The sequence below is a fragment of the Streptococcus mitis genome (assembly GCF_001281025.1).
GTDB classification, from domain to species: Bacteria; Bacillota; Bacilli; order Lactobacillales; family Streptococcaceae; genus Streptococcus; species Streptococcus mitis_AK.
Genome location: NZ_CP012646.1, coordinates 1,253,086 through 1,310,756, shown reverse-complemented (window position 1 = coordinate 1,310,756; position 57,671 = coordinate 1,253,086). Strand labels below are relative to the sequence as shown.

The 57,671-nt window shown below is 37.6% G+C and carries 57 protein-coding genes, 1 tRNA gene, 3 pseudogenes and 1 riboswitch (2 of these 62 only partly in view); of the genes and pseudogenes, 7 read left to right on the top strand and 54 right to left on the bottom strand.

From position 1 onward, the window contains the following. From RN80_RS09760 to RN80_RS06280, 29 genes and pseudogenes are all read right to left on the bottom strand, one after another. Positions 1-142 (bottom strand): annotated as a pseudogene (locus RN80_RS09760) (hydrolase) (its annotated part extends 32 nt beyond the left edge of the window); the annotation flags it as partial. Further along, on the bottom strand, positions 141-758 hold the full coding sequence (locus RN80_RS06405) for an SAP domain-containing protein (protein WP_060628319.1): 618 nt from the start codon (positions 756-758) through the stop codon (positions 141-143). The gene RN80_RS06405 and the pseudogene RN80_RS09760, both read right to left, overlap by 2 nt. Positions 759-874: 116 nt before the next feature. Then, a pseudogene (locus RN80_RS09755) lies at positions 875-991 on the bottom strand (ADP-ribosylglycohydrolase family protein); the annotation flags it as partial. Between the two features lie 157 nt (positions 992-1,148). Beyond that, positions 1,149-1,619, bottom strand: coding sequence for a hypothetical protein (locus RN80_RS06400; RefSeq protein ID WP_060628317.1), 471 nt, complete (start codon positions 1,617-1,619; stop codon positions 1,149-1,151). Between the two features lie 187 nt (positions 1,620-1,806). Continuing rightward, positions 1,807-1,935: an ADP-ribosylglycohydrolase gene (locus RN80_RS10120; RefSeq protein WP_080998516.1), complete on the bottom strand. Its 129-nt coding sequence runs from the start codon at positions 1,933-1,935 to the stop codon at positions 1,807-1,809. A gap of 11 nt (positions 1,936-1,946) precedes the next feature. After that, complete coding sequence (locus RN80_RS06395; protein WP_060628315.1) at positions 1,947-2,753, bottom strand: alpha/beta hydrolase; 807 nt, start codon at positions 2,751-2,753, stop codon at positions 1,947-1,949. A 290-nt stretch (positions 2,754-3,043) separates the two neighbouring features. Continuing rightward, positions 3,044-3,781 carry a CPBP family intramembrane glutamic endopeptidase gene (locus RN80_RS06390; RefSeq protein WP_060628313.1) on the bottom strand — a complete coding sequence of 246 codons (738 nt, stop codon included), beginning with the start codon at positions 3,779-3,781 and terminating at the stop codon, positions 3,044-3,046. Positions 3,782-3,958: 177 nt separating this feature from the next. Then, entirely contained in the window at positions 3,959-4,567 is a 609-nt protein-coding gene (locus tag RN80_RS06385; RefSeq protein ID WP_060628312.1) for a Type 1 glutamine amidotransferase-like domain-containing protein, read from the bottom strand. A 57-nt stretch (positions 4,568-4,624) separates the two neighbouring features. Further along, positions 4,625-5,053: an aminoglycoside 6'-N-acetyltransferase gene (gene aac(6'), locus RN80_RS06380; RefSeq protein ID WP_060628311.1), complete on the bottom strand. Its 429-nt coding sequence runs from the start codon at positions 5,051-5,053 to the stop codon at positions 4,625-4,627. 341 nt (positions 5,054-5,394) lie between these two features. Continuing rightward, the gene (locus RN80_RS06375; RefSeq protein WP_060628309.1) at positions 5,395-7,077 is read right to left on the bottom strand and encodes an ABC transporter ATP-binding protein; all 1,683 of its coding nucleotides are present in this window, start codon (positions 7,075-7,077) and stop codon (positions 5,395-5,397) included. Between the two features lie 21 nt (positions 7,078-7,098). After that, complete coding sequence (locus RN80_RS06370) at positions 7,099-7,914, bottom strand: ABC transporter ATP-binding protein (protein ID WP_253275430.1); 816 nt, start codon at positions 7,912-7,914, stop codon at positions 7,099-7,101. A 39-nt stretch (positions 7,915-7,953) separates the two neighbouring features. Further along, positions 7,954-8,694: an ABC transporter permease gene (locus RN80_RS06365; RefSeq protein ID WP_060628308.1), complete on the bottom strand. Its 741-nt coding sequence runs from the start codon at positions 8,692-8,694 to the stop codon at positions 7,954-7,956. 171 nt (positions 8,695-8,865) lie between these two features. Next, positions 8,866-9,501: a TetR/AcrR family transcriptional regulator gene (locus RN80_RS06360; RefSeq protein WP_060628306.1), complete on the bottom strand. Its 636-nt coding sequence runs from the start codon at positions 9,499-9,501 to the stop codon at positions 8,866-8,868. 156 nt (positions 9,502-9,657) lie between these two features. Then, complete coding sequence (locus tag RN80_RS06355; protein ID WP_060628305.1) at positions 9,658-9,999, bottom strand: GntR family transcriptional regulator; 342 nt, start codon at positions 9,997-9,999, stop codon at positions 9,658-9,660. Next, positions 9,996-10,217 carry a DUF1648 domain-containing protein gene (locus tag RN80_RS06350; RefSeq protein ID WP_060628303.1) on the bottom strand — a complete coding sequence of 74 codons (222 nt, stop codon included), beginning with the start codon at positions 10,215-10,217 and terminating at the stop codon, positions 9,996-9,998. The genes RN80_RS06355 and RN80_RS06350 overlap by 4 nt, the downstream gene beginning before the upstream one ends. Positions 10,218-10,235: 18 nt before the next feature. Next, the gene (locus RN80_RS06345) at positions 10,236-11,795 is read right to left on the bottom strand and encodes a putative ABC transporter permease subunit (protein WP_060628301.1); all 1,560 of its coding nucleotides are present in this window, start codon (positions 11,793-11,795) and stop codon (positions 10,236-10,238) included. Continuing rightward, positions 11,788-12,498 (bottom strand): ABC transporter ATP-binding protein, encoded by a 711-nt coding sequence (locus RN80_RS06340; RefSeq protein ID WP_060628299.1) that lies wholly within the window; start codon positions 12,496-12,498, stop codon positions 11,788-11,790. The genes RN80_RS06345 and RN80_RS06340 overlap by 8 nt, the downstream gene beginning before the upstream one ends. Positions 12,499-12,607: 109 nt before the next feature. Next, positions 12,608-13,225, bottom strand: coding sequence for a TetR/AcrR family transcriptional regulator (locus RN80_RS06335; RefSeq protein ID WP_060628297.1), 618 nt, complete (start codon positions 13,223-13,225; stop codon positions 12,608-12,610). 118 nt (positions 13,226-13,343) lie between these two features. Continuing rightward, complete coding sequence (gene rlmD / locus RN80_RS06330) at positions 13,344-14,699, bottom strand: 23S rRNA (uracil(1939)-C(5))-methyltransferase RlmD (RefSeq protein WP_060628294.1); 1,356 nt, start codon at positions 14,697-14,699, stop codon at positions 13,344-13,346. 73 nt (positions 14,700-14,772) lie between these two features. Next, positions 14,773-15,747: a DUF1002 domain-containing protein gene (locus RN80_RS06325; RefSeq protein WP_049544654.1), complete on the bottom strand. Its 975-nt coding sequence runs from the start codon at positions 15,745-15,747 to the stop codon at positions 14,773-14,775. Positions 15,748-15,820: 73 nt separating this feature from the next. Further along, the gene (gene pmp23, locus RN80_RS06320; protein WP_023940692.1) at positions 15,821-16,435 is read right to left on the bottom strand and encodes a cell wall hydrolase Pmp23; all 615 of its coding nucleotides are present in this window, start codon (positions 16,433-16,435) and stop codon (positions 15,821-15,823) included. Then, complete coding sequence (locus RN80_RS06315; RefSeq protein WP_060628293.1) at positions 16,435-17,409, bottom strand: nucleoid-associated protein; 975 nt, start codon at positions 17,407-17,409, stop codon at positions 16,435-16,437. The genes pmp23 and RN80_RS06315 overlap by 1 nt, the downstream gene beginning before the upstream one ends. Positions 17,410-17,416: 7 nt before the next feature. Further along, positions 17,417-18,673: a serine hydroxymethyltransferase gene (gene glyA, locus RN80_RS06310; RefSeq protein WP_060628291.1), complete on the bottom strand. Its 1,257-nt coding sequence runs from the start codon at positions 18,671-18,673 to the stop codon at positions 17,417-17,419. A gap of 59 nt (positions 18,674-18,732) precedes the next feature. Beyond that, a complete protein-coding gene (locus RN80_RS06305; RefSeq protein ID WP_060628290.1) occupies positions 18,733-19,164 on the bottom strand; it encodes a GNAT family N-acetyltransferase in 432 nt (143 codons plus the stop codon). Position 19,165: 1 nt separating this feature from the next. Next, the gene (locus RN80_RS06300) at positions 19,166-19,768 is read right to left on the bottom strand and encodes an L-threonylcarbamoyladenylate synthase (RefSeq protein WP_060628288.1); all 603 of its coding nucleotides are present in this window, start codon (positions 19,766-19,768) and stop codon (positions 19,166-19,168) included. Next, positions 19,752-20,588 (bottom strand): peptide chain release factor N(5)-glutamine methyltransferase, encoded by an 837-nt coding sequence (prmC, locus tag RN80_RS06295; protein WP_060628286.1) that lies wholly within the window; start codon positions 20,586-20,588, stop codon positions 19,752-19,754. The genes RN80_RS06300 and prmC overlap by 17 nt, the downstream gene beginning before the upstream one ends. After that, on the bottom strand, positions 20,588-21,667 hold the full coding sequence (prfA, locus tag RN80_RS06290; protein ID WP_060628285.1) for a peptide chain release factor 1: 1,080 nt from the start codon (positions 21,665-21,667) through the stop codon (positions 20,588-20,590). The genes prmC and prfA overlap by 1 nt, the downstream gene beginning before the upstream one ends. 9 nt (positions 21,668-21,676) lie before the next feature. Continuing rightward, on the bottom strand, positions 21,677-22,156 hold the full coding sequence (locus RN80_RS06285) for a GNAT family N-acetyltransferase (RefSeq protein WP_000151337.1): 480 nt from the start codon (positions 22,154-22,156) through the stop codon (positions 21,677-21,679). Next, a complete protein-coding gene (locus RN80_RS06280) occupies positions 22,146-22,745 on the bottom strand; it encodes a thymidine kinase (RefSeq protein ID WP_060628283.1) in 600 nt (199 codons plus the stop codon). Before RN80_RS06280 ends, RN80_RS06285 begins: the two co-directional genes overlap by 11 nt. Before the next feature lie 123 nt (positions 22,746-22,868). On the opposite strand from RN80_RS06280, the gene RN80_RS06275 reads away from it, so the two are divergent. Continuing rightward, positions 22,869-23,051, top strand: coding sequence for a 4-oxalocrotonate tautomerase (locus tag RN80_RS06275; RefSeq protein ID WP_001117401.1), 183 nt, complete (start codon positions 22,869-22,871; stop codon positions 23,049-23,051). Positions 23,052-23,186: 135 nt separating this feature from the next. Continuing rightward, entirely contained in the window at positions 23,187-24,560 is a 1,374-nt protein-coding gene (gene mnmE, locus RN80_RS06270) for a tRNA uridine-5-carboxymethylaminomethyl(34) synthesis GTPase MnmE (RefSeq protein WP_060628282.1), read from the top strand. A 46-nt stretch (positions 24,561-24,606) separates the two neighbouring features. Here the strand turns inward: mnmE and dapA are convergent, their stop codons facing one another. The 4 genes from dapA to RN80_RS06250 all read right to left on the bottom strand — a co-directional run bounded on the left by dapA (position 24,607) and on the right by RN80_RS06250 (position 27,743). Then, complete coding sequence (gene dapA, locus RN80_RS06265) at positions 24,607-25,542, bottom strand: 4-hydroxy-tetrahydrodipicolinate synthase (protein ID WP_060628280.1); 936 nt, start codon at positions 25,540-25,542, stop codon at positions 24,607-24,609. A 55-nt stretch (positions 25,543-25,597) separates the two neighbouring features. Further along, positions 25,598-26,674 (bottom strand): aspartate-semialdehyde dehydrogenase, encoded by a 1,077-nt coding sequence (locus RN80_RS06260; RefSeq protein WP_060628278.1) that lies wholly within the window; start codon positions 26,672-26,674, stop codon positions 25,598-25,600. A 387-nt stretch (positions 26,675-27,061) separates the two neighbouring features. Then, a tRNA-Thr gene (locus RN80_RS06255) sits at positions 27,062-27,134 on the bottom strand. 99 nt (positions 27,135-27,233) lie between these two features. Next, positions 27,234-27,743 (bottom strand): QueT transporter family protein, encoded by a 510-nt coding sequence (locus RN80_RS06250; protein WP_000737072.1) that lies wholly within the window; start codon positions 27,741-27,743, stop codon positions 27,234-27,236. Next, a riboswitch (PreQ1 riboswitch) is annotated at positions 27,741-27,837 on the bottom strand. (Overlaps the previous gene by 3 nt.) Before the next feature lie 28 nt (positions 27,838-27,865). Between RN80_RS06250 and RN80_RS06245 the strand changes: the two genes are divergently transcribed. Together RN80_RS06245 and mscL are read left to right on the top strand one after the other, a co-directional pair. Further along, a complete protein-coding gene (locus RN80_RS06245; protein WP_060628276.1) occupies positions 27,866-28,297 on the top strand; it encodes a GtrA family protein in 432 nt (143 codons plus the stop codon). Positions 28,298-28,379: 82 nt separating this feature from the next. Then, positions 28,380-28,760 (top strand): large conductance mechanosensitive channel protein MscL, encoded by a 381-nt coding sequence (mscL, locus tag RN80_RS06240; RefSeq protein WP_060628763.1) that lies wholly within the window; start codon positions 28,380-28,382, stop codon positions 28,758-28,760. Between the two features lie 41 nt (positions 28,761-28,801). On the opposite strand, the gene hemH is transcribed toward mscL, so the two are convergent. Next, positions 28,802-29,896 carry a ferrochelatase gene (gene hemH, locus RN80_RS06235; RefSeq protein ID WP_060628274.1) on the bottom strand — a complete coding sequence of 365 codons (1,095 nt, stop codon included), beginning with the start codon at positions 29,894-29,896 and terminating at the stop codon, positions 28,802-28,804. A gap of 153 nt (positions 29,897-30,049) precedes the next feature. Between hemH and pepT the strand changes: the two genes are divergently transcribed. Then, positions 30,050-31,273, top strand: a complete 1,224-nt coding sequence (pepT, locus tag RN80_RS06230; RefSeq protein ID WP_060628273.1) for a peptidase T — start codon at positions 30,050-30,052, stop codon at positions 31,271-31,273. A gap of 35 nt (positions 31,274-31,308) precedes the next feature. Here the strand turns inward: pepT and RN80_RS09745 are convergent, their stop codons facing one another. The 8 genes from RN80_RS09745 to RN80_RS06180 all read right to left on the bottom strand — a co-directional run bounded on the left by RN80_RS09745 (position 31,309) and on the right by RN80_RS06180 (position 43,939). Next, on the bottom strand, positions 31,309-35,298 hold the full coding sequence (locus RN80_RS09745) for a pneumococcal-type histidine triad protein (RefSeq protein ID WP_080998513.1): 3,990 nt from the start codon (positions 35,296-35,298) through the stop codon (positions 31,309-31,311). A gap of 208 nt (positions 35,299-35,506) precedes the next feature. Further along, positions 35,507-38,635, bottom strand: coding sequence for a pneumococcal-type histidine triad protein (locus RN80_RS06210; RefSeq protein ID WP_060628271.1), 3,129 nt, complete (start codon positions 38,633-38,635; stop codon positions 35,507-35,509). Positions 38,636-38,642: 7 nt separating this feature from the next. Further along, the gene (gene adcAII / locus RN80_RS06205) at positions 38,643-39,560 is read right to left on the bottom strand and encodes a zinc-binding lipoprotein AdcAII (RefSeq protein WP_060628270.1); all 918 of its coding nucleotides are present in this window, start codon (positions 39,558-39,560) and stop codon (positions 38,643-38,645) included. A gap of 142 nt (positions 39,561-39,702) precedes the next feature. Continuing rightward, a complete protein-coding gene (locus RN80_RS06200) occupies positions 39,703-41,094 on the bottom strand; it encodes an APC family permease (RefSeq protein WP_060628268.1) in 1,392 nt (463 codons plus the stop codon). A gap of 122 nt (positions 41,095-41,216) precedes the next feature. After that, positions 41,217-41,783 (bottom strand): thiol-disulfide oxidoreductase-associated lipoprotein SdbB, encoded by a 567-nt coding sequence (gene sdbB / locus RN80_RS06195; RefSeq protein ID WP_060628266.1) that lies wholly within the window; start codon positions 41,781-41,783, stop codon positions 41,217-41,219. A gap of 11 nt (positions 41,784-41,794) precedes the next feature. Then, complete coding sequence (gene ccdA2, locus RN80_RS06190; protein ID WP_060628265.1) at positions 41,795-42,502, bottom strand: thiol-disulfide oxidoreductase-associated membrane protein CcdA2; 708 nt, start codon at positions 42,500-42,502, stop codon at positions 41,795-41,797. A 214-nt stretch (positions 42,503-42,716) separates the two neighbouring features. Continuing rightward, positions 42,717-42,992 (bottom strand): HU family DNA-binding protein, encoded by a 276-nt coding sequence (locus RN80_RS06185; protein WP_001284642.1) that lies wholly within the window; start codon positions 42,990-42,992, stop codon positions 42,717-42,719. Positions 42,993-43,099: 107 nt separating this feature from the next. Then, positions 43,100-43,939 (bottom strand): DegV family protein, encoded by an 840-nt coding sequence (locus RN80_RS06180; RefSeq protein ID WP_060628263.1) that lies wholly within the window; start codon positions 43,937-43,939, stop codon positions 43,100-43,102. Positions 43,940-44,079: 140 nt separating this feature from the next. Here RN80_RS06180 and RN80_RS06175 point away from each other — a divergent pair, with 140 nt between their 5' ends. Next, positions 44,080-44,928 carry a YitT family protein gene (locus RN80_RS06175; protein WP_060628261.1) on the top strand — a complete coding sequence of 283 codons (849 nt, stop codon included), beginning with the start codon at positions 44,080-44,082 and terminating at the stop codon, positions 44,926-44,928. A gap of 53 nt (positions 44,929-44,981) precedes the next feature. On the opposite strand, the pseudogene RN80_RS09740 reads toward RN80_RS06175, so the two are convergent. The 6 genes and pseudogenes from RN80_RS09740 to eno form a co-directional block, all read right to left on the bottom strand. Then, a pseudogene (locus RN80_RS09740) lies at positions 44,982-45,263 on the bottom strand (nucleotidyl transferase family protein); the annotation flags it as partial. A 290-nt stretch (positions 45,264-45,553) separates the two neighbouring features. After that, entirely contained in the window at positions 45,554-46,414 is an 861-nt protein-coding gene (locus RN80_RS06170; RefSeq protein ID WP_000631543.1) for a methionyl aminopeptidase, read from the bottom strand. Positions 46,415-46,429: 15 nt separating this feature from the next. Further along, positions 46,430-47,707, bottom strand: coding sequence for a CBS-HotDog domain-containing transcription factor SpxR (gene spxR / locus RN80_RS06165; RefSeq protein WP_004254268.1), 1,278 nt, complete (start codon positions 47,705-47,707; stop codon positions 46,430-46,432). Beyond that, complete coding sequence (locus RN80_RS06160; protein WP_060628259.1) at positions 47,700-48,251, bottom strand: GNAT family N-acetyltransferase; 552 nt, start codon at positions 48,249-48,251, stop codon at positions 47,700-47,702. Before RN80_RS06160 ends, spxR begins: the two co-directional genes overlap by 8 nt. 15 nt (positions 48,252-48,266) lie before the next feature. Next, complete coding sequence (locus RN80_RS06155; RefSeq protein WP_060628257.1) at positions 48,267-49,526, bottom strand: UDP-N-acetylglucosamine 1-carboxyvinyltransferase; 1,260 nt, start codon at positions 49,524-49,526, stop codon at positions 48,267-48,269. A gap of 267 nt (positions 49,527-49,793) precedes the next feature. Next, entirely contained in the window at positions 49,794-51,098 is a 1,305-nt protein-coding gene (gene eno / locus RN80_RS06150) for a surface-displayed alpha-enolase (protein WP_000022813.1), read from the bottom strand. Between the two features lie 163 nt (positions 51,099-51,261). Here eno and RN80_RS06145 point away from each other — a divergent pair, with 163 nt between their 5' ends. Beyond that, positions 51,262-51,708, top strand: a complete 447-nt coding sequence (locus RN80_RS06145; RefSeq protein ID WP_060628252.1) for a DUF1694 domain-containing protein — start codon at positions 51,262-51,264, stop codon at positions 51,706-51,708. Here the strand turns inward: RN80_RS06145 and RN80_RS06140 are convergent. The 6 genes in view from RN80_RS06140 to glgB are tightly spaced (at most 58 nt apart) and all read right to left on the bottom strand, a layout consistent with a single transcriptional unit that may run on beyond the window. After that, positions 51,705-52,820 carry a glycerate kinase gene (locus RN80_RS06140; protein WP_060628250.1) on the bottom strand — a complete coding sequence of 372 codons (1,116 nt, stop codon included), beginning with the start codon at positions 52,818-52,820 and terminating at the stop codon, positions 51,705-51,707. The genes RN80_RS06145 and RN80_RS06140 overlap by 4 nt on opposite strands. An 8-nt stretch (positions 52,821-52,828) precedes the next feature. Beyond that, the gene (gene serB, locus RN80_RS06135; protein ID WP_060628249.1) at positions 52,829-53,473 is read right to left on the bottom strand and encodes a phosphoserine phosphatase SerB; all 645 of its coding nucleotides are present in this window, start codon (positions 53,471-53,473) and stop codon (positions 52,829-52,831) included. 58 nt (positions 53,474-53,531) lie between these two features. Then, positions 53,532-54,965 (bottom strand): glycogen synthase GlgA, encoded by a 1,434-nt coding sequence (glgA, locus tag RN80_RS06130; protein ID WP_060628247.1) that lies wholly within the window; start codon positions 54,963-54,965, stop codon positions 53,532-53,534. After that, positions 54,962-56,101 (bottom strand): glucose-1-phosphate adenylyltransferase subunit GlgD, encoded by a 1,140-nt coding sequence (gene glgD / locus RN80_RS06125; RefSeq protein WP_060628245.1) that lies wholly within the window; start codon positions 56,099-56,101, stop codon positions 54,962-54,964. The genes glgA and glgD overlap by 4 nt, the downstream gene beginning before the upstream one ends. Next, the gene (locus tag RN80_RS06120; RefSeq protein WP_049491443.1) at positions 56,091-57,233 is read right to left on the bottom strand and encodes a glucose-1-phosphate adenylyltransferase; all 1,143 of its coding nucleotides are present in this window, start codon (positions 57,231-57,233) and stop codon (positions 56,091-56,093) included. The genes glgD and RN80_RS06120 overlap by 11 nt, the downstream gene beginning before the upstream one ends. Continuing rightward, positions 57,223-57,671, bottom strand: partial view of a 1,4-alpha-glucan branching protein GlgB gene (gene glgB / locus RN80_RS06115; protein ID WP_060628242.1) — the final stretch only. The gene runs 1,480 nt beyond the window's last position; 449 of the gene's 1,929 nt are visible here — the last part of the coding sequence; its start codon lies beyond the right edge, outside the window; it ends in the stop codon at positions 57,223-57,225. The genes RN80_RS06120 and glgB overlap by 11 nt, the downstream gene beginning before the upstream one ends.

Genomic DNA, 57,671 nt, shown 5'->3' with positions numbered 1-57,671 from the left:
TAACTACATCCTTTAAGGGTTCATCCAAGTAAGAATAGGCCTTATCTTTTATCCAATAAGGAATACCGTAAGCTGCCTCGGCAATGCTGCCAATGATTGCAGCGAGAGTATCACTGTCGCCACCAAGTGAGATGGCGTTTCTACTTACAATACTCTTTTATTTTACCAGCATATTCACTCAAAAGATTATTTGAATAAATTTTTTCATTACTTGAATTTCTAACTTCTTTCCAAAGAATGGAAGCTACTTTTAGTTTATTCGAGTAGTTGCCACTATTTTCGTCTGCACAGAAATCCTTTAAAAATTGATTCCATTGACAAACCGAATGGTCATACTTGGCATAATCTGAATCTCCATAATAGACTTTTAGCATATCTTGGATTGTAAAACTCAAATCATTTTCTCTTTTTACTTTTCTCCAAGCAGTCGCCATATCAGCAGTAAATTTAAAGGGTGAAACATCTGTTAAAGTTGAGAAATATTCTCTAAAGTAAGTGTTAAATGAAAATCTACATTTAAGTAAGGGCGTATCTAAGGTAAGGACTTCTACTTGTTTCTTTTTCCTTTTTATTGATGATTTTTCAATCAAATTCCCCTTAAAGTACTGCTCAATAATATGATTGATTTCTTGTTTGGTACCTCTATATTCAAGCCCTAATGACTTGCATATCTGTGAAAGTTCATCACGATACCAATAGTATTTATTAAACTCATCAAAGGAGTTGATTTTGTCAAACTCAGGTCTGTTATCTATCAATATTTTACCTCCTTAAAAACAGTTTAGGTTGTCATCTCAAAATAATGGAGTTTTAGTTTCTTTATTTTGAGGATTAGCTACGTTTCACTAACAAGCTTACACATTCAACGGTTCGGAATTACCGTATCATCCGTGAAAAAACAATCCTCAAGAAATAAAGGAAAATCCTGAGTTTTGATATTGTTCCATTCGTAAACAGAACCTACAATATCTCCAATAATTGCTCCTAGCATCAGATTCCTCCTTATAAGATATCGGGAATTTGACCATCAACTATAGTTTTAAAATTATCTATTATCGAATTTTGTATAATTTATAGGTATTCATCTAATCAAATTACAATTAAAAAACTTTTTTGATTCCACTATGTACTACATCTTCCTATTATACCTAAAACGGAAGTACACCAGCCATCAGCCCTTGAGCAATAAAACATCTATTATTTTGAAAATCTGAAAAATACGTATCACTTATAAAACTGTATAAGATATCAACGGGTCTATTGTACCAATCCTTGTATACATAGTCCATATTATATATCAATAAAGCTTGTCCATCTTGACTATAGCCCTTGAAAGTTATCGAAAATGCATCTCTATAACCAATAACTTTATCATTCTTATTTGAATTGTTTCCCTTTCTATATTTCTCAAAATCAATAAGTAGCGTATATTTCATGAGTTTAGATAAGGCTTTTTCTGATAGTTTCTGACTATGTTCAAAAACGATCATTCCAGTATTCCCACATTCTTGGTAGGACAGTTCAGAGTTCATCAAATTACACTCAAAATAACCAAAAATTTCACAACCACAATGAATAATAAATTCAATTTTAGAAAAATATTCCTTAGTCCATATCATCTTATCTCTCCATTCCTAAGTATGCTAAGAAAAAATGTTCAAAACTCACAAATCTACTTTTAGCCTATTTTATTTTAATTTCAGGCATAATACTAAAATATCTCTTACGGTAAAAGCCTTTTTTCAATACTTTCTTAAGTTCTTTTGTTATAAGATTTTTACGCTTTGACCAGCAAAGCTTACACACTCAGCTGTTCGGACTTACCGCATCATCCGTGAAAAAACAATCCTCACAAAATAAAGAAAAATCCTTCGTTTTGATATTGTTCCATTCGTAAACAGAGTCTACAATGTCTCCAACTATTGCTCCTAGCATCCGTTTCCTCCTTATGGCATATCGGATTCGTTACACATTTCTAATGAATCACTCTTTAAAAATGGCACCACCAAATCAATCCACTCATGAGGCAGGTAAGCTGATAAATATCCGTGGTTATAGCCCTTTGCCTCATACAAAATTGTATTTGCATGTAGCTGATGAAATAATTTCGCTGATTCTTTCACACAGTTCAATTCTTTTTCACCATAGATATATAGAACTTGAGCTTTGCTAGCAGAAATCATATCTTTCAGCTTGTAATGCCCCATATAGGTTTTGTAAATGGTTACCAATGTTTTGACAGGCGTCCTTGACAGATCCTCCAAATAATAAGCTTTTATTTCTTCTGGATAAACGAGTTTAGGATAGAGTTTGTTCATCATGCTTAACTGAAGTTTGCAAGAGAATTTATTGAACATCAGTTTACCAAATAGAGACACTAGAAAGATGCTGATTTTAGATAACATTGGTTGAGGAATACAGAGGCTTCCGTCTATGATGGCCTTCTTAGCAATTTCACTGTCTAAAGACAAAAGCTCCATGGCAATTTGACCACCAAGTGAAACACCACCGATTGCAAACAATTTCCCACCACAGTTTGCTTTGATATAGTCTAGAATCTCCAATGCAGAATCTTCAGTAGAAACATAATCAAGTTGATATTCCTCGCCGTGGCCATTCAAAGTGGGTAGAATAATACGGTATTCTTCTTTTAAGATTCGTGCTTGACGAAGATAATTCCACCAAGAACTGCCACCACCATGTATCAGTAAAATAGGAGGCAAATTCTTATCACCAAATTCATGGAATTTCATGTTTAAACTCCTTACTGTAGGACTTTCACTAGCTACATCCTTGTTTAATCAGTTTGAATAAGCAGTGATACCGCCTCAACATATGGTAATATTCTTCTTTTATACTAATAAACGAAAGGCAGTAAAAATCATTTTAAAATGATACTGTGGAACGGAAAGATTTTCGCCAGTTCCAAAAGAAACGATATTCATCACTCCACTTTAAATTATAATAGATAATTCTCTAACATAGATCATCTAATTAGCAAATCGTTACTTTCAATAATGGATATACTAATCTAAAGTTAAAATTACTTTTCCTTACTAATTCTATTACTAGCCAATATTGTATAAATCAAATAACCAATAAAAATGATGATAAAAATAACATTAATTTTTAACACAAAATAGAGATTTAACAAATTTGCGAACGCATGAAATAATAGACAGTACCCCACAGATTTCGTTTGACGGTAAAGAAGCCCTAAAACAAAACTTAAAAATAATGTATATATAAAAAATAAAATAAAAGGAAATCCTTGATGACTCTCTCCAACTATAAACCATAAAGGCAGATGCCAAATCCCCCAAATTGATCCTACAATCAAATTAGATTGCCAATAAGTATATTTTTTATCAAGTAACGGTTGTAATATACCTCTCCATCCTAATTCTTCATGTCCACCACCAAAAAAAATTAATTGTATAAAGAATAGTGGCATCAGATAAATTGATACTCCGTTTAATTCTAAGGAAGATACAGAGAATAGTATCAAAATTGCTAACAAATGAATAATGAAATAAATACTACTATTTTTTCTTTTATTAAATACAAAATGTTTAAATTTTATATTATTCCTTTTCAAATAAAAGCCACTTGCAATAGCTGGACCAAGTGCACCTACTATATGTAACATTCTCCCTATAAATGTTTCTAATCCCAAAATATGAGATTGAGTAAATATGGCAAGAAGCACCCAAGCTATATAAGTAATTCCAAAAGTACAATAAAGATAATTTTTTAAATTCTTTTTGTCAATTTCTGTCATTTTATCTTCCTTATCTTGATTATTTTATGAATAATATTTTTACTGCTTCTTAGTTGCTCTCGATTATAACTACCTATATTCTATCATAAAAACACAAAAAAGCCTTACAATCAAGGCTTTTCATTATTCATTTCGTCAATACTTTAGTTTCGTAGATTCAGATTCGCATGATTAAAACTAGTCAATTTTCTCAATAATGTTTCCAAGTTTATCTAATACAAGACATGAATGATCATTTAGTGGAATTATGGGAACATTAACGAGTTCTTCAGCTCTATCCTTATTTGCTTTATCATTCCATGAATCATAATGGACACTAATTAAAAACTGACTAAAGAATCCTAATCCATTTTTTATCTTTATCTGATGATCTGAATTATCATTAGGTGAGACATAGACTTTTTCTCCTAATAATAGGGCTCCTGCAGAAAATCCTATAACTTTTGCCCCTTTATTAAGCATATGATCGATATAATTTTTGAACTCCTGATTGACATAAGTAGCTAAATATTTTTCCGTATTTCCACCACCTATAATAATTAGATCAGCATCTAGATAGCTATCAAAATTAATCTGCTCAGTGTCCAAAAGTAAGTAATCAGTGTTTAGATGAGGAAATTGACTTTGGAAAACTTCCGTGTACTTTTTCATATAGGGTTGCCAATTATCTCGAAAAACTGTAAAAATAACAATTCTTTCAATCTTGCTTGATAATACAATTTTATCAACAATGCTATGTTTCTTTATTGGGGGATTCCCACCCATCAAAAAAATTTGTTCGTCCAATCTTTCACACTCTCTAAAGATATATAAAGTTTAAACAAGTTTATTCACGTTTCTAAATTATAATTTTTTCTTAAAATGAATAATTCTATTTGCCTCCTGAAATCCAATATTGAGATGAAATCTTATAGAATCGGTATTCGTTAAAGTACAGTCACTTGCAAATTCCTTACATCCTTTATTTTTCGCCCATTCCTCACATTTTGTACAGAGATTTTTAGCAATATCCTTTAAACGATATTCCTCGTCGACAATAATCCCTTCTAAGAATCCAACAGGACTATATTTACAACCTTCAACATAATCAAATCTGAGTGAACATAATGCTAGACCTACAATTGTGTCACCTTCAACTTTAGTAAAGATTGCAGTATTTTTGTCATTCGTATATCTTTTTACTTCATCAATAGCTTCTTTATCGGTCAATTGGGGCCATAATTGTTTCATTAGTTTAGCCGTTTTTATAGAATCATTTGTTATTCCATCCATATTGATGTTCCTCCGCAAATTACAAGCAAATGTTTCGAATCATGCTGATACTTTGTTACTCATTGATTGATACCAATACCATCCCCTTCTACTTTTCGCTGTCTCAGATCAGAAGAGCAGAGCCACGCACTCAACGGCTCGGACTTACCGTATCATTTCGTCGGTTCCCTCCTCATTCTACGAGTCCTATCCCATGGGCGGAACATCTACTTCTACTTCGCTGATGCCTCAGCTCGTACAAGCAGTGATACTGCCTCAACATGTGGTGCTAGTAAACATCTATATTATATAACGAAAGTAATAGAGTGTTTTATAGAATTATACTATAAAACGAAAGAGAATTACACACTCAACTCAAACAACTTATAAAACTCACCTCTCCTATCCATCAAGTCACAAAAAGAACCATCTTCAACAATGACGCCTGTTTTCATAAAGAGAATTCTATCGTATCTTTTCAAAATGTTTTCATTCAACTTGTGGGTTACTACAAGTGCAGTCAAATTTTGAATATCCAAGATTGAACTTTCAATTTCAGTAGTAACTTTATTATCTAAAGACGAGGTAGCCTCATCTAATAATAAGATTGGTGTTTTTCGAATTAAAGCACGCGCAATACTAAGTCTCTGTCTTTCTCCCCCAGATAGATTTGATCCATTCTCGCCACATGAAGTTTGTAGACCTAATTCATTTTCTAAAATATAACTTTCTAAGCCAGACTGCTGTACAGCTTTTTTTATATCATCTTCAGTAAAGGATTGACTAAGGGTAATATTTGCTTTTAAAGTATCATCAAAGATATAAACATCTTGCTGAACAATAGTCATTAAGTTATAAAGGCTCTCTGCTGAAATAGCTTGCAAATCTTGATTATCAATTGAGATATACCCACTTGTTACATCATAGAAACGCAGTAATAGATTGAGTAAAGTTGATTTTCCACTGCCTGACATACCTACTATTGCAATTTTTTCCCCCTTTTTGATCTGCAAAGATAAATTATTAAAAATCTTTTCCTCAGCATTAGGGTAGGAAAAATCTACATTTGAAAAAGAAATAACATCATCGAAATATTCTTTCGTTTGACCAGTCTGAAGTTCTGTTACATCTTTTACCTCAAATGCATCTAGTGTTGCCTGACCTTCACGGAATTTACTTATTCCCATACCAACTTCATTTAGTGGCATTACTACAAAATTGACTAGTTGAACAATAGCTGTAACACTCCCAATTGTGGTATGCCCACCGAAGACCAGATACATTCCTCCTCCAAAGGCTACTAAAAAAACAATCATCCCTGAAAGTTGAGAAATAACATTAGATAAAACATCAAATTTCCCTTTGATGAAATATATCTCATCCAATTTTTCGCTTTCGTTTTTGTAATCTTGACCGATAGCCTCTTTCACATTAAAACTCTTTATAACTAGAAACCCTACTAAAATATCTTTAACCTTAGCTAAATATTTCTGATCGGCTATCATAGAACTATTTTGTAGAGAGGCTGATTTTTGTCCAATAAAACCTGAAATCATCATAGGAATAATGCTAACAATGATAACTAATAAGGTCAAAAACCAATTACCTATAAACATGGCTACTAGTGAGAAAATCATTAAGGAAATATTTTTTGAAATATTAAAATACTGGTGCAAATAATCCTGCTCAATTTTCTTCATGTTCTCAGTTAATATTGAAATAAATTTCCCTGATTTTTCCTTAGAAAATTCTCTATAATCCCTATCTAAAATAGATTTAAACACCTTATTTTTGTATCTTGACATAATCTGCCTAACAAGTTTATTTCTTAATCGAAGGGATATAAAGTTCAGTCCTGCATAGATGAAAATAACACTAGCTCCTACTAGTACCGCTTGAGTTAAGGCATATTCATTTTGGGACATACCACTATCAATTATAATTTTAATAGAATAAGCAAAAGCAATATTAGTTAAAGGAACTAGTATATTAAAAATCATGAAAGTATAAAAAGACTTCTTATGGTACTTTGTCAATTGTTTCATTCCTAATCTACCTCATAATTCTTAAATTTCATTTAGAAAATGTGACATAAAATATTCTTCTAAGTCAATATTCTCTCTCCTAATCTCTTTCATATAGACCTGTTCTACAATTTCTCCATTTTTTATAAAACCAATTTTATCTGCTATCTGTGAAATTTCCGATAATATATGACTCGATATTAGTATTGTAATTCCATGTTCCTTTGAAAGCGACAACAAAAGATTTCGAATTTCTTGAATTCCTATTGGATCTAAACCATTGATTGGCTCATCTAAAATTAACAATTTAGGTTTTGTTAGGAAAGCCCGAGCTAAACCAAGCCTTTGCCTCATTCCTAACGAAAAATCTTTTACTTTTTTAGTCGTATTTTTTAATCCGACCATTCTTAATGCTCTTATTATATCTGATTCAATAATATTTTTCCCCATATACTGAGCGTGAATTTCCAAAATTTCTTTTGCAGTGCAATTATCATAAAAAATTGGTGATTCAATAATACTTCCAATCTGACTTAGGATTTCTTCTCTGTGCTCTTGTAGATTTTTCCCAAAAATTTCAATACTACCTGATGTAATTGTTGATAAGGATAACATACATTTCATTAACGTTGTTTTTCCAGCACCATTCGGTCCTAAAAAACCATAGATTTCTCCTTCAGCAATTTGAAGGTTGATACCACTTAAAATTTCTTCTTTATCAATTGTTTTAAAAACTTCTTTTATTTCAACAATATTTCCCATTTCTATCTCTCTTTCTATAGCCAGCTTTAAATGCAAAAATTTTTTCGTAAGGAGCATAAATACCAATTTATACGCCTCTTCTTTTAAAGTAATCATTAAAGAATTATCACTTTACTTCCATTAAATTCAGACATACTACTTGATATTAATATCTGATTTTGAAATAGTATAAATTGAAAACGAAACAATCATTAAACTTATGAAACTAGCAAATATTAAGAAGAATAAGTTATCAACAAAATTATTCGTTAAACTGCCTGGACTTACATTCGAAAGTAATGCTGCAAAACCAAGTCCTGTAAGCATTGTTATAGCTATTGAATGCCTAATCATGCCTAAAACAAAAGGTAGTATTCCGATTAATACCGTTCCAAACGTAATTCCAGCTAAGTTAATCATTTGATTAGCTACTGGGATATAATTTGATTCAGTTAAAACTGCTACTAATTTAATTAATAATTGAATAACTAAATGTGCAGTAAAATGAGCAATAAATGATATCAGAATTACTGTAAGCACTTTTCCCCATAGTAACTTTATTTTAGAAACAGGGTAGGAAAACAGCTGAAAAATTGTTCTTCGTTTAAATTCATCAATAATAATCGTAGACAATAAATAAGATTCAAAAATCAAAAATGCTGCTTTGGTAAATAAAGATGAAAACAATGAAGCTACAATTGCCCAACCTTCCCATTTACCAGTAACTCTAATAACATTAGAATCCTGTACAGTGAATTCTCCTAGTTTATTATCAGTACCTAAACCCATAATAATGATTGCTGTAATACCTAACACTATAAATATAGTACACATCCAGGCTAAAAATAATTTTGATTTTGAAACTTTATTTAATTCTATTTTAATAAGCGACAACATAGATTTTTCCTCCAAAAAATTTTGTTAATATTAATGACACTATTCAAAAAGCACCTTACATACTACCGGTATGTTAAGATTCAAAAAATAAACATACTAAAGGTATGTATACTGGGATTTTTAATACCATATCTAGAGTATGGTATTTTTTAAAATATCAATACTTATAATTTATTTGACACCTTTTAAGTGATCAAATAATTGGAAAATTACTTCCATCATTTCATCAGAAATTAACTGTACCCCTAGACCTTCAAAAGTAAGTTTAATGAAATTCATTTTACGCTTTAATTCTTCTACTGAATAAATAGAAATTTGGAACCCAATCCAAATATTCAAAGTTAACACAATCAAATCAGCTAGCTCTTCTGGATATGCTGTTTTAATTGATTTATCTTCAACACCTTCGAAAACTTTTTCTCTAATTCCTGGTAAAAAATCAGAAAATAAATTTAGATACTGTTCGCCTAATAAACGTGGACTTCTTAACATAATTGAAGCTGAGTATACGAGTCTTTGTTGTTCAAAATTAGAAAAAGAATCCATCAAAGAATTTTGTATTTTTTCTAATGCAGTATCTCCTCTCCAATTATAATTTAGAATTTCTTGATTATTTTCACTAATGATTGATTGCAATATTTCATCTTTAGACTCAAAATGATGATAAATAACACCTTTCGTCAATCCACCTAAGCCATCTATGATATCTTGTATTGACGTATTATCAAATCCTTTTTCTACAAATAAATTTTTTGAGACCTCTAGTATTTTTTTTCTAGTTTCATGTGAGTTTCTATTCCTTGCCATTTTAGTCCCTTTCTATCATACCGATGGTATGTAATTCTATTGTAGTGGAAGTAACTAATAATGTCAAGTTCTTTATTGGAAAATGCAAAAAAGCCTTATAATCAAGGCTTTTCTATACTTTCACAAAAATCCTAATAAATTTCCATTCAACTTCTTCTAAGCATCTTTTCTAAAAAATAAATTGACAATCTCATCTTCTAAAAAGCCTAGCTCATCAAGTTTTTCAAACAAAATTTTCACTAGCTTGTTAGATTCTTGATATCTTAACTCCTTTATTTCTTGCTCGCTTGCTATGACAAAATATCCTAATGTTCCACAGCTAATAACCAAATTCTGTTCTTCGAGAACTTTCATTGCTTTTTGGACAGTTGCCGGATTACACTTCTCGTTTTCTGCTAATCTCCTTATTGAAGGAATTTGTTGTTCAGGTGCATAATCACCTCTTAAAATAGTCGTTCTTAATTTTGATGCAATTTGTAAATATAGATGGGGTTTCATTTAATCTTTTTATTTTCACTTTCCCTAACAAACTTCCAATATGCAGAATAGGGGATGACTGTAGCTAGTAGAAGATAATATTTATTTGCAAACATATCTGCTTCTCCTTTTGCATTGAAATGAATCGGAACTTTTTCTGGGAGAAATCTACAAATAACAACTATTATAGCTAGCATTACTAATAACACCAAAATATCTTTTATCAGTCTGTTTTTCATCTTATTTTTCTCCTTTAACTAGATAAAATTTTTCTTGCTTATTGTTAAATAAACACCCATTGTAATAACCAATAAAACTACTGATACTAACTGTAAAACAAATATAATCGGAAGATTAAACAGCCAATTAAGCAAAAGTGGCGTAATAAGCGCAATCATACCAATAATTCCAGTTACAATAACAGGAAGACTTTGTTTGACAACTATCATCTCACTGTCCCAATCATAGTTAGGATATTTTTTATTTAATGAAATTCCGATTACCGTTATAAAAAGGGAGTAACATATAGGAACAATAACTAGATTCATAACTTGAATAGGATTCATATCAAGTTTCAGCATAAATACAGATACAGAGATCATATATCCAATCAAATGAAGTGTAAGGTTGACAGCTATCTTAGCATTTAAAATCATTTTCACTTCAACCGGAGAACTTTTCAAAATCCAAATATTTTTACCTTCTAAAGATATAGATGAAGCTGCTGGACAACTGAGTGAAAGCATAGATGAAATAAAGACGGGAGCTAAGTTTGAGAGATACTCATTTATATTTTCAATTCCTGCAGAATTTCCTATTTGACCTACAGAATTAAACAGGAAACATATACTAAAGACACATAAAAGAATCACTCCAAGCCCAGCATTCAAGACTGCCATATAAGAACTTAAAAATCGTCCAAGCTCTTTTTGATACAAGGCAAAAAATACCGATTTTCTTTCATAAGATACTTTGTCATTAGCATATCTTGATTTTGTATTGGCAAGTGTATTAAGTAGTCCATACTTCGACGAAGCAATTTTGACAAATAGATAAAAGACGACTATTGAAAGAACTATATAAAATCCCATCCCATAGTACATTGGAAAATTGTAGTATGACATAAATAGTCTAGAAATTGGATACAGTCCAGTAATTTGCTTAGCCAGAGTAACCCCAATACTATTTTCATCACCTGATTGCAAAGCTGATAATGCAAAATATCCAATTATACCTAGCATCGCAAATGAAAAAATAAGAGAGATAACATTTTTCCTTTTAAAAAAAGATGAAGCGACAACAATAACGATTCCCATGCATGCCGCTATACACATGGGGATCAAAGGGGCAAAAATTATAGAAGTAAAATACAATATAATCTGTAGGAGGTTTAAACTTCCGTTCAAGCCCCATACAATTCCACCTGGAAGCATAAACATCAAGCCTATTAAAAAATTCAATAAGTACATAAACATGAACTTGCTAGTGATAATATACGAACTTTTAACAGGTAAGGATAGGAGAATTTCCATATCTCGACTGCCAAATAAAATACCATTCGAATAAAAGACAGTCAAAAATAATATTGAAAAACTTGATACAGAGACCATATATGCCGGTATCAAGTCCTGCTGTCCGACGTGTACCAATGTTTTCGCTGTTAGTATATTATAAACAAAGCAAAATAAGGAAAGAGTTATTATGCCAAAACTCGCAATAGCCATTGAACTTTGTTTTTTATTTCCTGATTCTCTAATCTCGTTAATAGGAAAGAAATTAATCAATTGCGCTTTAAGCAGTATCCAAATGTTACTCATTGTCCTGCACCTCCATGAAAAATGCCTCCAATGATTCATCACCTTTGACGTCTCCTGTATTGCCACTTGCAATTAACTTTCCATTTTTGATAATAGCAATCTTATTACATAATTTTTCCGCAACATCCAATACATGGGTTGAAAAGAAAATAGCACCTCCATCTGAAACACACTCATGCATAATTTTCTTTAGTAGGAAAGTTGCTTTGGGATCTAGCCCAACAAAAGGTTCATCTAAAATCAACAGTTTGGGAGAATGTACAAGTGCAGAAATAATGGCTGTTCGTTGCTTCATACCATGTGAATATGAAGAAATAATCCCCGAAAGATGCTCAGTCATATCAAATAAATTACCGTATTTTTGGATTCTCTCCCTACGTATTTTTGTAGGAATTTCAAACAAGTCAGCAATAAAATTAATATATTGAAGTCCTGTCATATGTTCATACAAATCTGGATTATCTGGAATATACGCCATCATTTTTTTACAAATAACAGGTTCTTCTTTAATAGAATGACCGTTGATAATTATACTTCCGTCTTCAAAATCATGGATACCAACAACTGCCTTTATCGTTGACGTTTTTCCCGCACCATTTGCTCCAATAAAACCATAAATATCTCCAGGCTGTACTGAAATAGATAGGTTATCCACAACCTTCTTATCCCCATAACTTTTACTAAAATTCTTTATCTCTAACATATTTTCGTCCCCATTGACAATTTGTCAGTCTTATTTTGAAATAATACCGATAGCTTGTTTTGATTTAGCTATCGGTACATAGTTCTCTTTACAAACATTCTATCTTTTTTTAATTGCTAAAGAGTCCTTTTGTATTTAGATTTTGTTCCAGAATTATCTTAAATGCATTCAAGTAATCTTTGACAGGTTCTTTCTTTGAAGTTATTATACCTATGTTATTTGAAACAAAAACATAGGCTGTCATCAGAAATTCTGCTGTTTCTGATGGATATTTTACAGAAAATACTTTTTCTGAGATGCCTTGATTTATTATCCTCTCAAAATATATAGTCAGTTTTTCAATGAGCTTATGAGATAACTTATCTAACATATAACGATTTTCTTCAAGATCAACCGTCTTTTGTAACTCAGTTCCTTCCGCTGAAACGTTATCTGTAGAGATTATTGTGGCATCTATAAAGGATCTTATTTTTTCAATAGCAGTTTTGTCGTCATCATTGACAATCACATGAATATCTCTCAATAATTTCTCTGAATAACGTTCCACAAGACAATACAGAATATCTTCTTTGTTCTTAAAGTGATAGTATAACAAACCTCGTGATATATTTACCTTATCGACTATATCCTGAGTTGTTGTGTTCGCATATCCTTTCTCCATAAAGAGGAGCATAGCAGCATCCATAATCTCAGCCCGTCGAATTTCCGGATCTTTTACATCTCGCATTTTATTCCTCCTGATTATAAATCATACCACTTTACTGACAAATTGTCAATTATAAAATTACCTTTTTGAGGATACCAAAAAATCCTTGGTGTCAAGGATTTTTCGTCAACATTTTTTTCTAAGCTCGTACAAGCAGTGATACTGCCTCAACATGATGCGTCTGAGGAAATAGGTCAACCGGCTGGACTTTCTTCAATTCATATCCTAACTCTTGGTAGAGTTTGATATCACGCGCCATGGTTGCGACATTACATGAGATATAGGCGATGCGGTCTGCTCCTGTTTGACTACTTGCCTTGATAAAACTCTCAGTGAGGCCTTTTCTTGGTGGGTCCACTAGAATAACGGTTGGTTGAATACCTTCCTTGAGCCAATTCTTCATGGCGATTTCAGCTGTGTCACAGACATAGTTGGCATTTAAAATATTGTTCAGTTGAGCATTCTTCTTACTATTTTCAACCGCTTCTGGAATTACTTCAACACCATAGACTTCCTTGACGTGTTTCGCAACAGAGAGGCCAATCGTCCCGATACCAGAATAGGCATCAATAACCACGTCATCTTTTTTTAATTCAGCAAAGTCAATGGCTGTTTGATAGAGTTTTTCAGCCATTTCAGTATTGACTTGGTAAAAGGCTGGACCAGAGATTTGGTAGTCATTTCCCAGCATCTGGTCGGTAATATAGTCTTGTCCATAAAGGGTGCGCCATTCCTTACCAAAAATAGCATTAGTGTTCTGGTCATTAATATTTTGCATAACAGACACAATCTCTGGGAACTGCTTGATTAATTGTTCAATCAATTGTTCCACACGGAAAATCTTTGGACGGGTTGTTACCAAAATAACCATGATTTGTCCTGAGTAATGCCCACGACGTACCACAAGGTTTCGAATCAAGCCAGCTTGTTCCTTTTCATCATAAGGTTTCAGGTCATAACGACGGAGCAAGTCACGTAGAGCTACTACTACCTCATCAATCACAGGATCTTGGATAAAGAAATCTTCTAGAGGCATGAGGTCATGGGAATTCTTACGGAAAAATCCAATTTCTAAGACACCATTAACACGACGAACAGGCACCTGTGCCTTGTTACGGTACTTGACTGGATTTTCCATACCTAAAGTTTCAGAAACCTCTACATCAGCAATTCCTGCAATCTTGTAGAGACTGTCCTTAACTTGCTTGGTTTTAAATTTGAGCTGTTCTGGATAGGCAAGATGACCTAAATCCGCGATTCCTGAACGCAGGTAAGCCAAATCTAAATCTTGATTACGGTGTGGTGATTGAACAAGGTATTCTTCAACTTTACCAAAACCAATCTTTTTATTGACCTTGAGGACACGCATGAGGATTTTTTCACTCGGTAAAGCATTCTCGACAAAGAATACCAAACCATCCACCTTGGCCACTCCTGCACCTTCATGGGTCAAGTCAACAATTTCAACTTCTACAATATCATTTTTCTTTAACATTTTCTTCTCTTTCTATTGACCGACAAAAAAGACGGCAACGTTACGGTTACCATCTATTATACCATGATTTTTCTTAAGAACCAAAACTCTTGAAGAAGTTGACAATGGCTTGCCAGAGGGAGCTTAGGAAATTGCCGCCGTCCTCTAGCGCCTTATCAGCATCAAAGTTAAGGTTGATATTTTTAAAACTGTCGCCAGCTTGTGAAACAATACTTTGTTTAAGGTCATTCAGGGTTTTAGTGAAGTCTGCATTGCTGAGGATATCACTCTTCGATAGATTCAAAGCAAAATTGATGATGATATTGATTTGGTTTCCTGTTATAACCTGATCAAGTTTGTAATTTTTCAAGGTATCTTCAACAATTTTACGGATATCTTCCTCCGTCAGATTTCCCTTGCTTTCTTTAGCTTTGGCGAGTCCTGACTTGATATCAGCTAGGGCAACGTTTAATTTATTAGCATCATAGCCTGACTTGTCCTTGTTTTCAGCATTGATATCGGACAAAGCCTTCAACTCTTCTTGAGCCAAATCTTTGTTGGCTTGTGGCACCTTGGCTCCATTAGCTTCAAGTGAATAGTAAATCCCTGCTAAGGCACTCTCACCTGTAACTGAAATAGGTGCTGCTACAGTAATTTTGGCGTGTTCCACACCCAAAGTTACGGCCGCATTGCGGTACATATCCTGCGTCACCTTAGTGATGTTTTCTGGTGTTTCAATCTTGACCTCAAGTGGCGACTTGTCACCTAGCTTTTGAATCTTGGCTGATGAATACAATTGTAAGCTAGAGTCATTGGCAACATTCATAATCTTAGAATAGACATCAGGTGTCATGGTCTTGAGTTCTTTGGTGTCTGTTGAGGCATTGTAGCCTAGTTTTTTAAGGGTTTGATTTTTTTGATCTTCAGACAATGATGAACCTAGGACATATTCAGGTTGAACATAGGTTTCATCGATGACTTTTTGAACATCAGTTGCTGCATGGACACTATTCATAGCTGTTACTGCCCACAAGACCGCAGCACTGGTCAGAAAGAGTTTCTTTCTCATAGGGAATTTCCTCCTTTACCTTTCTAGAGTAATATATCTATCTTAAAGAAAACTTATAACAAAAACACCTGGACTAGCCAGATGTCGAAAAGAGAGTAAAACATTTGATGATGTAAAGGTTGAGTTGCACCTGTCTAGAATAATAATAGTTTCCTCCATTTACATAGAGTTCGGCTCCATGAAAAATGGAAATGGGGTGAATATAACTATAAGTCTTTCCAGTGGTGTTACCAAGCAAGGGAGCAACAGTATCACGAGAGTACTGTTTGGCCAGTGCTAGGGTGTTTTCCTTACCATTTTGGGCGATAAAATCGATATAGGCAGGTCCAAAATTATAGGCTTGAACAGCCGTCCAGACATCTACCCCCTTCTTCTGGGCCAGATAGAGATTGTCTGTCAGAGTTTGAACACCTTGCCGAATGCTTGACGCATTATCATTAATGGTGTTGGTGGAACCACTTGCAGACTCACTGGACTGCATAACATCGCCTTCTTTTCCTTTTGTTTCGGTATAAATCATAGCGAGCACAAGCTCTTCGTTTGCTGGGGTGTCTTTTTCACTCAAGATTTCTCGCACCATGGGTTGATAGGTCATGACTTGCTTGACATCTTGATGAACACGGTAAGCTTTATAGCCAGCAAAAAGGAAGACTGCTAGCACAAGCACTCTTCGAATTCGTTTAAACATTATTTACTTTGGATATCCTCGATATTTTTGATTAAGATAGAATAGGTTCCATTGTCGTTTTGGATAAACTCAACAGACTCGGCGTCTTGATAGACGTTATTAGGAACAATGAGCTCAATTCCATTTGACAAAGAAAGTTTTTGGTTTTCAAATTTTTTAAGCTGACGACTGGCATCAATTTCATCAAATTGAACTGGTTCTGGTACGGCTTCTTTGACTTGATCAATAAAGCTCAAACGAGCCGTCAGATTGTTGTCAAAAAGGTCGTTGGCCAATTTTTCAGGTGATAATTCATTGCTTTCTTCTAGGTTGTTGAAAATCGCTGATTTGACCTTAGATTGAAATTGAAAATCATCTGTGTTAAAAGTCTCAGCAATTCGCTGTGCCGTTTTTTCCAGTTCCTTGATAGATTTCTTTGGAGAAATCTTAGGGGAAACGGCAAGAAGATTGTCTGAAAAATAGTTCAAGAAAGTCCCATTGTACTTGATGCGTTTTTCAATCAGATGGTACTTGCGACTCTGAAGATTGACCACCAAGGCCTCATCAGCACCCGTTCCAAATCCAGGCAGGTTATTCTGAGTCAGCTTGATTGGATTATCGACCTCTCCTCCGAGGTGGGTCAAGGTTTCCCGCAGGGCGATTCGTAAGAAAGCAAAATGTTCTACACCTTCTTTAGAAAATTGCACAAAAATCAAGTCATTGGTCTTGAGATTTTCTGAAATGCTGAACTCCTCTTTCCAGAGATTAGCCAGTGTTACTGATGTCTCCAACAAATCGTCTGTGATGTGATTGAAGAAGGGATTTTCTTCTTCGAAAATCCCAGTCTTAGCTTCATCTGAATACACACGTTCAATTTTTTTACGCAAGTATTCTTCGATTTTTGGAGTGATATTGAGAAACTTATCCGCTAGGAACAGCTCGGTATCATCCGGGCTAAACTGATGGATAATAACTTTCTTAATATAAATGTCCATAAAAGTTTTAGTCCTCGTATAATGGGAAGGCATCTGTCAATTCTTTAACTGCACTTCTCACTTCTTCTAAGACAGCTTCATTTTCTGCATTTTTAAGGGTTTTAATAATAAGTTCAGCCACTTTGCGACTTTCTTCTTCACCAAATCCACGTGCAGTAATAGCTGCTGCTCCGATACGAATACCACTTGTCTTGAATGGTGACAAGCTTTCGTAAGGGATTGAGTTTTTATTTAGGGTAATATTGACTTCATCAAGCAAGTTTTGAGCAACTTTTCCGTTTTCTACAACCTTAGTCACATCCACTAGGAAGAGGTGGTTTTCAGTTCCTCCAGAAATAATACGGAAATCAGGGTCTTGCAAGAAGACATCTGCCATAGTCTTGCTGTTCTTGATAACATTGGCAGCATATTCCTTGAAGGCTGGATCCAAAACTTCTTTGAAGGAAACAGCTTTAGCCGCCACAACGTGCTCCAAAGGACCACCCTGGATACCAGGGAAAATAGCTGAATTGATTTTCTTAGCTAAGTCTTCATCATTGGTCAAAATCAAACCACCACGAGGTCCACGAAGGGTTTTGTGGGTCGTTGTTGTTGTGATATGAGCGTATGGAACTGGACTTGGGTGAAGACCAGCAGCAACCAAACCAGCGATATGAGCCATATCTACCATAAGTTTAGCCCCAACAGCGTCCGCAATTTCACGGAATTTTGAAAAGTCGATAATTTGAGAATAGGCTGAAGCACCTGCTACAATCAGTTTTGGTTTGACTTCTTGAGCTTGTTTCAAGATAGCATCAAAGTCTAAGAGTTCCGTTTCAGGGTCCACACTATAAGACACAAAGTTATAAGTTTGACCTGAGAAGCTGACAGGAGCTCCGTGAGTCAAGTGGCCACCTGCTGCCAAATCCATACCCATAACCGTATCGCCATGCTCAATCAAGGCCATGTAAGCAGCACAGTTGGCTTGGCTTCCTGAGTGAGGTTGGACATTGGCGAATTTAGCACCGAAAATTTCTTTTGCGCGTTCAATAGCAAGAGTCTCTACCACGTCTACCACATCAGTTCCACCATAATAACGGCGTCCTGGGTAGCCTTCGGCGTATTTATTCGTCAAGATAGACCCTTGAGCAGCCATAACAGCCTTGGAAACAACGTTTTCCGAAGCAATCAACTCAATGTTGTTTTGTTGGCGTTCTTCTTCTTTGGCAATAGCATTCCAGAGATCAGCATCATATGCTTTAAAATCGTCTTTGTCAAAAATCATAGGTCTTCTCCTTTATAGTGTGACTGGTCCTTTAGTTTGTTTTACAATAAGAAAATAAACTAAAAGATGCGAATAAATCGTTTCTGCACTTTATCACAAGTATAACCAACTTTTTCATAAAATGCATGAGCACCCAGACGATGATCGGCAGAGTTTAAGCGGATAAACCCATAACCACGTCTTTTTGCTTCTTCTTCCAACCCTTGTAATAAGCTTTTACCAATACCTTGCCCTTGTGCTTGAGGTGAAACTGCTAAAGCTAAAATATTAAATCCTGCTTTAGAATAAAGTGATTCATAGACCTCAGCGTGGACATATCCAAGTAAGACATGACTAGCTTCATCCTCATAGCCAAGAAGGAAATGATGGGAATCCTGAGATAGTCTAGCTAATTGACTAGCCGTTTCCTCTGGACTAAAAGAATAGCCCAAAGCTTCTTGGTTAATGTCACATATAGCTTTCACATCAGTTTCTCTTAAATTTCTTAGCATCTCATTCCTCCTCAAAAGAAATCTCTGGCAGCTGAGCAAGAATATCTTCTCGCTTAATGGCCCCTTGGCGTAAGATTTTCACCTTGTCTCCAGACAAATCCAAAATAGTTGAATCCTGTCCAGTTAGAAAAGCATCGTCTTCTAGCCCCAAAACCTCTTGGTCAAAATCCTCTAGAATTTGAGCAAAGGTCACTCCACTAGCCCGACCTGAAATATTGGCAGACGGCCCAATCAAGGGACCTGTCTCTCGAATCAAATCAAGGGTAATGGGATGACTAGGCATCCGAAATCCAACAGTTTCAAGGCAAGAATTGACCCAATAGGGAACTCTATCATTTGCTTCAAGAATAAGTGTCAAGGGACCTGGTAAAAAGGTCTCTACAAGTTTTTGTAGATAAGTTGGCTGATTCTTAGAAAAGTGCAAGATGTCCTCTAGAGAGGCGATATTGAGGTTAAGCGCCTTATCTCTTGGACGACGTTTAATCTGGTATACATGATTAACTGCTTTTTCGTCTAGAGCCTTGGCAAAAAGACCGTAAACTGTCTCTGTAGGTAGAACGACAGCTCCACCATTTTCCAACTCTTGTTTAATACTGTCCATCATCAACCACGACCATCCTATCTTGACCAAATTGATCCTTAAGTGTTCTTACACGTTTTTCAGGAAGATGCTTCCTAAAAAGTTCAGGAACACTTTGACCTTGCTTGTATCCAATTTCAAGGTAAATCTTACCACCATCTTTGAGATAGTCTTTTGCATCTTCCGCAATTCTACGGTAAATAGCTAGGCCATCCTCGTCTGCAAAGAGAGCTAGATGAGGCTCCGAATGCAAAACATTCAAGCCGACCTCTGACTCATCTTCACGAGAGATATAGGGTGGATTGGAAATAATTATATCATATTTTTCAGAAATTTCTGTAAAACAGTCAGATTTTTTTAAAAATATTTGAAGATTTTGATTTTTAGCATTTTCGCTAGCTACATCTAAAGCATCTTGGGAAATATCTGCTGCTGTCACTGACCAATTTGGTCTGTTTTTTGCTAGGGCAAGAGCAATAGCTCCACTACCTGTTCCAATATCTAGAACTGATAGATTCATCTCAGGATTTTCAGCCAGGATAAGCTCCACCAACTCCTCTGTTTCTGGACGAGGGATCAATACTCGCTCATCAACTTTTAACTGCATTCCATAAAAATCTTCCTGTCCGATGATATACTGTGCTGGTTTATGATCTACTAACTGTTGAAAAATTCCTTTTACAAATTGTTTTTCTTCCTCTGTTACCTCTTTCTGGAGAGCAAAAACAAAATCTGTGAAAGGGAGATTTTTCAGGCTACGATAGACAAAAGAGAGGCTTTCAGCTTCCTCTCCTTGTCTTATCAACTCTTCTTCAAAATCTGAAAATAATTGAGCTAATTTCATTATTTGTTTAATTCTTCTAATTTTTGTGTTTGGTCATAAAGAACCAAGGCATCCACAACTTCGTCCAATTTACCAGATAAAATCGTATCTAGTTTTTGGAGGGTCAATCCAATACGGTGGTCTGTGACACGGTTTTGTGGGAAGTTATAAGTACGAATCCGTTCTGAACGGTCACCAGTACCGATTGTTGACTTACGCTCAGCGTCTTGTTCATCCTGAGCAATTTGTGCAAAGTGGTCAGCAACACGCGCACGGATGATTTTCATGGCTTTCTCACGGTTCTTCTGCTGAGTACGTTCTTCCTGCATCTCAACCTTGATATTGGTTGGCAAGTGAACGATACGAACGGCAGTCGCAACCTTATTGACGTTCTGTCCACCAGCACCAGAGGCGTGATAGATGTCGACACGAAGGTCTTTTGGATCAATATCGTATTCTACTTCTTCAACTTCAGGCATGACAAGAACTGTGGCAGTTGATGTATGGACACGACCTTGGCTTTCTGTCACAGGGACACGTTGCACACGGTGGGCACCTGATTCGTACTTAAGCTTAGAGTAAACAGACTGACCTGAAACCATGGCAACCACTTCTTTGAAACCGCCAACACCATTCATAGAAGCCTCCATGACTTCAAAGCGCCAGCCTTGGGCTTCTGCATACTTTTGGTACATAGTTAGAAGGTCTCCGGCGAAAAGTGCCGCTTCGTCACCACCAGCCGCTCCACGAATTTCAAGGATGATGTTCTTGTCATCGTTTGGATCCTTTGGAAGGAGCAAAATTTTCAATTTCTCTTCGTATTCTTCTTTTTCAGCCTTGGCATCTTTTAATTCTTGCTTGGCCATTTCTTCTAAGTCCGCATCTCCACCTGATTCCTTAATCATCTCTTCAGCATCAACGATGTTTTGAAGGACTTGTTTGTATTCTAGGTAAGCCGTCACTGTATCACGGCTTGAAGCCTCTTCTTTTGAGAGCTCCATGAAACGCTTGGTGTCCGAAACCACATCTGGGTCGCTGAGCAACTCTCCTAATTCTTCATAACGGTCTTCTACAGCTTGTAGTTGATCATAGATGTTCATTTTTTCTCCTTATTTCTCAATTGTTAAATCATAGATTGCTACTACTTCGTTCTCGGATATTTCCCCAGTTTCTTTAAATCCATAACTGAGGTAACAATATCTTGCATGTTCATTTTCTGGTTCATAAGACAACCAAAGTTTATTGCTTAAACCTGCTGGCGCTGTCCGAACATAGTCTAGTACTTTATCCATAATTGGTTTAAAATATCCTTGATTTTGAAAATTCTTATCAATCATAAAACGAAATAGTAAATAATTTCCACTACTAATTCCGATCTTTTTATCATAAGCTATCATCACAAAACCTATAATTGCATCATTATCATAAACTGTCAATGGAGCTACAAAATCTCCATTTTTAGTGTAGACGTATGCTTCAGCTAAACTAATTGCGTTGGTTGCAATGAATTGTTTTTGATATTCCTTGACATCCAAATTCAAAACATCAAAATAATTTTCCATTGTAACATCTCTTAGTTCAATTGTCATAGTTTTGCTCCTTGTTAGAGGTTATCATTGGCGCAAAATAATGTTTACGGCAAACCGAGATATAGGTTTCATTGCCACCGATCTGAATCTGCTCACCATCATAAACGGGCAGTCCATCCTGAGTACGCAACACCATGGTCGCCTTTTTCTTGCAATACTGACAAATGGTCTTGATTTCATCAATCTTATCTGCTAAAAGCAAGAGATATTTGGAACCTTCGAACAGTTCGTTACGAAAGTCATTTTTCAAACCAAAAGCCATGACGGGTATGTCTAACTCATCGACAACGCGAGCTAGGTCGTAAACATGGTGACGCTTGAGAAACTGGGCTTCATCTACCAAAACACAGTATGGTTTTTCAGATAAATCTCGGATATAGCCGAAGATATCCGTCGTCTCCTCAATCGCAAGGGCAGGGCGTTTCATGCCAATTCGACTCGACACATAGCCAACACCGTCACGCGTATCCAGAGCCGATGTCATAATGACAACACCTTTTCCTTGCTCCTCATAGTTATAGGCCACCTTGAGAATCTCAATGGTCTTACCTGAGTTCATGGTCCCATAACGATAATACAACTGTGCCATGTTTCTTGCTTCACGTCCATTTCTAAATTTTTGCTACATTCTAGTATATCATAATTTTCTTAAGCTTTAAACGGCAAAATGTGGTAAAATAGAAGAAATCAAAAACTAGTGGAGGAAGCTATTATGCCATTTGTACGCATCGATTTATTTGAAGGACGCACGCTCGAGCAAAAGAAAGCTCTTGCTAAGGAAGTAACAGAAGCTGTGGTCCGTAACACTGGAGCCCCTCAATCTGCTGTCCATGTCATCATCAACGACATGCCAGAAGGAACTTATTTCCCACAAGGGGAAATGCGCACCAAATAAGCTAGCTTAAGCAGAAATGCTTAGGCTTTTTCAATCTCCAAGTAGCATCCATTGAAGAAATAGTCTAAATTTGTTACAATTTGAAAAGAGACTTGGAATATTCCAAGAAAAGAGCTATTAATTAAAGGAAACATTATGATTACACGTGAATTTGATACCATCGCTGCTATTTCTACTCCACTAGGTGAAGGGGCTATTGGTATTGTACGCCTGAGCGGAACAGATAGTTTTGCGATTGCGCAAAAGATTTTTAAAGGAAAAGACTTGAGTCAGGTTGCTAGCCATACCCTTAACTACGGTCACATCGTTGACCCTCAGACAGGAAAAGTCATGGACGAGGTTATGGTTGGAGCTATGAAGTCTCCAAAGACCTTCACTCGTGAGGATATTATCGAGATTAACACCCACGGTGGGATTGCGGTGACCAATGAGATTCTCCAGCTAGCTATCCGTGAAGGAGCTCGATTGGCTGAACCTGGTGAATTTACCAAACGTGCCTTTTTAAACGGTCGCGTAGATTTGACACAGGCCGAGGCCGTGATGGATATCATCCGCGCCAAGACAGACAAGGCCATGAACATTGCAGTCAAACAATTAGATGGTTCCCTTTCTGATCTTATCAATAATACCCGTCAAGAAATCCTCAATACACTTGCCCAAGTCGAGGTCAATATTGATTATCCTGAGTACGACGATGTTGAGGAAGCCACTACTGCTGTTGTCCGTGAGAAGACTATGGAGTTTGAGCAATTGCTAACTAATCTCCTTAGGACAGCCCGTCGCGGCAAAATCCTCCGTGAGGGAATTTCAACAGCTATCATCGGACGCCCCAACGTTGGGAAATCAAGCCTTCTCAACAACCTCTTGCGTGAGGACAAGGCTATCGTCACAGATATTGCTGGTACGACACGTGATGTCATTGAAGAATACGTCAACATCAACGGTGTTCCTCTAAAATTGATTGACACAGCTGGTATTCGTGAAACGGATGATATCGTAGAACAAATCGGTGTTGAGCGTTCGAAAAAAGCTCTTAAGGAAGCTGACTTGGTTCTGCTAGTACTAAACGCTAGCGAGCCCTTAACTGCCCAAGACCGACAACTTCTTGAGATTAGCCAAGATACAAACCGTATTATTCTTCTTAATAAAACCGACCTGCCTGAAGCGATTGAAACTTCGGAACTACCTGAAGACGTTATTCGTATTTCAGTCCTTAAAAACCAAAATATTGATAAGATTGAAGAACGTATTAACAACCTCTTCTTTGAAAATGCTGGTTTGGTTGAGCAAGACGCAACTTACTTGTCAAATGCCCGTCATATTTCCTTGATTGAGAAGGCTGTTGAAAGCCTACAGGCTGTTAATGAAGGGCTGGAACTAGGTATGCCAGTTGACTTGCTTCAAGTTGACTTGACTCGTACTTGGGAAATCCTCGGAGAAATCACTGGAGATGCTGCTCCTGATGAACTCATTACCCAACTTTTTAGCCAATTCTGTTTAGGAAAATAAGAAAAATCCATGATCGTTCTTGCGGTCATGGATTTTATTGTCTTTATTAGTAATCTGGTCTTAAGACTCCTGTTACAGTTGCCTTAGTTGCTTCGTAGTCGCCATCTACAACAACCTTGACAATGCGTTTGGCATCTTCTTCTGGTGCTGGAACAAGAGGTAGACGAGTTGGTCCAGCTTCAAATCCCATATAGTTCAGAACTGCCTTAACAGGAGCAGGACTTGGATAAGAGAAGAGAGCATTAACTTTAGGAATGAACTTGCGTTGAATAGCTGCAGCTGTCTTCATATCACTTTCTGCAATGGCAGTAAACATCTCGTGCATTTCATCCCCATTTGTATGGGATGCAACAGAAATAACCCCGTCAGCACCAAGGTTCATGGCATGGAAAGCATCTCCGTCCTCACCAGTGTAGACCAAGAACTCTTCTGGCTTGTGTTCAATCAGGTAAGCCATATTGGCCAAGCTAGTACATTCTTTGACACCGATAATATTTGGATGATCAGCCAAACGAAGCATAGTTTCTGGAGTCAATTCGACAACCACACGACCTGGAATGTTATAGATAATAATTGGTAGGTCAGAAGCATCTGCAATCGCCTTAAAATGCTGATACATTCCTTCTTGAGAAGGTTTGTTGTAGTAAGGAACAATAGCAAGCCCAGCTGCGAAACCACCAAATTCTGCTACTTCTTTGACAAACTCGATAGAGTCACGCGTATCATTGGTACCCACACCCGCAATCAAAGGCACACGTCCATTGACAATCTTTTGTACAGCCGCAAACAGTTCCAACTCCTCATCATGGGTCAAGGTTGGACTCTCAGCAGTGGTCCCTGCGAGAAGAATTCCATCCGTATGATGGTCCAATAAATGCTCAATCAAGGCTGGAATAGCATCGAAGTTGATGGAACCATCCTCATGGAAGGGGGTAATAAAGGCCGTGATGATTTTACACTCTTTTAAATCTTGATAAGACATGAAAACACCTCTCTATTTCAAAGAAGGAGTTCATCTGAACTCCTAAACGATATGACTATTTTAATTCAAATTTCAATTCAGCTATTGGACGAACCAAGCCACGTTCGTGAAGAGTTTCTGCAATCTGAACTGAGTTCCAAGCAGCACCTTTGAGCAGATTGTCTGAAACAACCCACATGTGAATTCCTTTTTCAGCATCCAAGTCTTTACGGATACGACCAACAAAGGTATCACGTGAACCAACTGCATTGATGGCTTGAGGATAGATTTGATGGGCTACATCATCTTCGAGAACAGCACCTGGGAAGGCTGCGATAGCTGCTTTTACTTCTTCAATTGGAGCCACTTCTTTTGTTTCGATATAAACTGACTCAGAGTGAGCTGACAAGACTGGAATACGCACACATGTTGCAGATACTGCAATGCTATCATCTTCCATAATTTTCTTAGTTTCCTTAGTCATCTTCATCTCTTCGTAAGTGTAATCATTGTCAGTGAAGACATCGATTTGTGGAAGAGCATTGAAGGCGATAGGATAATGTTTCTTGTCCCCACCTGAAGGCAAGATTTCGGCATGTAAATCACGTGGTTTCACTCCATCATTCAAGACTTCACGAAGTTCACGTTGTGTCTCAAGAATTGCTCCCATACCAGCACCTGAAACTGCTTGGTAAGTTGAAACAATGATACGGTCCAAGCCCCATTTTTGGCGAACTGGCTCAAGAGCCACCATCATTTGAATTGTTGAACAGTTAGGGCAGGCAATGATACCGTTGTGGGCGTCAAGTGCATGAGCATTAACCTCTGGAACAACCAATGGAACATCTGGATTTTGACGGAAGTAAGATGTATTATCTACTACTACCGCACCAGCTTTAACTGCGTATGGTGCATATTTAGCTGATGTAGAACCACCTGCTGAAAAGAGAGCAATATCAACTCCTTCAAAAGCTGTTTCAGTTGTTTCTTCAATCGTAATATCTTGGTCTTTAAATTTCAAAGTCTTGCCTGCTGAACGTGCAGAAGCAAGTAAACGGATTTTATCGATTGGAAGTGTTGATTCTTCCAACATTTTTATCATCTGAGCTCCGACAGCACCTGTCGCGCCGACTACAGCAACTGTATATCCCATAAATAACCTCTTTCGGAATTTTCTAAAAATTTCTATAATAGATGTATTATACTACTTTTTCCATGAATTGCAAAGCATTTTCATCTTTTTTTGGAAAATAAAAATCCCCAGTCGTTAGACCAGGGACTAAGAGGCATCTTCATGTGATGAGCAGGTTCACACAACTCATCAAGGTCCGCTCCTGCGTTATGACCTCCTTATGCTCAATAGTAGTCCGAAGACTACCTATCGACTCATCGCATCTTCTATTCTACTAAAGAGAATCACTTTTGTCAACAGACGAAACTCTTTAGTTTCATTTACACAGCTGAATAGAAATATCTTTGAAACATTTGATGCATACATAACAAAAACCCTTGTAAATCAAGGGCTTTTCTGTCTATTTTATGCTAATTGCCGGGATTGAACCGGCGACCTCATCCTTACCATGGATGCGCTCTGCCAACTGAGCTAAATCAGCTTACTTAAGAAGTATACTATAGTTAGAAAAACTTGTCAAGTTTCCTTAGAAATTTTCCATAAGAAAAAGCCAGGTAAGAGCCACCTAGCTTATCTTCTTCTATTTGCTTAAATCGATTCGACGACCAATTTTACCAATGATAATCGCACCAATAATTAATGAGGCAAATTCACCAATTCCTGTTGTGAACCAAGTAAGGAAAAATGGTAATTGCGCTACGATATTCAACTCTGCAGCGATGGTAAACATGGAAATTGAAAAGAGGATTGAAAAGAAGAAATGATCTTTTCGAATTAATCCATTAAAGAGGTAATCTTTGCTGTATTTTGCAAAAAGCCAAACACCTAGACTAAGGAATACTAGGGTTGATCCACCACCAACAAAGACATCTAGCAGTCCGAAGCTAAAGAAATTAGCAATCATACAACCGATGGTAACTCCAATGATATACTTAGGATTGTAAAAAGCCATAAAGTTCATCATTTCTGAAATACGAAACTGATAAGCACCATAGCTGATGGCATTTAGGGGCGGTGTAACAGTCAAAACGACATAGATAGCAGCGACGATTGCAATATCTGCAACATCACGAATAGTTAATTTTTTCATCTTTTCTCCTTTGGCGGTTTCCCGCGTATAATATGCTTGGTGAAAGAAGCTAAGCACCAAGAGTTGCTTGAATCAACCTTACTAGTATAGCACAATAACTTGCGTTATGCTATACTAAAAGTATGAAAAAACGCATTCAAAGTCTCTTCGAGAATGAGCTCTTAGCCTATCTCTTTTTTGGTATAGCAACTACTCTTGTCTCCATTCTATCCCGATTAGTCATTTATCAATTAACCCATAAAGAACTGCTTGCTACTGTACTAGCAAATAGTATCGGTATCCTCTTTGCCTTTGTTACAAATGATAGACTTGTATTTAAGCAAGTTAGGCAGAATTGGCCAAGGCGTTTAGTAAAATTTACTCTAGCACGTCTTTCTACTTTTCTTTTAGACTTGTTTTTAACTTTTCTCTTTGTAACTCAGTTTCCTAATATTATCGGACAATTTGTAAATAATAATATAGACAAGGTTAATAGTATTGAAACCGTTATTTCACAATTCTTGATAATTATCCTCAATTATATTTTTAGTAAGGTATTTATTTTTAAAAAATAAGAAAAAATTAAGCATATTGCTTGCAAGAACTTCTTAATTAATATATAATCAAGAGTAAAAATTTTGGAAAGGAATTATGAAAATGTTAAAAGATCTTAAAGCATTTTTGCTTCGTGGTAATGTTGTTGACCTTGCTGTCGGTGTGATCATTGCCTCTGCTTTTGGTGCTATCGTAACTTCATTCGTTAACGATATCATCACTCCACTTCTATTGAACCCAGCCTTGGAAGCTGCGAAAGTACAAAACATCGCTGAGCTTGCATGGAATGGTGTTACATATGGTAAATTCTTGAGTGCTATTATCAACTTCCTTGTTGTAGGTACTGTTCTCTTCTTCGTTATTAAAGCTATGGAAAAAGCTCAAAGCCTTACTAAAAAAGAAGAAGCTGCTGAGGAAGCTCCAGCTGGTCCAACTGAGTTGGAAGTACTTCAAGAAATCAAAGCTCTTCTTGAGAAAAAATAATCAATTAAAAGGATCTAGAACAAAGCTAAATCCTTTTTTCTTTACTCTTTTGGTAACTTGCCTGCTTTTTCAAGCATTCTCTTGATAAGATAAGGCATTTTAACATTTTCCCGACCTTTTTTCTCAATCAATTTTTTCACAAATTCTGGCATTTGTAGGTCTTGTGATTCATCTAAAATATTTTTAGTTTCATCCGAAGGAACTAATTCATCAAAGGTTTCTTCTTCTGGGAGAAATTCCTTAAATTCTTGATGTCCATTAGCTCTGACTGTACTAATCAAAGCATCAATCAAACGAGAATCTGTATTTGGCATTGGTGGACGATGATAGTTCACCCCCAATTCCTGACACAAGTCATAACATTCCACATCATTGTCAAACAAGACTTCAATGTGCTCACTAATAAAACTGATAGGAACAAAAATATAATGGTCTGGATGTTCTTTCTGCTCTCTAAGATACTCCAAGACATCTGGCTTAATCCATGGAATCCCGATATCACTCTCACTTTGCCAGGTATTTGTATATTGCTCAGAACTCAAACCTAGTTTTTCAGCAACTAACTTGCTATTTTCAAAAATTTGATCGATATAAGGATCTCCAAAATCCAAGGCAAAAATGGGCACACTGTGGGCTGAAAAGATGACTTTAAAGCTATCCTGCTTTACTTCTTCTTTTAAAATCTTAGCAATTTCATCTGCCCAATAGTTTAAGAGCGCTTCTTCTTGATACCAGTCCTTGATAACTAAAAATTTAATTTGTTTGCTTTCTAAAAATTTCTCGTATCCCATGACAGAGTAGAACGAATAATGAGGCTCCAAAATCAGGCAAATACACTGTTCAATGCCGTCTGCTTCCATCTGACCAATCACATCTGGAATAAAAGGTCTGGAAAATTTATTGGCAAAATAGACACTATACTCATTCCCCAGTCTAGCTTCTACTAAGGCAACTTCTTCACGGGTAATTCTTTGCAGAGGCGTACCTCCAATAAGTACATAATTATCATAGAGTGTTTGAATCTCGTGGTCTTGAGGTCTCACTCCACGACGAATATTTGTGAAAAAATCAGCCACACCTTCAAAGGTAATCTCTTCTGGCGAACCAAAGGTCATCATTAAAATTGCTTTTTTCATAATCGCTTCCTTGTGATATTTTTATCAAGTTTATTTTATCATTAATTCGTTGATAAGTAAACGCCAACATAGTGAATTTCCCTAACTTCAGTCTTTTGTTTTTCTCTCTTTTCTATGATACAATGGAAAAAATGAATTCAAAAGGAGTTTTTTATGACTTATCCCAATCTCTTGGACCACTTCTTAACCTACGTTAAGGTCAATACGCGCTCTGATGAACACTCTACTACTACTCCAAGTACGCAGAGTCAGGTTGATTTCGCGACCAATGTCCTGATTCCAGAAATGAAACGTGTTGGACTTCAAAACGTCTACTACCTTCCAAATGGTTTTGCGATTGGTACCTTGCCAGCCAACGATCCGTCTTTAACACGTAAGATTGGCTTTATATCTCACATGGATACTGCTGATTTTAATGCCGAAGGAGTCAATCCACAGGTAATTGAAAACTACGATGGTGGTGTGATTGAACTAGGAAATTCTGGTTTCAAACTCGATCCAGCTGACTTTAAGAGCCTTGAAAAATATCCAGGACAAACACTCATCACAACAGATGGAACAACCTTACTAGGAGCTGATGACAAGTCAGGGATTGCTGAGATTATGACAGCCATTGAATATCTGGATACTCATCCTGAAATCAAACACTGTGAGATTCGTGTTGGTTTTGGTCCAGATGAGGAAATCGGTGTTGGTGCTAATAAATTTGATGCAGAAGATTTTGATGTTGATTTTGCCTACACAGTCGATGGTGGCCCATTAGGTGAACTTCAGTACGAGACCTTCTCAGCAGCTGGTGCTGAGTTACATTTCCAAGGACGCAATGTCCACCCTGGTACCGCAAAAGGTCAGATGGTCAATGCCCTTCAGCTAGCAATTGATTTTCACAATCAACTTCCAGAGAATGACAGACCTGAGTTAACTGAAGGTTACCAAGGTTTCTATCATTTAATGGATGTGACAGGTAGTGTCGAAGAGGCGCGTGCAAGCTACATCATTCGTGATTTTGAAAAAGATGCCTTTGAAGCTCGTAAAGCAGCAATGCAGTCTATCGCTGATAAGATGAATCAAGAACTTGGTAGCGACCGTGTCACCCTAAACTTGACAGACCAGTACTACAATATGAAAGAAGTCATTGAAAAAGATATGACTCCAATTACCATTGCCAAAGCAGTTATGGAAGATTTGGGGATTACTCCTATAATCGAACCAATCCGTGGAGGGACAGACGGCTCTAAGATTTCCTTTATGGGAATCCCAACTCCTAATATCTTTGCGGGTGGAGAAAATATGCACGGACGTTTTGAATACGTCAGCCTTCAGACCATGGAACGTGCAGTTGATACCATTATTGGTATCGTAGCTTATAAAGACTAAAAAGACGAGGTAGCTCAGCTACTTCGCCTTTCTTTTTATTCTACTGGTTTTTCTTGATTTCCAATACTTGTTGTAGATTCTGTTGTTTCCTTTTCTGAAGATGATTCAGCAGGTTTAGAATCTGTTGTGTTGCTTGGTTTGTTTTCGTCCCTTGCAGTTTCACTATTTGATTCTGCAACTACGTTTGGTTGGTTCTCAGCACTGGTCTTATCACCATTTGCCTCAGCATTTGTCGCTGGAGTTGCTTCTTCACTTGCGCTTGATTTTGACTTGATTTCTTGATTCAAAACTAGGATAGCTTTTGTCAATTCAAGTAAAGCGGCTTTATCCTTACTCTTAGCAGAAAGTTGGTCTAGTAATGCATCCACCTTATCAAAGTCTGCATCAGAACCCTTGTTGTTTTCTAAATAAGAGTGAAGCGACATGAGAATATCGTAGAGTTTTTGATAGAGTACTAGTGTCTGAGGGTCTTGCTCAGCATTTTCCTTCTCTTGTTGAAGGGCGCTAGCGATACGAGTCAAGACATCTTTTACCTGACTATTTACTTCATCCAAGTCTGCATCAGCCTTGTTTGTAGCAACTTTGAGATTTTCTACTTCTTCTGCCAAGGATTGTCTGATTCCTTCTTCTTGGATTTGTTCCAAGAGTTGATTTGCCTTGCTCAAGCGGCTTTCTACTTCTTCCTTGCTAACATGATTGACATGTTCTTCAGGCATAAAGTCTCCGTACAATTCTTTCAAGAAGCCATAAATAGCTGTCTTGGCACTTTGATTATCAACTTTTTCAGTATCTAGAACTGTCTGAGTCGATTTAGTAGTAGTTGGTTGAGCTTTCAAAGCTTCTTCCACTTCTTGTTTTGCCTGATAGATGTTTGGGAATAATTTGTTCAATTCTGCTGCCTTAAGGAAGGATTGAGATTGATACAAGGTCCAAGTCAACTGAGCCACTTTGTTTCGAAGTTCATCACTCAAACGACCGTCATTTACGTGTTCGTAGAAATACTTGATGTATTCTACAGTTGTTACACCTGTTCGATCATTAAAGTCTTGCAAGGCTTGAAGTTGTGATTCAACCGCTGCTAAAGCAGCCTCATCTTTAGCCAATTTAGCTTCTTGAAGTCGAACGAGAAGGTCTTTCTTAGGAAGTCCAAAAGTGTCTGTATCCAGAGTATTGATTTTATCAATCAAGGCTTGATATTTCTTATCTAAAGCACTTGTTTCAACAGGTTTGACACTTTCATCAATATGGATATATTGCTTATCAAAGAGATCAAGGGTTGCAAGATAACCTGCTGTAGAGTTAGTTGCCAGTTTCTTCATGTTTTCAGTAAACTGACCTAAGGCTAACTCAATCTGTCTTTGTTCAATAGGCTTGTCTTTATAGATACTTCTGCTATCAGCTAAAAGTTGATCTACTTTTGCCAAGACTGCCTTCTCATCAAAAGCTCCAGGTTGATAATTGGATTGCAGGGCTGGAATCTTGTTTTTCAAAGCCACTTCATATCCCTTAGTTTGAACCTTGATGTAGTGATTATGGTCGCCATGAGGAATCACAAAACTACCATTTTCTACCTGTAAACTATAAGGAGACACACCATCTCGCAAAGCAGTCGTGTAAAGTTCATTTAGGAAATCAAGTTCTGGATTGCCAGTTTGAAGAGGAATCCGAACATGTTCTTTACGAACAGCATAGGGATGGATATGAGTTGGGTCGTAGGCTTGGTCTGGATTTCCAAAGACAAAGAATCCGTTTGAAATTCTAATCGCTTCAAGTGGAACACCGTAGGTCTTCGAAATATAAGCAATCTTTTCTTCATCGCTAGCATCTCTTGAGAAAGACTCTACCGTTTTAGCAAGAGGTTTTACAGGCTCTGCATCATGATGTGTTTTCAAATGATCCTGAGCTGCCTTAATTTGCTCTGCTGTCAAATCCTTCTTGAAGAAGTAATGATTGTGGTCACCATGACTCATGACAAAACCTTGCTCATCCTCACTGATGACACGATCGGCATCAAAACCGTGATCATGGTCTTCATCATGATGGTGTCCATGATGATCTTCATCGTGATCGTCGTCATGAGCTGGATTTGGTGTTGCTGGACTTGCACCTTTCAAGTGATCCTGCGCTGCCTTGATTTGATCAGCAGTCAAATCCTTCTTGAAGAAGTAATGATTATGGTCGCCGTGACTCATGATAAATCCTGCTTCATCTTCCGCAATAATACGATTGGCATCAAAGCCGTGATCATGGTCTTCATCATGATGGTGTCCATGATGATCTTCATCGTGATCGTCGTCATGAGCTGGATTTGGTGTTGCTGGACTTGCACCTTTCAAGTGATCCTGCGCTGCCTTGATTTGATCAGCAGTCAAATCCTTCTTGAAGAAGTAATGATTATGGTCGCCGTGACTCATGATAAATCCTGCTTCATCTTCCGCAATAATACGATTGGCATCAAAGCCGTGATCATGGTCTTCATCATGATGGTGTCCATGATGATCTTCATCGTGATCGTCGTCATGAGCTGGATTTGGTTTTGCTGGACTTGCACCTTTCAAGTGATCCTGCGCTGCCTTGATTTGATCAGCAGTCAAATCCTTCTTGAAGAAGTAATGATTATGGTCGCCGTGACTCATGATAAATCCTGCTTCATCTTCCGCAATAATACGATTGGCATCAAAGCCGTGTCCACCTTCTTCATGTTCCTCATGTGAAACACCAGGATTGACTGGAAGAGATGGCGAAGGTGTTGTTAGACCATTATTTGGAAGAGTCGGTTGACCAATTACGGTCGATTTTGGAATGTAATGGAAATGATCACCATGTCTTACAATATAAGCTGTAGCAGTTTCTTCGACAATATCTTTAGGATTAAAGATATAACCATCAGATGTTGAAGGAATTTCCTTATTTAACGTTGAAGAAGCATTATTCAATATAGATGGATTACTTGGAAGACTTCCTAGACTAGACGCTACTTCATGAGGTTTTTCATTTGTAGAGACCGTAGAACCAGTTCCACCGATAGGCACCATTCTAGCAATCTTTTCTTCTAAAGCAGAGAGTTTGCTGTAAGGAATAAAATGATAATGGTCGCCATGCGGAATCGCAACTCCATTTGGTGTACGACTGATAATCTTAGCAGGGTCAAAGACTAAGCCATCTGATTCACTGTAACGTTTGTCGCTAGGTGAATCGTAGAGTTCTTTCAATAGACTTTGGAGATTTTCAACTTTGCTTTCTGGCTTGCTAGTTAATCCTTGCACTGTAGATTGAGTATTATTCTCACTAGCTGTTGAAGAATAGCTTAGCTGACTTGGTTGCGTATTTTTGCCAGCTAAATGAGCTTTAGCAGCAGCTAACTCACTAGCAGACAAGTCACTTTTTGGAATATAGTGATAGTGACCTCCGTGAGGAACGATATAAGCATCACCAGTATCTTCGATAATGTCAGCTGGATTAAAGACATAACCATCATCTGTCGTATAGCGTCCCTGAGACCTTGCTACAGCAACATCAGAGCCGACCTTCTCATTATCTTTGACATGTTCTTGTTTTTGACGATTAATTTCATCCTTGGTTCGAACATTATCAGCATGAGCTGTATCTTTCAGGTAGACATAATATTTTCCATCGACCTTGATGATATAACCACCCTTGACTTCATTGACAATATCAGCATCTTTAAGTTGATAGTTTGGATCCTTCATCAAGAGTTCTTCACTAAAGAGGGCATCATAAGGAACTTTCCCATTATAGTAATGATAGTGGTCACCGTGTGACGTCACATAGCCCTGATCTGTAATTTTGATGACAATTTGCTCAGCCTGAATTCCTTCTTTCTGGCTAACCTGATCTGGTGTCAGGTTTTCAGTTTTCTGACTTGACTGACTACCATCCACATAAGAGACACGATTATTGTCCTTATTTTCCTGTGAACGATGCTGGTTCAATGCATAGGCGCAAAGACTCAAGGATACGATAACAGCTGATCCAGCTGCAATATACTTTTTACTGAATTTCATAAATCCCTCATTTCAATAAATGATGAAGCTTTTCTTAACTTCTTTTCTCGGTTAAACAGTTTTTTCTCAAATGGTTATTTAACCAATTAATTAACCAGTAAATAGTTTACCTTTTTTAAGTTTATCTGTCAAGATTTTTATGTCATTTAAAAAATAAAAGCCAGTATTGCTACTGACTCTTACATCATATTGATTTAATAGGATAAACTTATGCTTCTGGTTTCGTCGTAACTGACTCACTACCTTTTAACAACGCAAGTAATTTTTCTGCTTCTGCCATGATACCATTATTATCCATGGTTTGGAGACTCAGATTATTTCGTAAACCAGATAGGCTCTCTGTCACATTGTCTTTCAAACTAGCATCCGTTACTTTAGCAAGTAGAGCTTCTACTTCTTTGAGTTTGGCTTCTACTTTTTCGGTTTCTACTTGAGGTACTTCAGCTTCGTCTGTTGTATCTTTAGGTACTTCTTCTGTCTCGTCTTCATCAGTGCTCGGTTTATAAAGATTATCTACTGAAGGGGTTGAACCTGTATGATTTTCTTTTTCATTGGATTCAGGACGGGTTGACTCGACTGATTCATGATGATCTTCCTTATCTTCATCAGATTTACTGTCTTTGTCTGCCTTATTTTTACGAACATGGTCGCTGGCATTTCCCCAACCATTATCTGAGTGAGGACGTTCTTCAGGATGTTCAACATAATATTTTACAGTCGCAAAGAGATCCTCAAGGCTATAACCCTTAGGTGCTTCATAGAGTCCTTCGTCAAACCAACCAAATTTAATGTTATGGTAATGGTCGTAATGAGGTATAATTAAGCTACCATTTTTAACTTCAACAGTATGTTGTAGATTGTAAGGAATATGATCAAGTGGGACCTTCTTAGCTGCTTCCACTTTATTATAGATTGCTTCTACTCCTTTAACCTCAGTATTTCCTGAACCCTGATTCTCTGTTGAAGGAGGTATCAAACCTTTCTCTTTAGCATAAGCCTGGGCTGCCACTCTTTCAGCTTCAGACAAGCTCTCTTTCTTAATCCAATGACTATGGGTCATATGCGGAGTTACATAAGCATCTCCCTCATCACTGGTAATATCACGAATGTCAAAGATATACCCATCTTCTGTTGTATACTTACCTGCTAATTTCGCTAATTTAATTTCAACATCTGTATAAGCAATTTGAGCATTTGGTTTGCCAAGTCGCTCTGGATGAGTAATTGGTGCTAGGAAAGCTAATAAATCATCTACCAATTTTCCTTTATTAGTCGATTCATCATTCAAGCGTTCTGCTAATTTGTCTAAGGCTTGGAAATCAGAAGTACGACCCTTATTTTCAGACAAGGCTTTATGAGCCTCGGCCAATAACTTATATGCTTTATCATAAAATTCTTGATCACGAGGAGCGACATTTTCTTTCTTCGCAACTAGAGCGTGTGTTTCTTGAGTTTTCTTAGACAAGAGATTTTCAATAGCGTCAATCTTATCCTTGGCCAAATCTTTAGCAAGAACATAACGACTGACTCCCTTATCCTCTATAATATATCCATCACCAACTTTTCTAACAACCTGGTTGACATCAAATTCAGTCGGTTTATTTTCCACTGGTGCTAAAGGTTTGGTAGTAGGGGCTGGCTTCAGAGGAGTAACACTTGGCAAGACACTGCCATTTTGTCCCTTAACAGCTATCATACGAGCCAATTTTTCTTCCAGCGGTGACATTTGTGAATAAGGGATAAAGTGATAGTGGTCTCCGTGAGGCACTGCAACACCATTAGCTGTACGTTTGATGATTTGTGCCGGATCAAAGACTAAGCCATCTGATTCAACATGACGTTCTGACAAAGGTTTGGCATACAATTCACTTAGAAGTGTTGGAATGTCTTCCCCTTGATTTTGATGATATGTTGGGGTGACAGTCAGGTTTGGAGTCTCTGTCAAACTTGGTTGGGCTGGTTTAGCATTATCACTACTTGGTTTACTTGAACTTGTAGAAGAATGTGAGCCCTGCTTCCCATTCCAATAGGCTTGGGCTGCAGCCAATTCTCCTGCAGACAAATCACTCTTCGGAATATAGTGGAAATGATTGCCGTGCGGTACAACAAAAGCGTCACCTGTATCTTCAATCACATCTGTCGGACTAAAGACATATCCATCATCCGTTGTATAGGCACCTCCAGTTCCTCGATTCGGTGCCGGCGTATTGAGATTAAAGTTTGGTTTAATGGTTGAACTTGGTGTTGAACTTGTTTTCTCAGGGCTGCTTGGTTTCGAATTGTCAGCATGACTTTGAACTGGCTGACCTCCAATTGGCAGATTTCGAGCCAATTTTTCTTCCAAAGCAGACATTTGCGAATAAGGGATGAAATGGAAATGATCTCCGTGAGGGACTGCGACCCCATTTGCTGTACGTTTTGTAATCTGTGCTGGGTCAAATACTAATCCATCAGACTCCACATGACGTTGGCTAAGTGGCAAAGCGTACAATTCTTGAAGAAGACTAGCTAAATCCTCATTTTGACTCTCAGAATCTGTTGCAGGATTTTGAGGTGTCTCAGATTGACTCGTTCTCACACTAGATCTTGTTTCTCCCCTGCTAGAACGATATTCAACCGTACTTAATTGACCGCCTTTTCCAGATAAGAAGGCTTGGGCAGCAGCTAATTCACTAGCAGACAAATCACTCTTAGGAATATAGTGGAAGTGATTGCCATGAGGAACGATATAAGCATCACCCGTATCCTCAATGATATCAGAGGCATTGAAGATATACCCATCATCCGTTGTGTAGCGTCCTTGGGCTCTGGCTGCAACAACTGCCTGATCGTTAGAACTGTCTCCATGATTACTACTATGTTCCTGCTTCTGACGTTTAATCTCTTCTTTTGTCCGAATATTGTCCGCATGGGCGGCATCCTTGAGGTAAACATAGTATTTCCCGTCTACCTTAATCACATAGCCACCCTTGATTTCATTGACAATGTCTGAATCCTTCAACTGATAATTCGGATCTTTCATCAGCAGTTCTTCACTGATGATAGCATCATAAGGAACCTTGCCATTATAGTAATGATAATGGTCTCCATGAGAGGTCACATAACCTTGATCCGTAATCTTGATAACAATTTGTTCGGCGTTGATTCCCTCTCTCTTACTAACTTCATCTGGTGTCAAGTTCTCTGCCTTTTGACTAGCCTGGTCACCATCTATATAAGCAACTCGATTAGAATCTTTCTTAACTTGTCCAGCTTGATACCGTCCAAGCTCATAGGAACAAACACTTAGGGCAAGAACTGCCACTGAACCCGCTACATATTTTTTATTGATTTTCATTCTTTCCTCATTTCAATTCTTCTGCTAAAACACTCATATTTTCTGCAAGATTTTCGAGATAAGTCTTGTCATTTTGTGGGTCTGCCTCTAAAGGATTCAGAGTTTTAAGACCCACACCTGTTGATTTGACAAGAGTTTCAGCTACTTTTGAAGAAGCATTACTTTCTGTAAAAATCGTTTTAACCTTATAGGTTTTAACAAATTCCTGAATTTCTGTTAGTTGTCTTGGACTTGGTTCTTGTTCAGGAGAGATACCAGCGATTCCAAGTTGATTTAATCCAAATCTCTTAGCAAGATAAGAAAAGGCTGTATGCTGTGTTACAAAAGTTTTCTGACTCGCTTTTTCAAATTTAGGCTGGAATTTCTTAGTCAATTCTTGAGCTTTTTTGATAAAGGCTTGCGCATTTTTTTGATAAGTTTCTTTATGCTCACTATCCACCTCTGAAAGTTTATCAGCGATAATCTGAGCTTCTTCGCCAGCTTTTTCAGGATCTAGCCAAGTGTGAGGGTCATAGAGCGTTTTTTCATCAACTCCATCCCCTGCTTCCACATCTTCTAGCCCTGGGACTCGGTCTAAGGTCATTCCTTCAGAAGCCTCTAAAACCTTAACTTTGGATTTTTTAAGATTGGGGTCCAGACTTCCCGCCCAAGATTCAAGAGTATGCGAATGGTAAACAAAGACATCTGCATCATAGATGGCTGCGATATCATTTGCCGAAGGTTCAAAGGAGTGAATTCCACTACTTGACTGAATCATCCGAACATCATTCAAGTCACCAGATACTTCCTTGACAATAGCATAGACAGGATAAAAACTGGTTACAATTTTCATCCCTTTCCCAGTCTGACTTTCCTTTTGGCCACAAGCCCCTAAACACAAAAGAAAGACACTTAACAATACTAAAAATAAACTTTGTTTCTTCATAAACAACTCCTTAACTATTTAATTAACTGGTAAACATTCTACTCCTAAAAATTTAATCTGTCAAGCTATTTTTAGAAAAAATTTGAAATTTCTTTCACATATAAAAATCTGCTGAGTTTCAACAACTCAACAGATTCACACATTATTCTTCTATGGAAGAATGCTTATAGCCATAAGTGAAGTAAATAATACTTCCTACTAACAATGCAACTAGGAAAGCAAGCCAGGTTTCCATATTATACTGCAACATAAAGGATAAACAAATGATGATTGATAAAATTGGTAATAAGGGTACCAGTGGTGTTTTAAATTCTCCTGCTTTGGGCATCCCCTTTTCTCTCCGTAAGCGAATCAAACCATAAGCCAGCATGATTAAGTAGGCTAAGGTACAAATATTTAAGAAGGCTGCGATACTGGCTAGTGGGAATATTCCTGCAGCTACTGCTGAAGCTAGACCTGTCAAGATAGTAGCATTTTTTGGTACCTTGCTTGTTTTGGTCAGTTCTTTAAATGCAGCAGGCATCAAGCCGTCACGCGCTAAACTGTAAATCATACGCGATAGGGCATAGGTCATCGAGATACAAACAGTAATCAAGGTCAATATAGCCACTAATGACACATAATTAGCTGCCCAACTAATCCCAATACTACGAAGAGCAAAGGCAACGGCATCGTCGACATTTAGGTGACTATAGTGAACCACACCAGTCAAAACAAGAGTCACCAAGGCATAAAGAATAGTTACGATAGAAAGCGATAAGACAATCCCTCTAGGAATATTTTTTTGAGGAGTCTTAACTTCATCTACAGCCATAGAGATGGATTCAAAGCCCAAAAAACCAAAGAACATCAAGGACGCACCAGCCATAATACCTGTACTAGCACCATATATTTGGCCAAAACCATAAGGGGCAAAATTGCTCCAATTATCAAGCTTAATATTCCAAATTCCTACTAAAACAAAGAGAGCTAAAGCGGAAAATTTCAAAATCACTAGAATCGAATTAAAGCGTAAGGCTGCTTTCGCATTAAGTAGAACAAGCAAGGTCACCAAGACCAAGACAAGAATAGGTAATAAATCAACAAACGTCCCTGCTTGAGGATTAAAGGTACCATTTAAAGCCTGAGGAAGGGCTATCCCGTATTGAGAGAGAAGCCCTTTAAAATACGCTGCCCAACCAGAAGCCACACCCGATATGGCTGTCATGAATTCCATCATGGTTAACCAACCTGCCAACCAGGCTGGGAATTCTCCTAAGATTGCATAGAGATAACTGTAGGCACCACCTGTAGCAGGTACTCGTGAAGCAAATTCTGCAAAAAAGAGAGCTGATAATCCCACACACAAGGCAGAAATGACGATTGAAATCACTAGGGCTGGACCAGCAAGCGTTGCAGCTGCAGTACCTGTGATTGTAAAGACACCTGTCCCTACCATGGCTCCGATACCTAACAAAATCAAATCCCATAATTTCAAATGCCTGTGCATCTCCGTTTTATCCAAACTGACATTCTTTGTTCTAAATATATTCATTTTTGACTCCAAAATAAAATGATGATTCTATTTTACCATAAATATAGGGTATTTGTGAATATTTATAAAATGTTTTTCTAAAAAAATCTGACTACTCTCTTGTAATCAGATTTTTATCTATTCTAGTTCATTTCTTTAAAGGCTGCTTCTGCATCCGCATTACTGATAGCACCCAATTGTATCTTTCCAATCTTACCTTGACTATCAATTAGATATTCTGTAGGAATGCTTCTAATTTGATAAGCTTGGAAGGTGGTTGCTTTGGTGTCATAAAGAACTGGGATATCCTTATAACCTTGATCTTGGAACCATTGTGGGAATTGCTCAACAGTTTTTTCACCTTGAATTCCTGGTGCAATAACAGTAAGAATTTCAAAATCACGATCTGGTTTCGCCGCTAATTCCATCAACTCAGGCATACTTTTTTTACATGGACCACACCATGAAGCCCAAAACTTCAAATAAACCTTTTTACCCTTATAATCAGATAACTTTACTTCTTTGCCATCCATTGATTGCAAGGTAAAATCTGGCGCCTCTTTCCCAACAGCAATTTGTTGTACAGTCGTTTGTTGCTGTTGTTTTGGGGATTGTTCTGGTGCTTTAGTCTTTTTAGTCTCTTCCTCACCACAAGCTATCAATACAACTAATGACAAGAGGCTTAAGCCAGCAAACATTACTTTTTTCATCTTTTTCTCCTTTATTCAAAAATTCCAGCTAGAACATTTACTTGTCCTAATAGTAATAAAATTCCCATTAAAATAATAAGGAAACCACCAATTTTCTTCAGTAGCATCATATGACGTTTAATTTTACTAAAATATGGCATAACTACGCCTGAAGCTAGTGCCAAAACCAAGAAAGGAATTGCCATCCCCAGAGTGTAAATCAAGGTATAGATTGCACCTTGCCAAGCACCATTACCTCCAGAAGCGGCAAGCGCTAAAACAGAACTTAAAACTGGACCAATACAAGGCGTCCAACCAAAGCTAAAAGTAATACCGAGTAAAAAGGCTGACCAATAACGATTGGCTTCTGATTTCTTAAAAGTAAAGCTTTTTTGAACCTCTAATTTCTTAAAATGAAAAATTTCCATCTGGTGAAGGCCTAAAATGATGATAATCGTTCCCATGGTATAGCGAAACCAATTGGCATAGAGAATATTACCAAGGTAACCAGCACCAAATCCTAAGATAAAGAAAATGAGAGAGATACCTGCAATAAAGCAAAGCGTTCGAATCAAACCTGACCAAGCGACTTTCCTTCCAAACAGAGAGAAGCTTTTTGCACTTTCCTGATCATCCAATAAAATTCCAGCATAGACTGGTAGAAGAGGAAAAATACAAGGAGAAAAAAAGGATAAAACACCCGCTAGAAAAACAGAGATTGAAAATACTATCGTTTCCAATAAAGAACCAACTTTCTTAATAATTCATATCCTATTTTACTATAATCAATTTCATTTGTATGATTTCTGCTACGCAATTTGAATTAGCCAATATTTGAAATATTTGTTCCGGTACTAGTTCATTCAGATTCTGGCCCCTTTTTTGCCCTCTATACACAAAAAAGCCTACTGACCAAGCTAGAAAGCTTGATACAATAGGCTTTTTAAAGGCTGATTATTTAACAGCGTCTTTAAGAGCTTTACCAGCTTTGAATGCTGGTACTTTAGAAGCAGCAATTGTGATTTCTTTACCAGTTTGTGGGTTGCGACCTTTACGTGCAGCACGCTCACGAACTTCAAAGTTACCAAAACCGATCAATTGAACTTTTTCACCAGCTGCAAGGTAGTCAGCTACTGCTGAGAATACAGCTTCAACTGCTGCTGCTGAGTCTTTCTTAGTCAATTCTGTAGCTTCTGCTACTTTAGCGATCAAATCTTGTTTGTTTGCCATGTTAATGATTCCTCCAATTTAATTTCTAATTAACAATTATAATCATATCCTAAAATCCCTTTTAGGTCAAGTTAAAAACGCTATTTCTTCCCATTTTATTTATTTTTTTAAGAGTAGTAACGTACTAAAATAGCCCAAGCGTTCTCACCCGTGTGAGTTTGAATAATAGAGCCCGTTTCCAAAACTGAAATTGGCTTTTCAACATAAGCTTGTAAGCTTTCTTTCATCTCTTTGGCCCAATCAGCACTGCCAGAATATGAAATTCCAATCTCTGCTACAGAACGTTCAGAGAGCGACGTTATCAACTCATCTAACCATTTTTTAAAAGTTTTAGCTCCACGACCTTTAACGATTGGCTGCAATTCATGGTCTTTCATCTGCATGACAACACGTATATTGAGAAGGGAGCTCAACAATCCAGTTACACGGCCAATTCGTCCACCTTTGACAAGATTTTCCAAAGTAGAAACACCAATATAGAGTTCTGTGTGGTTTTTTACCTCTTCTATGCGAGTTAAAATTTCCTCCATATCTTTGCCTTCTTGTGCTAACTTCGCAGCCTCAACAACTTGGAATTTCAGGGCTTGGTCAGTGAAGGAACTATCAATAACTGTCACATCGGCAGTAGATAAGCTAGCACCTTGACGTGCCGCTTCTACAGTACCAGAAAGGGCATGAGACATATGAATAGCAAGAATCTGGCTACCATCCTTGCATAGTTCTTCAAAAACTTCAGCAAAGACACCTACAGGTGGCTGACTTGTTTTCGGAAGATTCTTACTTTCTTGCATCAACTGAAGAAATTTACCTTCTTCTTTCAAATCCGCATCAGAATAAACAACATTATCAATCATTACAGATAACGGAACAACAGTGATATCTAATTGTTTTACTAGTTCAGGTTCAATAGTAACAGATGAATCGGTTACAATTTTAATTTTTGTCATAGTATCAATCTTTCTATTTTAGGATTCAGATTGGTTTTCTTACTTTTAATTATATCAAAAAAAGATTAAAAATCCTAATGGAGTCAATCAAATTTTTCTTAAAAATTTGATATAATCTACTTATAAGAAAAGAGGTCCCTATGATTAAAAAAATTTATCCCATTTTAACCATCTTACTAGGTGCTGCTATTTATGCTTTTGGGCTAACTTATTTTGTAGTTCCCCATCATCTCTTTGAAGGAGGGGCGACGGGTATTACCCTCATCACCTTTTATCTTTTTAAAATCCCTGTTTCTCTCATGAACCTGCTGATTAATATTCCCCTTTTCCTCCTAGCTTGGAAGATTTTTGGAGCAAAATCTCTCTATTCTAGTTTACTAGGAACCTTAGCTTTGTCCGCCTGGTTGGCTGTTTTTGAGCGTATTCCCCTTCATATTGATCTGCAAGGTGATTTACTAATCACTGCCCTTATAGCTGGAATTCTATTGGGAATTGGTCTTGGAATTATCTTTAATGCTGGAGGTACAACTGGTGGTACTGATATTCTAGCTCGTATTCTCAATAAATACACTCATATATCCATGGGAAAACTGCTCTTTATCTTAGATTTTTGTATTCTCATGCTCATTCTCCTAATCTTCAAGGACTTGAGATTGGTTTCTTACACGCTATTATTTGATTTTATCGTTTCTCGTGTCATTGATTTGATTGGTGAAGGAGGATATGCCGGCAAAGGATTTATGATTATCACAAAACGTCCTGACCAACTTGCTAAGGCGATTAATGATGACCTAGGAAGAGGTGTTACTTTCATCTCAGGTCAAGGTTATTATAGTCGAGAAGATTTAAAAATCATTTACTGTATTGTCGGAAGAAATGAGATTGTGAAAATGAAGGAAATGATTCATCGAATCGATCCTCAAGCCTTTATAACCATTACAGAAGCCCACGAAATCCTTGGAGAAGGATTTACCTTTGAAAAAGAATAAAAAGAGGTAATGTACTGAATTGATTTCTTTTAGAATCTACAATAATAACGTGAAACAATGATAATTTCTCCATCAAAGTAATCCTTTAAATCTTCTGTCGTGAGAGTATCGAATTGACTACTAAAATCAAGAAGATATAATTCCTCTACACCCTCTCGGTTTTACTTTCTTTCACGTTCAGTAGAGTTCAAAATATGTAAAAACAATTCTGAATGATAAGGCTCTAAAGCAATCTTTAAAGATTCATTAAACCTCATAACCACGATAGGCAATAAATCCTTCATCGCAGCCTTGTTGGCAACACGAAATAATTCTTTATCAGATAGTTTGCCAATATCTTTGTGGTTTTTATAGAAATAGTAGTAATTATAAAATAATTATTTCATAATGATATCTATTTCTGTAACAGAAAATCTGAAACATATTTTTTACCTGAAGTGTAACATTGTAGAAAATTCATTTTTTGAAATGATAATAATGTACAAGATATTGAGGTAAGAATTTTAAAGCCAGAAAAACGCATTATATCAGGCACTTAAAAACTTGATACAATGCGTTTATTTAATATGAAAAGATCTACTGGATTATTTTCAAAATCAACTTCCAGCAGCCTTTTCACTTTTTATTAATAAGTTCCTTCTTCACCTTGACTAGTCAAGATAACAGGTCCATCTTTCGTAATGACAAATTGGTGTTCATATTGGCATGACAGTCCACCGTCAATGGTTTTATGCGCCCAACCGGTCTTCATATCTGTATCGATTTCCCAGTCACCTGTATTGATCATCGGTTCAATAGTCAAGACCATTCCTTCACGGAGACGAAGCCCACGACCAGCAATACCATAGTTTGGAACCATTGGTTCTTCGTGCATGGTTGGGCCAACACCATGACCAACCAAATCACGCACTACACCGTAACCACGACTTTCAGCGTATTCTTGAATCGCTGCTCCAATATCACCGATACGGTTTCCAACAACAGCTTGCTCAATCCCCTTGTACATAGCTTCTTTAGTTACATCCATCAAGTTTTTCACTTCTTCGGACGGTGTACCAACAGCATAAGCCCAACATGAGTCTGCAAGACCACCAGAATAGCTCTGAGTGTATTTTTTCATTTGTTCCACATTGTTGAAGTTTAATTTTGAGACATTCAGGTCGGATTTAGCAATTGGGCCTCCCAAAACCATATCAACTTTGAGCAAATCACCATCTTTCAAGATATAGTGACGAGGGAAAGCATGAGCCACTTCATCATTAAGAGAGCAACAAGTAGCATAAGGATAGTCCATCATGGCACCGTCAACTCCAATCTGAAGCGGAAGGAAATTTTCTTCCTTACAACGACGGCGAACATACTCTTCAACTTCCCACATATCTACGCCAGGCTTAATCAAATCACGCAAGCCGATATGAATACTTGCTAGAAAATCACCTGCCTTATCCATAGCTTCGATTTCACGAGCTGATTTTAATGTTATCATTTTTTCTCCTAGTTTCTAATTAATTTTAACGGTTACATTTGCTTTTGAAACAATCTGATGACCATGATAAATATCGTAATCAATAATAGCTGACCGTCTCGTATGATGGATAATGCGTGCTTGAATGCGCAATATATCATCTATCTGAACAGCCTGCAAAAAGTAGATTAGCATCTGCTCAATAATAAGATTGCGACCACTATTCACAACTAAATCTTGAGTCATGTGGGTCAGAATTTCTGCCAATACACCATTAGCCAAAACACCGTTCTTCTCTAGCATAAAGGGTTCCACTGTAATCACTACTTCATCATGGTGATAAGAAAGTTTTTGACCAATCTGCTCAGAAAAAGTAGGTAGAGCAGAAACTTGGGAACGACTCATCTTCTCCATGACATCTCGTCTGGTTACAACCCCAAGCAAGGTTTGATTATTTCGAACAACCGGTACCATTTCAAAGTCTTCAGCAATCATCCGTTGACTCACATTGGCAATATTTGTCGATAATCCAACCAAAAATAGACTACGAGACATGACTTTATCAATTGTGGTACTTGGTGACTTATCTCCCGCATCTCTCATAGTAACAACCCCAACAACAACCTGATGTTGATTGATAACAGGGAAACGGCTGCTACGATTCTTACGCACCAAGTCCAAATAATCTTTAACAGTGTCGGTCTCTCTCAGAAAACCATACTCATGACTCGGACGGTAAAGTTTCTCAACTGTCAGAATATCAGTCTTGATTTGGACATTTGACAAGGCTTTATTGATCATGGTCGCGACAGTGAAAGTGTCATGCTTGCTTCTTAAAACTGGAATTCCTTTTTGATTGGCCAGTTTAAGTACATCATCATGAACATGAAATCCTCCTGTCACAAGAACAGCATTTTCATTTTCAAGTGCTAACAGTTGGATACGGGTACGGTCTCCGACAATCAAGAGTCCCCCATCATGAAGGTAGGACAGGATATTTTGTTCAGTCATGGCACCGATAGAGAACTTACTAAATTCTCTATCTAAACCTTCTTGACCAGACAGAACCTCAGAAGAAGTCACTTCAGCAATTTCAGCAAAAGTTAATCTCTCTATAGCAACTTTCTGAGATTTAACACGGATAGTACCACTTCTTGGGCGAGTCTCTACAATTCCACGATTTTCAGCTTCTTTAATAGCCCGATAAGCCGTTCCATCACTGACTCCCAGATGATTGGAAATGCTACGAACACTGACCCTTTTACCGACAGGTAATTCCTCCAAATAGCTTAGAATTTCCTGATGCTTACTCATTGAATTCTCCTTTTACATACCGAAATTCAAGATAATCCCGCATTTTTCTTGTGTAGCGATCACTTCCCTTAAACTGACGAATCAAACGGAATCCAGACTTAAGAGCAACTCTTTGGCTAGCTTCATTTTCAAGGTGGGTAATAATGGATAATTGTTTTAAGCCTAATTCCTCAAAAGAAAGCTGACAAATTTTTCTAACAACCTCTGTCATAAATCCTTGCGACCAAGCATCTTTTCTCAAAAAATAGCCAAGCTCAGCTTCTTTTTTGATTTCATCTAACTTCTCAAATTTAATAGAACCAATCATTTGTTGATTTTTCTGGTCACAAATTGCCCACACTCCCAAAGGGGACTTCATAAAGTAATTCGCTAATGCATATTGACTTTCTTCCAGACTTGCCTGAGTTGGGAAAATAAATTGAAGATTTTCTGGATTTGAAGCTATCTCGTGGAAGTCCTGACTATCACTAAAAAAGAAAGGACGCAAATACAAGCGATCCGTTTCAAAAAAAGAAAACATTGCTAATTTGGTCCAAATATTCATAAACACCTCTACGGTTTATTCTTCAACAAGTGTAATATCCGCTCCTAGATTACGTAATTTTTCAATAATATCTGAATATCCACGTAAAATGAACTCAATGTTTGTAATTTCAGTTTTGCCTTCAGCCATTAAACCAGCAATGACAAGTGCGGCCCCAGCTCTAAGGTCAGTTGCTTTTACATTTGCACCACGTAAACTACGTCCACCGGTATATAAAATGTAGTTGTTTGTAGTCGTAATATCTGCATCCATCTTTGCTAGTTCAAAAACATGGTTTACTCGTTTTTCATAAATGGTATCAATAATGGTACCACGCCCCTCTGCTGTTAACAAGAGAGGAGTAATTGGTTGTTGCAAGTCAGTAGCAAAACCAGGATAAGGAGCTGTCTTAATATTGATTGCTTTCAAATTAGACTGTTCTTCGACAAAAATACTGTCTTCAGATACAGTCATTCTCACTCCCATTTCTTCCAACTTAGCGATGAACCCTTCTAAGTGTTCATAAAGAACATTATTAATACGAATTCCCTTACCAACTGCAGCAGCTAAGGAAATGTATGTTCCCGCTTCAATACGGTCTGGAATCACCTGATGACGGGTTCCGTGTAATCTTTCAACACCATCAATAATGATAATATTAGTTCCTGCCCCACGGATATGGGCACCCATATTATTCAAGAGAGTTGCAACATCAATAATCTCAGGCTCACGGGCTGCATTTTCAATAATAGTACGCCCATTTGCTTTAACCGCAGCAATCATCGTATTAATCGTCGCACCGACACTAACCGTATCCATGTAAATACTTGCACCATGAAGTCCCACATATTTAGCAGATAACTTCATGTTATCTCCCTCGTAGCTAACAGTAGCTCCCATTGCTTCAAAAGCCTTAAGGTGTAAGTCAATAGGACGTGGTCCCAAATCGCATCCTCCAGGTAAACCAACTGTAGCTTCACCAAAGCGACCTAAAAGACTTCCATAAAAATAATAAGATGCACGAAGACTATTGATTTTCCCATAAGGCATTGGAATATTTTGAACACCTCGTGGATCAATCTCTAACACATCGTCATAACGCTTAACGGTAGCACCCATTAACTCCATGATTTCGACAAGACTAGCAACATCGGAAATATCTGGAACACAATCCAAAGTCACCACATCATCAGCCAAAATAATAGCTGGAATTAAGGCCACAACGCTATTTTTAGCACCGCTAATAGTGATTTCACCTTGCAAGGGCAATCCACCATTGATAACAATTTTTCTCATTCTAAATTTTTTATGCTCTTTCAAAATTTCTAAAAAGGTCCTACATTAAAGTATATCATAAATCCACCCTTTTTTCCATCATTTTCAATTATATTAGCAGAATCGTATTCATTGGTAACTAAGTTTCTTAAAAAATTTGCCACCTTTTTGTTCACTGAACATAAAAATAGCCCTTCGGATAAAATCCGAGGGGCTAGAAACGTTGTTAAATCAACGGCCGAACTTTTGAATTTCATGGTTCGGGATAAAATAGTTCACTGGACTATTTTATTTTTTAAGGTTGTAGAATGATTTCAATCCACGGTATTCAGCTACTTCACCAAGTTGGTCTTCAATGCGAAGCAATTGGTTGTATTTAGCGATACGGTCTGTACGTGAAAGTGAACCAGTCTTGATTTGTCCTGCGTTAGTTGCAACTGCGATGTCAGCGATTGTTGAATCTTCAGTTTCACCTGAACGGTGTGATACAACGGCAGTGTAACCAGCTTCTTTAGCCATTTCGATAGCTTCAAAAGTTTCAGTAAGTGTACCGATTTGGTTAACTTTGATAAGGATTGAGTTAGCAGCACCTTCTTGGATACCACGTGCAAGGTAGTCAGTGTTTGTTACGAAGAAGTCGTCACCAACAAGTTGTACTTTCTTACCAAGACGTTCAGTAAGAGCTTTCCATCCATCCCAGTCGTTTTCATCCATACCATCTTCGATAGTGATGATTGGGTATTTGTTAACCAATTCTTCAAGGTAGTCGATTTGTTCTGCAGATGTACGAACAGCAGCGCCTTCACCTTCAAATTTAGTGTAGTCGTAAACTTTACGTTCTTTATCGTAGAATTCTGATGAAGCACAGTCAAATCCGATAAATACGTCTTTACCTGGAACATATCCAGCAGCTTCGATCGCAGCAAGGATAGTTTCAACACCGTCTTCAGTTCCTTCGAAACGAGGAGCGAATCCACCTTCGTCACCTACGGCAGTTTCCAAACCACGTGATTTAAGGATTTTCTTAAGAGCGTGGAAGATTTCAGCACCGTAACGAAGAGCTTCTTTGAATGTTGGCGCACCAACTGGCAAGATCATGAACTCTTGGAAAGCGATTGGAGCGTCAGAGTGAGAACCACCGTTGATGATGTTCATCATTGGAGTTGGAAGAACTTTAGTGTTGAATCCACCAAGGTAGCTGTAAAGTGGGATTTCAAGGTAATCAGCAGCAGCACGAGCTACAGCGATAGACACACCAAGGATTGCGTTTGCACCCAATTTACCTTTGTTAGGAGTACCGTCAAGTGCGATCATAGCACGGTCGATAGCTTGTTGGTCACGTACATCGTAGCCGATGATAGCTTCAGCAATGATGTTGTTTACATTGTCAACAGCTTTTTGTGTACCAAGACCACCGTAACGAGATTTGTCACCGTCGCGAAGTTCAACTGCTTCGTGTTCACCAGTAGAAGCTCCTGATGGAACCATACCACGTCCGAAAGCACCTGATTCAGTGTAAACTTCTACTTCAAGTGTTGGGTTACCGCGTGAGTCTAGGACTTCGCGAGCGTAAACATCAGTAATAATTGACATTTTTTACTCTCCTTATGAGTTAAATTTTTTACACCTCTATAATACCTTAAAAGCCCTCCTTTTTCAAGAAAAAACGTTATCTTTGTGCAAATTTTCCTTAACTTTATAAAGTAATCGCTTTCTTTTATCTGTTTTATTCTAACTTTTATGATATACTGTTTTCATGACAGATTTATCAAAACAATTACTTGAAAAAGCTCATGGTGGGCCAAAATTAAATCCAGATGAGCAAAGACGCTATCTTGGCACTTTTGAGGAAAGAGTTCTTGGATATGCAGATATTGACACAGCAAATAGTCCTCAGCTAGAAAAAGGCTTTTTATCTATTTTAGAAAACCTACAGGAAAAAGCAGAGCCACTATTTGTGAAAATCTCACCAACTATCGAATTTGACAAGCAAGTTTTCTACTTAAAAGAAGCTAAAGAAACTGATAGTCAAGCTACCATTGTATCTGAAGAGCATACTTCTTCTCCTTTTGGCCTGATTATCCATAGCAATGCACCAGTACAAGTAGAAGAAAAGAACCTTCGACTTGCTTTTGCAAAACTTTGGGAAGTTAAAAAGGAAGAACCAGCCAAAACATCCATCTGGAAGAAATGGTTTGGCTAAATCTTGCGCATAGTTAATAAATGCCCTATATTGGCAGCCGTGTGCTCCAAATAGAGACTGGCATTTTTCAAACTATCTTCTAGAGGTTCACTTTTCTCCAAAATTGAAAAAACCGCTTGGATATTCTCAAATGGTAGGGAAGGTAAATCTTCAGCAAGACTACCACAAATAGCAATGACAGGAACTTCGACAGGGGTTCTTTTTGCAACACCAATAGGCGCTTTACCTGATAAGCTTTGAAGATCTAGCCTCCCTTCTCCTACAACAACCAAATCAGCATCTGAAACTTTCTTATCAAAGTTGATTAGGTTCAAGCAGGTATCAATTCCCGACACGATATTTGCCTGAGCAAAGGCACACAAACCGCCAGCAATGCCTCCACCAGCTCCTGCTCCTTTTATTTCCAATATTGCAGGTGAGTTTTTTTCATAAAAATCTTGGATTGCTTGATCTACGGCATCAAACATAGTAGGATCTAGGCCTTTTTGCTTGCCAAACGTGTAGGTCGCACCTTGAGGACCACATAAGGGACACACGACATCTGCTAAAATACGAATTTGCACATCTTCAGGAATTTCATAGCGATTTTCTGTTGAAACTGAAGCTAATTTTAGTAAGGATTGACCGCATGCAGGCAAGACATTTCCATCCCTATCATAAAAACGATAACTTAAACCAGCAGCAATCCCCAGTCCTCCATCATTACTAGCCGTACCACCAACGCCAATATAGATTTCTTTAATCTCTTGACTAATGAGGTTGCGAATCAATTCTCCAATACCACAAGTTTGGATTTTCAGTGGATCTCGTTTCTCTAGCGGAATTTTTTCAAGGCCAACCAAATCAGCCACTTCAAATAGTGCCAGTCCCCCTTTTTGAAAATAGCGCATGGCTTCTTTTTGTCCAAAAGGGCCTGTCACTTGGATCCATTTTTCTTCTAGGTCAAGAGAATGTCGAATAGCATCAACAGTACCTTCTCCCCCATCACCAACAGGGCAGAGGAGACATTCTACATCTGCTATCGATTGTTGGAAGCCTCTTTTTATTGCTTCAGCTACCTCTTCAGCGGTCAAGCTTTCCTTAAACGAATCTGGTGCAATTACAATCTTCATATTTTCCCTCATTCTAAACAGTCAATCAAAGGAAGAACTTCTAAAAAATCCCTCTTGTCAACATGATTCGGTATTTCTTTTTTGAGCACTTCTTTGCCACAAAAGGCGATTCCAAGCCCCGCCGACTTCAACATCAATAAATCATTGGCCCCGTCACCGATTGCAATCGTTCTTTCTTGAGGAAGTTTTAGTTTCTCTCTCCATTTTTCCAGAGTCTCTTTTTTTACCTGGGGACTGATAATTTCTCCCATCAATTTTCCAGTTAAAAGACCATCTTTGACTTCAAGTTTGTTGGCAGAGAAATAGGAAATGCCGAGGGATTTTGCTAATCTATCAACTATTGGAGTAAAACCACCGGACACCAGACCAACTTGGATGCCATTCTTTTGGAGAATATAGATAAATTTCTGTGCATTTGGCGATAGATGAATAGACTTGAAGACTTTATCAAAGACCGAAATAGGAAGGCCTTCCAACAAGGAAACTCTGTCTCGTAAACTCGTTTCAAAATTCAACTCTCCTCGCATTGCCTGACTTGTAAGCTGCGCAATTTCCGCCTCACGACCTGCCTCTCTTCCCAACAAATCAATCACTTCTTCTAGGATTAAGGTGCCGTCAACATCCATGACACACAAGCCTTTTACTTGGGACATCAGTTCTCCTCTCTAAACAGCCTAAAAATCGTATGAAGTCATCATACGATTTTATCTATTAATTAACTAAACTATGGTACAAGTCAAGGTATGACCTGCAGGCTGTATCCCATGAGAAATCACACTCCATAGCTTGTTTTTGTAAGTTTCTCCAAACGTCAGGATGGTTTCTGTACAAGTCCAATGCAGTTTGGAAAGTCCAATTTAACCAATAAGGAGATAGATTGTCAAAGCTAAAGCCAGTACCGCTTCCTTCAATTGGATTGAAAGCGCGAACGGTATCTCGCAAGCCACCAACTTCATGGACTAATGGCAAGGTTCCGTAACACATAGCCATCATCTGAGACAAGCCACACGGTTCGAAACGACTCGGCATGAGGAAGAGGTCACAAGCAGCGTAGATTTCTTGAGCAAGTTTGACATCAAAAGTAATATTTGCTGATAACTTGTCAGGATAAATCTGAGCAAACCATGAGAAAGCTCCTTCAAAGGCTGGATCACCAGTTCCCAAAAGAACAATCTGAACATCATTTTGCAAGATATGATGCAGACTTTCCACCACCACATCAAAACCTTTTTGGCGTGTCAAACGAGAAACAATTCCCACCAGTGGAACGTCAGCTCTAACTGGCAAGCCAACTCTCTCTTGCAATTTTGCCTTATTTTGGGCTTTTCCAGACAAATCTTCCTGATTGAAATGATAATCTAAAAGAGCATCCGTCTGAGGATTATACAGGTCAGCATCAATCCCGTTCACGATACCAGATACCTTGCCAGACTCCATTCGAAGAATCTGATCCAAGTTACATCCGAACTGACTGGTCATAATTTCATGGGCATAGCTAGGTGAAACGGTTGAGACACGATCTGCATAAAGAATACCAGCTTTCATCCAGTTCAGACAGTTGTTCCAGCGAAGGGTACCATCAGCATAACGCTCAAAGCCAACTCCAAACAAATCCCATAACATTCCTTCTGAAAATTGTCCTTGGAATTCCAAATTATGAATGGTTAAAACAGTTTTAATTCCTTGATAGGCTTGAATCCAACGGTATTTTTCCTTCAACAAGAAAGGAATCATGGCTGTATGGTAATCATGAACATGGAGAAGGTCAGGAATAAAGTCAATCCTTTCCATAGCCTCAATGGCAGCCAGTTGGAAGAAAGCGAAACGTTCCCCATCGTCAAAATCACCGTAAACATGACCACGGAAGAAATAATATTGGTTGTCAATAAAGTAGAAGGTCACACCGTTTAAGACGGTTTTTTTAATCCCACAGTACTGTCTGCGCCAACCAACACTCACCTCAAATTGAAGAACATCTTCAATCTGATTTCCAAATTTAGCCTCTACCATGTCATAGTAGGGTAAAATTACTGCAACTTCATGTCCCGCTTTTACCAGTGATTTAGGAAGAGCGCCAATGACGTCTCCCAAACCACCTGTTTTTGAAAAGGGCGCACCCTCAGCTGCTACAAATAAAATTTTCATGAATGAATATCCTCTGTTACTTTGCTACCTTTCTTAACGACGACTGGATGTTCTGCAGTTCCACGGATCACAACTCCGTCCGCAACTTCAACACCCTTATCCAAGATAGCATATTCTACCTGAGCTCCTTCTCTAATAACAACACGAGGGAATAAGATGCTATCTTTAACTAAGCTATCCTTATGGACATGAATATTACGTGATAGAACAGAATTAGCCACTTCCCCCTCAATGATACTACCAGAAGCAAACTGAGACGTGCTTACCTTCGATGTGTTAGCATAGTAGGTCGGTTCTTCATTCTTAACCTTTGTATAAATTTTTTGGTTTGGAGTAAAGAGAGAGTAGAATTTTTGAGATTCAAGCATATCTTTATTAGCTTGGTAATAAGACTCTACAGAATGAATATTTGCTAGATAACCTGTGTACTCGTAGGCAAAAGCCCCTTCTTTAGCAGCTAAATCCCGTAATACATAGCGCAACTTCTCTGGATGTTCTTTCTTAGCTTCTTCTTCTAAGCGTTCAATCAACCAAGGTGTATCGACGACAAAGATATCTGTGGACATATTGTAAACTTCATCTGTTGACTTGCTATCAAAGAGTTTATGAGAACGAACATGGTCTGTTTCATCCACTTCCAAAATTGCGTTTACTTCTGAAATGTCTTTCTTAGCTAGTTTTTTATAAACTACAGTGATAGGCCCTTTTGTTGTACTATGTAGATGGAAAACTTGGTTCAGATCAATATTAATCAAAACATCACAGTTAAGTGACACTGTTTGGTTTGAGCCAGAACGTTTCAAATAAGTAAGAAGCTGCTGGTAGTATTCTTTTCCAACGGTACTACTTTCCACACGGGTATTGTAAATACCAAGATAGTAGTGGCTAAGAAGAGTTGATAAGCCCCACTCACGCCCAGAACGGATATGGTCAAAGACTGAACTGATATTGTCTTGTTGGAAAATACCAAAAATACTACGGACCCCAGCATTAGCAAGACTTGAAAGCGGGAAGTCAATCAAACGATATTTACCACCAAATGGCAAACTAGCTACTGGACGGTGATCTGTCAGTGTTGACATATCATGAAAACCAACTGTGTTTCCTAAAATGGCAGAATATTTATCAATCTTCATCTGTTGCTACCCCCACTACTTCATCATATCCTACAACTTGTACTTCTTCTGTTCCATCAATTTCGACACCATCAGAAATAACTGCACCTTCACCAATAATGGCACGTTTGATTTTAGCTCCCTGACCAACAATTGCACCACTCATGATAACTGAATCTACTACTTCTGCCCCTTCGCGAACTTGCGCACCTGTTGAGAGGATAGAATGTTTAACAGTTCCATCTACGAAACAGCCATCGACAACCAAGGAATCTTCCACATGAGCATTTGCCCCAAGGAAGTTTGGTGGTGAAATTAAGTTTCTTGAGTAAATCTTCCATTGACGGTTACGGCTATCCAAGGCATTTTCTGGTGAAATATATTCCATGTTAGCTTCCCAAAGTGACTCAATAGTACCAACATCTTTCCAGTAGCCATTAAACTCATATGCATAGACACTTTCACCTGACTCAAGGTAATTTGGAATGACATTCTTACCGAAGTCTGACATATCGACATTGCTCTTTTCAGCAGTAACAAGCATATTGCGCAGACGTTGCCAATCAAAAATGTAAATTCCCATAGAAGCTTTTGTAGATTTAGGTTGAGCTGGTTTTTCTTCAAATTCAACAATGCGGTTATTGGCATCTGTGTTCATAATACCAAAACGACTAGCTTCTTTAAGAGGGACGTCTAAAACCGCTACTGTCAAGCTGGCATTATTATCTTTGTGAGACTGAAGCATATCATCATAGTCCATTTTGTAGATATGGTCCCCAGAGAGAATCAAGACATACTCAGGATTGACACTGTCGATATAATCAATATTTTGGTAAATAGCGTGGCTAGTCCCCTCAAACCAACGATTTCCTTCACTTGCAGAATAAGGTTGAAGAATAGAGACACCAGAATTGATACCGTCTAGTCCCCAGCTTGAACCATTACCAATATGGTTGTTGAGAGCAAGTGGTTGGTACTGGGTAATGACTCCAACATTGTTGATGCCTGAGTTGGCACAGTTTGAAAGAGCAAAGTCAATGATACGGTAGCGCCCACCAAATTGCACAGCTGGTTTTGCGATGCTTTGAGTGAGTTTACCGAGACGAGTTCCTTGCCCACCAGCAAGAATCAAAGCTAACATTTCATTCTTCATTTTCTACTCCTTTTTGGTTTTTACTTGTGACGGTTTTAGTAGGTTTCAATCGACGTTTGATTTTCCAAACACTTGCTCCCATAGCCGGTAGGGTAAATGTTAAAGTGTGCTCATAATCTTTCCATAGTCCTTCTTGCGTTTGAACAGTTTGATTATGTTCTTTCCACACGCCTCCCCACTCTTCTAACTCAGTATTCCAGACTTCTTCATAAATCCCTGCGACAGGCAATCCGATTGTAAAATCTTTTCGTTCAACAGGTGCCATATTAAAGATACAGACTAACATATCATCCTTCTTACCCTTACGGATGAAGGAAAGAACACTCTGGTCTCGATTATCCGCATCAATGATTTCAATGCCATCATAGCTAGTATCAATTTCCCACAGACAGCGGTGGTCTTTGTAAAACTGGTTTAGCTGAGAAGTGAAATACTTCA

Coding starts and splice junctions, on each gene's coding strand:
- RN80_RS06400 (WP_060628317.1), bottom strand. CDS start 1,619: ATGATATGGACTAAGGAATATTTTTCTAAAATTGAATTTATTATTCAT.
- RN80_RS10120 (WP_080998516.1), bottom strand. CDS start 1,935: ATGCTAGGAGCAATAGTTGGAGACATTGTAGACTCTGTTTACGAATGG.
- RN80_RS06395 (WP_060628315.1), bottom strand. CDS start 2,753: ATGAAATTCCATGAATTTGGTGATAAGAATTTGCCTCCTATTTTACTG.
- RN80_RS06390 (WP_060628313.1), bottom strand. CDS start 3,781: ATGACAGAAATTGACAAAAAGAATTTAAAAAATTATCTTTATTGTACT.
- RN80_RS06375 (WP_060628309.1), bottom strand. CDS start 7,077: ATGAAACAATTGACAAAGTACCATAAGAAGTCTTTTTATACTTTCATG.
- RN80_RS06370 (WP_253275430.1), bottom strand. CDS start 7,914: ATGATTACTTTAAAAGAAGAGGCGTATAAATTGGTATTTATGCTCCTT.
- RN80_RS06365 (WP_060628308.1), bottom strand. CDS start 8,694: ATGTTGTCGCTTATTAAAATAGAATTAAATAAAGTTTCAAAATCAAAA.
- RN80_RS06360 (WP_060628306.1), bottom strand. CDS start 9,501: ATGGCAAGGAATAGAAACTCACATGAAACTAGAAAAAAAATACTAGAG.
- RN80_RS06355 (WP_060628305.1), bottom strand. CDS start 9,999: ATGAAACCCCATCTATATTTACAAATTGCATCAAAATTAAGAACGACT.
- RN80_RS06350 (WP_060628303.1), bottom strand. CDS start 10,217: ATGAAAAACAGACTGATAAAAGATATTTTGGTGTTATTAGTAATGCTA.
- RN80_RS06345 (WP_060628301.1), bottom strand. CDS start 11,795: ATGAGTAACATTTGGATACTGCTTAAAGCGCAATTGATTAATTTCTTT.
- RN80_RS06340 (WP_060628299.1), bottom strand. CDS start 12,498: ATGTTAGAGATAAAGAATTTTAGTAAAAGTTATGGGGATAAGAAGGTT.
- RN80_RS06335 (WP_060628297.1), bottom strand. CDS start 13,225: ATGCGAGATGTAAAAGATCCGGAAATTCGACGGGCTGAGATTATGGAT.
- rlmD (WP_060628294.1), bottom strand. CDS start 14,699: ATGTTAAAGAAAAATGATATTGTAGAAGTTGAAATTGTTGACTTGACC.
- RN80_RS06325 (WP_049544654.1), bottom strand. CDS start 15,747: ATGAGAAAGAAACTCTTTCTGACCAGTGCTGCGGTCTTGTGGGCAGTA.
- pmp23 (WP_023940692.1), bottom strand. CDS start 16,435: ATGTTTAAACGAATTCGAAGAGTGCTTGTGCTAGCAGTCTTCCTTTTT.
- RN80_RS06315 (WP_060628293.1), bottom strand. CDS start 17,409: ATGGACATTTATATTAAGAAAGTTATTATCCATCAGTTTAGCCCGGAT.
- glyA (WP_060628291.1), bottom strand. CDS start 18,673: ATGATTTTTGACAAAGACGATTTTAAAGCATATGATGCTGATCTCTGG.
- RN80_RS06305 (WP_060628290.1), bottom strand. CDS start 19,164: ATGCTAAGAAATTTAAGAGAAACTGATGTGAAAGCTATATGTGACATT.
- RN80_RS06300 (WP_060628288.1), bottom strand. CDS start 19,768: ATGATGGACAGTATTAAACAAGAGTTGGAAAATGGTGGAGCTGTCGTT.
- prmC (WP_060628286.1), bottom strand. CDS start 20,588: ATGAAATTAGCTCAATTATTTTCAGATTTTGAAGAAGAGTTGATAAGA.
- prfA (WP_060628285.1), bottom strand. CDS start 21,667: ATGAACATCTATGATCAACTACAAGCTGTAGAAGACCGTTATGAAGAA.
- RN80_RS06285 (WP_000151337.1), bottom strand. CDS start 22,156: ATGACAATTGAACTAAGAGATGTTACAATGGAAAATTATTTTGATGTT.
- RN80_RS06280 (WP_060628283.1), bottom strand. CDS start 22,745: ATGGCACAGTTGTATTATCGTTATGGGACCATGAACTCAGGTAAGACC.
- RN80_RS06275 (WP_001117401.1), top strand. CDS start 22,869: ATGCCATTTGTACGCATCGATTTATTTGAAGGACGCACGCTCGAGCAA.
- mnmE (WP_060628282.1), top strand. CDS start 23,187: ATGATTACACGTGAATTTGATACCATCGCTGCTATTTCTACTCCACTA.
- dapA (WP_060628280.1), bottom strand. CDS start 25,542: ATGTCTTATCAAGATTTAAAAGAGTGTAAAATCATCACGGCCTTTATT.
- RN80_RS06260 (WP_060628278.1), bottom strand. CDS start 26,674: ATGGGATATACAGTTGCTGTAGTCGGCGCGACAGGTGCTGTCGGAGCT.
- RN80_RS06250 (WP_000737072.1), bottom strand. CDS start 27,743: ATGAAAAAATTAACTATTCGTGATGTTGCAGATATTGCAATCGTCGCT.
- RN80_RS06245 (WP_060628276.1), top strand. CDS start 27,866: ATGAAAAAACGCATTCAAAGTCTCTTCGAGAATGAGCTCTTAGCCTAT.
- mscL (WP_060628763.1), top strand. CDS start 28,380: ATGTTAAAAGATCTTAAAGCATTTTTGCTTCGTGGTAATGTTGTTGAC.
- hemH (WP_060628274.1), bottom strand. CDS start 29,896: ATGAAAAAAGCAATTTTAATGATGACCTTTGGTTCGCCAGAAGAGATT.
- pepT (WP_060628273.1), top strand. CDS start 30,050: ATGACTTATCCCAATCTCTTGGACCACTTCTTAACCTACGTTAAGGTC.
- RN80_RS09745 (WP_080998513.1), bottom strand. CDS start 35,298: ATGAAATTCAGTAAAAAGTATATTGCAGCTGGATCAGCTGTTATCGTA.
- RN80_RS06210 (WP_060628271.1), bottom strand. CDS start 38,635: ATGAAAATCAATAAAAAATATGTAGCGGGTTCAGTGGCAGTTCTTGCC.
- adcAII (WP_060628270.1), bottom strand. CDS start 39,560: ATGAAGAAACAAAGTTTATTTTTAGTATTGTTAAGTGTCTTTCTTTTG.
- RN80_RS06200 (WP_060628268.1), bottom strand. CDS start 41,094: ATGAATATATTTAGAACAAAGAATGTCAGTTTGGATAAAACGGAGATG.
- sdbB (WP_060628266.1), bottom strand. CDS start 41,783: ATGAAAAAAGTAATGTTTGCTGGCTTAAGCCTCTTGTCATTAGTTGTA.
- RN80_RS06185 (WP_001284642.1), bottom strand. CDS start 42,992: ATGGCAAACAAACAAGATTTGATCGCTAAAGTAGCAGAAGCTACAGAA.
- RN80_RS06180 (WP_060628263.1), bottom strand. CDS start 43,939: ATGACAAAAATTAAAATTGTAACCGATTCATCTGTTACTATTGAACCT.
- RN80_RS06175 (WP_060628261.1), top strand. CDS start 44,080: ATGATTAAAAAAATTTATCCCATTTTAACCATCTTACTAGGTGCTGCT.
- RN80_RS06170 (WP_000631543.1), bottom strand. CDS start 46,414: ATGATAACATTAAAATCAGCTCGTGAAATCGAAGCTATGGATAAGGCA.
- spxR (WP_004254268.1), bottom strand. CDS start 47,707: ATGAGTAAGCATCAGGAAATTCTAAGCTATTTGGAGGAATTACCTGTC.
- RN80_RS06160 (WP_060628259.1), bottom strand. CDS start 48,251: ATGAATATTTGGACCAAATTAGCAATGTTTTCTTTTTTTGAAACGGAT.
- RN80_RS06155 (WP_060628257.1), bottom strand. CDS start 49,526: ATGAGAAAAATTGTTATCAATGGTGGATTGCCCTTGCAAGGTGAAATC.
- eno (WP_000022813.1), bottom strand. CDS start 51,098: ATGTCAATTATTACTGATGTTTACGCTCGCGAAGTCCTAGACTCACGC.
- RN80_RS06145 (WP_060628252.1), top strand. CDS start 51,262: ATGACAGATTTATCAAAACAATTACTTGAAAAAGCTCATGGTGGGCCA.
- RN80_RS06140 (WP_060628250.1), bottom strand. CDS start 52,820: ATGAAGATTGTAATTGCACCAGATTCGTTTAAGGAAAGCTTGACCGCT.
- serB (WP_060628249.1), bottom strand. CDS start 53,473: ATGTCCCAAGTAAAAGGCTTGTGTGTCATGGATGTTGACGGCACCTTA.
- glgA (WP_060628247.1), bottom strand. CDS start 54,965: ATGAAAATTTTATTTGTAGCAGCTGAGGGTGCGCCCTTTTCAAAAACA.
- glgD (WP_060628245.1), bottom strand. CDS start 56,101: ATGAAGATTGATAAATATTCTGCCATTTTAGGAAACACAGTTGGTTTT.
- RN80_RS06120 (WP_049491443.1), bottom strand. CDS start 57,233: ATGAAGAATGAAATGTTAGCTTTGATTCTTGCTGGTGGGCAAGGAACT.